The 55209-nt window shown below is 62.8% G+C and carries 56 protein-coding genes (1 of these 56 cut by a window edge); 21 read left to right on the top strand and 35 right to left on the bottom strand.

Annotated elements, in window-relative coordinates; all coding sequences use genetic code 11:
• The 5 genes from NKJ73_RS13260 to NKJ73_RS13240 form a co-directional block, all read right to left on the bottom strand.
• Positions 1-1972, bottom strand: partial view of a cation:proton antiporter domain-containing protein gene (locus tag NKJ73_RS13260; RefSeq protein ID WP_502905375.1) — the 5' portion only. It extends 251 nt beyond the left edge of the window; the window shows 1972 of its 2223 coding nt (coding positions 1-1972); it begins with the start codon at positions 1970-1972; its stop codon lies off the left edge, out of view.
• A 170-nt stretch (positions 1973-2142) separates the two neighbouring features.
• On the bottom strand, positions 2143-2841 hold the full coding sequence (locus tag NKJ73_RS13255; RefSeq protein ID WP_352569713.1) for a DUF2270 domain-containing protein: 699 nt from the start codon (positions 2839-2841) through the stop codon (positions 2143-2145).
• A 56-nt stretch (positions 2842-2897) separates the two neighbouring features.
• Positions 2898-5006, bottom strand: coding sequence for a molybdopterin-containing oxidoreductase family protein (locus tag NKJ73_RS13250; RefSeq protein WP_352569712.1), 2109 nt, complete (start codon positions 5004-5006; stop codon positions 2898-2900).
• Between the two features lie 210 nt (positions 5007-5216).
• Complete coding sequence (locus NKJ73_RS13245) at positions 5217-7094, bottom strand: ABC-F family ATP-binding cassette domain-containing protein (RefSeq protein ID WP_352569711.1); 1878 nt, start codon at positions 7092-7094, stop codon at positions 5217-5219.
• A gap of 448 nt (positions 7095-7542) precedes the next feature.
• The gene (locus NKJ73_RS13240) at positions 7543-7722 is read right to left on the bottom strand and encodes a hypothetical protein (RefSeq protein ID WP_023677659.1); all 180 of its coding nucleotides are present in this window, start codon (positions 7720-7722) and stop codon (positions 7543-7545) included.
• Between the two features lie 132 nt (positions 7723-7854).
• Between NKJ73_RS13240 and NKJ73_RS13235 the strand changes: the two genes are divergently transcribed.
• From NKJ73_RS13235 to NKJ73_RS13225, 3 genes are all read left to right on the top strand, one after another.
• Entirely contained in the window at positions 7855-8028 is a 174-nt protein-coding gene (locus NKJ73_RS13235; RefSeq protein ID WP_023677660.1) for a hypothetical protein, read from the top strand.
• A 94-nt stretch (positions 8029-8122) separates the two neighbouring features.
• Positions 8123-10204 carry an ATP-dependent helicase gene (locus NKJ73_RS13230; protein ID WP_352569709.1) on the top strand — a complete coding sequence of 694 codons (2082 nt, stop codon included), beginning with the start codon at positions 8123-8125 and terminating at the stop codon, positions 10202-10204.
• A gap of 164 nt (positions 10205-10368) precedes the next feature.
• Complete coding sequence (locus NKJ73_RS13225) at positions 10369-10671, top strand: DUF982 domain-containing protein (RefSeq protein WP_023677662.1); 303 nt, start codon at positions 10369-10371, stop codon at positions 10669-10671.
• Positions 10672-10731: 60 nt separating this feature from the next.
• Here the strand turns inward: NKJ73_RS13225 and NKJ73_RS13220 are convergent, their stop codons facing one another.
• Complete coding sequence (locus NKJ73_RS13220) at positions 10732-11031, bottom strand: hypothetical protein (protein ID WP_352569708.1); 300 nt, start codon at positions 11029-11031, stop codon at positions 10732-10734.
• A 13-nt stretch (positions 11032-11044) separates the two neighbouring features.
• Positions 11045-11557, bottom strand: coding sequence for a DinB family protein (locus NKJ73_RS13215; RefSeq protein WP_352569707.1), 513 nt, complete (start codon positions 11555-11557; stop codon positions 11045-11047).
• A gap of 73 nt (positions 11558-11630) precedes the next feature.
• Here NKJ73_RS13215 and NKJ73_RS13210 point away from each other — a divergent pair, with 73 nt between their 5' ends.
• The 5 genes from NKJ73_RS13210 to NKJ73_RS13190 all read left to right on the top strand — a co-directional run bounded on the left by NKJ73_RS13210 (position 11631) and on the right by NKJ73_RS13190 (position 15275).
• Positions 11631-12341 carry a glutathione S-transferase family protein gene (locus NKJ73_RS13210; RefSeq protein WP_352569706.1) on the top strand — a complete coding sequence of 237 codons (711 nt, stop codon included), beginning with the start codon at positions 11631-11633 and terminating at the stop codon, positions 12339-12341.
• A 313-nt stretch (positions 12342-12654) separates the two neighbouring features.
• Positions 12655-13290: a 5,6-dimethylbenzimidazole synthase gene (bluB, locus tag NKJ73_RS13205; protein WP_352569705.1), complete on the top strand. Its 636-nt coding sequence runs from the start codon at positions 12655-12657 to the stop codon at positions 13288-13290.
• 156 nt (positions 13291-13446) lie between these two features.
• Positions 13447-13743, top strand: a complete 297-nt coding sequence (locus NKJ73_RS13200) for a DUF1905 domain-containing protein (RefSeq protein WP_352569704.1) — start codon at positions 13447-13449, stop codon at positions 13741-13743.
• A 243-nt stretch (positions 13744-13986) separates the two neighbouring features.
• Positions 13987-14409, top strand: a complete 423-nt coding sequence (gene ndk, locus NKJ73_RS13195; protein ID WP_023719783.1) for a nucleoside-diphosphate kinase — start codon at positions 13987-13989, stop codon at positions 14407-14409.
• Positions 14410-14666: 257 nt separating this feature from the next.
• Complete coding sequence (locus tag NKJ73_RS13190) at positions 14667-15275, top strand: class I SAM-dependent methyltransferase (protein ID WP_352569702.1); 609 nt, start codon at positions 14667-14669, stop codon at positions 15273-15275.
• Between the two features lie 75 nt (positions 15276-15350).
• Here the strand turns inward: NKJ73_RS13190 and NKJ73_RS13185 are convergent, their stop codons facing one another.
• The 5 genes from NKJ73_RS13185 to pgsA form a co-directional block, all read right to left on the bottom strand.
• The gene (locus NKJ73_RS13185; protein ID WP_254820285.1) at positions 15351-15620 is read right to left on the bottom strand and encodes a hypothetical protein; all 270 of its coding nucleotides are present in this window, start codon (positions 15618-15620) and stop codon (positions 15351-15353) included.
• Between the two features lie 194 nt (positions 15621-15814).
• The gene (locus NKJ73_RS13180) at positions 15815-16570 is read right to left on the bottom strand and encodes a YbaY family lipoprotein (RefSeq protein ID WP_352569701.1); all 756 of its coding nucleotides are present in this window, start codon (positions 16568-16570) and stop codon (positions 15815-15817) included.
• 84 nt (positions 16571-16654) lie between these two features.
• The gene (locus tag NKJ73_RS13175) at positions 16655-17134 is read right to left on the bottom strand and encodes a molybdenum cofactor biosynthesis protein MoaE (RefSeq protein WP_352569700.1); all 480 of its coding nucleotides are present in this window, start codon (positions 17132-17134) and stop codon (positions 16655-16657) included.
• 3 nt (positions 17135-17137) lie between these two features.
• Complete coding sequence (gene moaD / locus NKJ73_RS13170; RefSeq protein ID WP_023677674.1) at positions 17138-17395, bottom strand: molybdopterin converting factor subunit 1; 258 nt, start codon at positions 17393-17395, stop codon at positions 17138-17140.
• Position 17396: 1 nt separating this feature from the next.
• Entirely contained in the window at positions 17397-17993 is a 597-nt protein-coding gene (gene pgsA / locus NKJ73_RS13165; protein ID WP_352481786.1) for a CDP-diacylglycerol--glycerol-3-phosphate 3-phosphatidyltransferase, read from the bottom strand.
• Between the two features lie 685 nt (positions 17994-18678).
• Here pgsA and NKJ73_RS13160 point away from each other — a divergent pair.
• Positions 18679-19596 (top strand): hypothetical protein, encoded by a 918-nt coding sequence (locus NKJ73_RS13160; RefSeq protein WP_352569699.1) that lies wholly within the window; start codon positions 18679-18681, stop codon positions 19594-19596.
• A 413-nt stretch (positions 19597-20009) separates the two neighbouring features.
• Positions 20010-20141: a hypothetical protein gene (locus NKJ73_RS13155; protein ID WP_023719794.1), complete on the top strand. Its 132-nt coding sequence runs from the start codon at positions 20010-20012 to the stop codon at positions 20139-20141.
• A gap of 195 nt (positions 20142-20336) precedes the next feature.
• On the opposite strand, the gene uvrC is transcribed toward NKJ73_RS13155, so the two are convergent.
• Positions 20337-22415: an excinuclease ABC subunit UvrC gene (gene uvrC, locus NKJ73_RS13150; protein ID WP_502905373.1), complete on the bottom strand. Its 2079-nt coding sequence runs from the start codon at positions 22413-22415 to the stop codon at positions 20337-20339.
• On the bottom strand, positions 22412-23188 hold the full coding sequence (locus NKJ73_RS13145) for an SDR family oxidoreductase (protein ID WP_352569697.1): 777 nt from the start codon (positions 23186-23188) through the stop codon (positions 22412-22414). The genes uvrC and NKJ73_RS13145 overlap by 4 nt, the downstream gene beginning before the upstream one ends.
• Before the next feature lie 420 nt (positions 23189-23608).
• Between NKJ73_RS13145 and NKJ73_RS13140 the strand changes: the two genes are divergently transcribed.
• Positions 23609-24259 carry an outer membrane protein gene (locus NKJ73_RS13140; RefSeq protein ID WP_292662341.1) on the top strand — a complete coding sequence of 217 codons (651 nt, stop codon included), beginning with the start codon at positions 23609-23611 and terminating at the stop codon, positions 24257-24259.
• 78 nt (positions 24260-24337) lie between these two features.
• Here the strand turns inward: NKJ73_RS13140 and NKJ73_RS13135 are convergent, their stop codons facing one another.
• The 3 genes from NKJ73_RS13135 to NKJ73_RS13125 all read right to left on the bottom strand — a co-directional run bounded on the left by NKJ73_RS13135 (position 24338) and on the right by NKJ73_RS13125 (position 26880).
• A complete protein-coding gene (locus NKJ73_RS13135; protein ID WP_352569696.1) occupies positions 24338-24934 on the bottom strand; it encodes a glutathione S-transferase family protein in 597 nt (198 codons plus the stop codon).
• A 485-nt stretch (positions 24935-25419) separates the two neighbouring features.
• Entirely contained in the window at positions 25420-25857 is a 438-nt protein-coding gene (locus NKJ73_RS13130; protein ID WP_084641221.1) for a hypothetical protein, read from the bottom strand.
• Between the two features lie 492 nt (positions 25858-26349).
• Positions 26350-26880: a DinB family protein gene (locus NKJ73_RS13125; protein WP_352569694.1), complete on the bottom strand. Its 531-nt coding sequence runs from the start codon at positions 26878-26880 to the stop codon at positions 26350-26352.
• Positions 26881-26942: 62 nt separating this feature from the next.
• Between NKJ73_RS13125 and NKJ73_RS13120 the strand changes: the two genes are divergently transcribed.
• Positions 26943-27578 (top strand): TetR/AcrR family transcriptional regulator, encoded by a 636-nt coding sequence (locus NKJ73_RS13120; RefSeq protein WP_502894595.1) that lies wholly within the window; start codon positions 26943-26945, stop codon positions 27576-27578.
• A 38-nt stretch (positions 27579-27616) separates the two neighbouring features.
• Here the strand turns inward: NKJ73_RS13120 and NKJ73_RS13115 are convergent, their stop codons facing one another.
• The 5 genes from NKJ73_RS13115 to NKJ73_RS13095 form a co-directional block, all read right to left on the bottom strand.
• Entirely contained in the window at positions 27617-28369 is a 753-nt protein-coding gene (locus NKJ73_RS13115; protein WP_352569693.1) for a sulfite exporter TauE/SafE family protein, read from the bottom strand.
• Positions 28370-28493: 124 nt separating this feature from the next.
• Positions 28494-28946, bottom strand: coding sequence for a hypothetical protein (locus NKJ73_RS13110; RefSeq protein ID WP_023677684.1), 453 nt, complete (start codon positions 28944-28946; stop codon positions 28494-28496).
• Between the two features lie 124 nt (positions 28947-29070).
• The gene (locus tag NKJ73_RS13105; protein ID WP_352569692.1) at positions 29071-29919 is read right to left on the bottom strand and encodes a 23S rRNA (adenine(2030)-N(6))-methyltransferase RlmJ; all 849 of its coding nucleotides are present in this window, start codon (positions 29917-29919) and stop codon (positions 29071-29073) included.
• Positions 29916-30527 carry a hypothetical protein gene (locus tag NKJ73_RS13100; RefSeq protein WP_352569691.1) on the bottom strand — a complete coding sequence of 204 codons (612 nt, stop codon included), beginning with the start codon at positions 30525-30527 and terminating at the stop codon, positions 29916-29918. Before NKJ73_RS13100 ends, NKJ73_RS13105 begins: the two co-directional genes overlap by 4 nt.
• 4 nt (positions 30528-30531) lie before the next feature.
• On the bottom strand, positions 30532-31203 hold the full coding sequence (locus tag NKJ73_RS13095; protein ID WP_352569690.1) for a TetR/AcrR family transcriptional regulator: 672 nt from the start codon (positions 31201-31203) through the stop codon (positions 30532-30534).
• 85 nt (positions 31204-31288) lie between these two features.
• Here NKJ73_RS13095 and NKJ73_RS13090 point away from each other — a divergent pair, with 85 nt between their 5' ends.
• Positions 31289-31798 carry a carboxymuconolactone decarboxylase family protein gene (locus tag NKJ73_RS13090; protein ID WP_352569689.1) on the top strand — a complete coding sequence of 170 codons (510 nt, stop codon included), beginning with the start codon at positions 31289-31291 and terminating at the stop codon, positions 31796-31798.
• Here NKJ73_RS13090 and NKJ73_RS13085 read toward each other — a convergent pair.
• The 5 genes from NKJ73_RS13085 to NKJ73_RS13065 form a co-directional block, all read right to left on the bottom strand.
• Positions 31785-32684 carry an aminoglycoside phosphotransferase family protein gene (locus NKJ73_RS13085; RefSeq protein ID WP_352569688.1) on the bottom strand — a complete coding sequence of 300 codons (900 nt, stop codon included), beginning with the start codon at positions 32682-32684 and terminating at the stop codon, positions 31785-31787. The genes NKJ73_RS13090 and NKJ73_RS13085 overlap by 14 nt on opposite strands.
• A 119-nt stretch (positions 32685-32803) precedes the next feature.
• Positions 32804-33253, bottom strand: coding sequence for a DNA polymerase III subunit chi (locus tag NKJ73_RS13080; RefSeq protein ID WP_352569687.1), 450 nt, complete (start codon positions 33251-33253; stop codon positions 32804-32806).
• Positions 33254-33291: 38 nt separating this feature from the next.
• The gene (locus NKJ73_RS13075; protein WP_352569821.1) at positions 33292-34788 is read right to left on the bottom strand and encodes a leucyl aminopeptidase; all 1497 of its coding nucleotides are present in this window, start codon (positions 34786-34788) and stop codon (positions 33292-33294) included.
• A 49-nt stretch (positions 34789-34837) separates the two neighbouring features.
• The gene (locus tag NKJ73_RS13070; RefSeq protein ID WP_502894455.1) at positions 34838-35191 is read right to left on the bottom strand and encodes a VOC family protein; all 354 of its coding nucleotides are present in this window, start codon (positions 35189-35191) and stop codon (positions 34838-34840) included.
• 103 nt (positions 35192-35294) lie between these two features.
• Complete coding sequence (locus tag NKJ73_RS13065) at positions 35295-36461, bottom strand: flavin-containing monooxygenase (RefSeq protein WP_352569686.1); 1167 nt, start codon at positions 36459-36461, stop codon at positions 35295-35297.
• A gap of 354 nt (positions 36462-36815) precedes the next feature.
• On the opposite strand from NKJ73_RS13065, the gene lptF reads away from it, so the two are divergent.
• From lptF to NKJ73_RS13030, 7 genes are all read left to right on the top strand, one after another.
• A complete protein-coding gene (gene lptF / locus NKJ73_RS13060) occupies positions 36816-38018 on the top strand; it encodes an LPS export ABC transporter permease LptF (RefSeq protein WP_352569685.1) in 1203 nt (400 codons plus the stop codon).
• A complete protein-coding gene (lptG, locus tag NKJ73_RS13055) occupies positions 38015-39100 on the top strand; it encodes an LPS export ABC transporter permease LptG (protein ID WP_023677695.1) in 1086 nt (361 codons plus the stop codon). Before lptF ends, lptG begins: the two co-directional genes overlap by 4 nt.
• Positions 39100-41517, top strand: coding sequence for an LPS-assembly protein LptD (locus tag NKJ73_RS13050; RefSeq protein ID WP_352569684.1), 2418 nt, complete (start codon positions 39100-39102; stop codon positions 41515-41517). Before lptG ends, NKJ73_RS13050 begins: the two co-directional genes overlap by 1 nt.
• 116 nt (positions 41518-41633) lie before the next feature.
• The gene (locus tag NKJ73_RS13045; RefSeq protein WP_023677697.1) at positions 41634-42560 is read left to right on the top strand and encodes a peptidylprolyl isomerase; all 927 of its coding nucleotides are present in this window, start codon (positions 41634-41636) and stop codon (positions 42558-42560) included.
• 12 nt (positions 42561-42572) lie between these two features.
• The gene (gene pdxA / locus NKJ73_RS13040) at positions 42573-43592 is read left to right on the top strand and encodes a 4-hydroxythreonine-4-phosphate dehydrogenase PdxA (protein WP_352569683.1); all 1020 of its coding nucleotides are present in this window, start codon (positions 42573-42575) and stop codon (positions 43590-43592) included.
• A gap of 68 nt (positions 43593-43660) precedes the next feature.
• A complete protein-coding gene (rsmA, locus tag NKJ73_RS13035; protein WP_023677699.1) occupies positions 43661-44500 on the top strand; it encodes a 16S rRNA (adenine(1518)-N(6)/adenine(1519)-N(6))-dimethyltransferase RsmA in 840 nt (279 codons plus the stop codon).
• Positions 44501-44575: 75 nt separating this feature from the next.
• A complete protein-coding gene (locus NKJ73_RS13030) occupies positions 44576-44869 on the top strand; it encodes a DUF1330 domain-containing protein (RefSeq protein WP_352569682.1) in 294 nt (97 codons plus the stop codon).
• Here the strand turns inward: NKJ73_RS13030 and gmk are convergent, their stop codons facing one another.
• The 7 genes from gmk to fabD form a co-directional block, all read right to left on the bottom strand.
• A complete protein-coding gene (gene gmk / locus NKJ73_RS13025; RefSeq protein ID WP_023677701.1) occupies positions 44870-45526 on the bottom strand; it encodes a guanylate kinase in 657 nt (218 codons plus the stop codon). It lies immediately after the preceding gene.
• A gap of 33 nt (positions 45527-45559) precedes the next feature.
• Positions 45560-46450 carry a YicC/YloC family endoribonuclease gene (locus tag NKJ73_RS13020; protein ID WP_352569681.1) on the bottom strand — a complete coding sequence of 297 codons (891 nt, stop codon included), beginning with the start codon at positions 46448-46450 and terminating at the stop codon, positions 45560-45562.
• Positions 46451-46588: 138 nt separating this feature from the next.
• On the bottom strand, positions 46589-47809 hold the full coding sequence (gene mltG / locus NKJ73_RS13015) for an endolytic transglycosylase MltG (RefSeq protein ID WP_352569680.1): 1221 nt from the start codon (positions 47807-47809) through the stop codon (positions 46589-46591).
• Positions 47810-47902: 93 nt separating this feature from the next.
• Entirely contained in the window at positions 47903-49165 is a 1263-nt protein-coding gene (gene fabF / locus NKJ73_RS13010) for a beta-ketoacyl-ACP synthase II (RefSeq protein ID WP_352467164.1), read from the bottom strand.
• A 34-nt stretch (positions 49166-49199) separates the two neighbouring features.
• Positions 49200-49436 carry an acyl carrier protein gene (locus NKJ73_RS13005; protein ID WP_127851501.1) on the bottom strand — a complete coding sequence of 79 codons (237 nt, stop codon included), beginning with the start codon at positions 49434-49436 and terminating at the stop codon, positions 49200-49202.
• Between the two features lie 187 nt (positions 49437-49623).
• On the bottom strand, positions 49624-50361 hold the full coding sequence (fabG, locus tag NKJ73_RS13000) for a 3-oxoacyl-[acyl-carrier-protein] reductase (protein WP_352453223.1): 738 nt from the start codon (positions 50359-50361) through the stop codon (positions 49624-49626).
• Positions 50362-50421: 60 nt separating this feature from the next.
• The gene (fabD, locus tag NKJ73_RS12995; RefSeq protein ID WP_352454401.1) at positions 50422-51387 is read right to left on the bottom strand and encodes an ACP S-malonyltransferase; all 966 of its coding nucleotides are present in this window, start codon (positions 51385-51387) and stop codon (positions 50422-50424) included.
• A gap of 247 nt (positions 51388-51634) precedes the next feature.
• On the opposite strand from fabD, the gene NKJ73_RS12990 reads away from it, so the two are divergent.
• Positions 51635-53560, top strand: coding sequence for an LTA synthase family protein (locus tag NKJ73_RS12990; RefSeq protein WP_023677707.1), 1926 nt, complete (start codon positions 51635-51637; stop codon positions 53558-53560).
• 31 nt (positions 53561-53591) lie between these two features.
• Here the strand turns inward: NKJ73_RS12990 and NKJ73_RS12985 are convergent, their stop codons facing one another.
• Positions 53592-55136 carry a pilus assembly protein TadG-related protein gene (locus tag NKJ73_RS12985; RefSeq protein ID WP_352569678.1) on the bottom strand — a complete coding sequence of 515 codons (1545 nt, stop codon included), beginning with the start codon at positions 55134-55136 and terminating at the stop codon, positions 53592-53594.
• Positions 55137-55209: the final 73 nt, after the last annotated feature.

The following is a 55209-nucleotide window of genomic DNA, read 5'->3' as shown; positions in this document are numbered from 1 at the left end:
CGGCGATGTCTTTCAGGACGGCCTCTTCGCGGCTATGCGACACCGATGTCGACCTGCGGCCCTTGGCTGCCTTTTGCGAGACGTAAAGTATCTTGACCCGCGCCCGGTTTGGACGGGCCAGCGCCAGCGCCAAGTCGGCGGCGCGACGCGCCACCTGGGTACCGTTGACGGGGACGAGAATGCTGGTGCCGGCCCTCAGCGTCGGCATCTTTTCGCCAGCATTGCCGCCGTTCAGGACCAGGCAAAGCGGGCCGTCAAATCCTGCGGCAATGTCGTTGAGGGCCGGCGCGAAGGCGCCATCGGCGGTCAGCACATTGTCCAGGCCGACCAGCAACAGGCCGTATCCCTTGCGGGCCTCTTCGGCGATCGTCTCACCCGTGGCCTCCAATTCGGTGCGGGCCGTCAGGTGGACTTTGTCGACAAGCGTATCTTCGATCCGTTTCACCGCCCGGGCGCTCTTTTTTGCACCCTTCTTGATTTCCTGCAGGGCGCGCTCCTGTTCCTTGCTGTCGGTCGGCCTGTCAACTCGGCCGTCTTTCGGCTGAAGCAAGGTGGTGGGCAGGCGAAGCAAGGTGGTGGGCATGCCGCTGCCTCCGCCGACCAGTCCGGCGAGATATGCAGTGAACTTGCCGATCCTGCTGTCGTCGACCAGCACCAGCAGCCGCTCCAGCCTGGAAATGAAGCCGTATTCGTCCAACGCCTCGCGCTCGACACGCTGCTGCTCGTCGTGCCCAACCGGCAGCCGGCCGAGCGCCCAGCGCAGCATCGGCGGCATGGCCAAGGTGGTGATCACGGCCATGGTGACGATCATGGTGAAGAGATTGTGCGACAGGATGTTCATCGACAGGCCGATGCTGGCGACGATCACCTCGGTCGAGCCGCGCGCGTTCATGGCACTGCCGACGGCGATTGCTTCCTTGAACGACATGGCGGCGAGCTTGGCGCCGATGAAGGCGCCGCCAAACTTGCCGATGCTGGCGATGACCACGAGAGCGCCCGTCAGCATGGCAAGCGTCGGATCGGCAAGAACTGTGAGATCGGCGGAAAGCCCCGCCATGCCGAAGAAGATCGGCATGAACAGCGCGGTGATGACGCCGCGAAGCTGGCCTTCGATATGGCTGGAGAGGATGGGCGATTCCCCGACCAGGATGCCGGCGACGAACGCCCCCAGCACGGTATGGACGCCTATCAAATTGGTGATCAGCGCCATCGCTCCCATGATGATGAGGATCATGGTGATCACCGCAAACTCGCTGCGGAATTGATCGTTGGTCCAGCGGATCAAGGTGAAGACAAGACGGCGGCCAATGGTGAAGGAGAACACCATGAACAGTGCCACCGCGGCGATGGTGGTCACCAGCGGCGCGAACTGTAGCTTGCCATTGGTGGCGATGCCGAAGGTTACGGCGATGACCAGCCAGCCGATCGTGTCCTCGATGATTGCCGAGGAAATAATCACCTGTCCGAGGTTGCGGCGCATGAAGTTCATCTCGCGCACCACCATGGCGACGACCTTGACCGACGAGATCGACAGCGCGGTGCCCAGGAACAGCCCGGCGACGGTGCGCTGCGTCGGGTCAGCCAGCAATGCGTCCGGCAGGAATTGCGCCAGCGCGAAACCGAAGATGAAGGGCACCACGACGCCGGTCGCCGAAATGGAAAAACAGGCCGCGCCAACCCGGCGCACCAGCCGCAGGTCGGTCTCCATGCCGGTCAGCAAAAGCAGCATCAGGATGCCGAGCTGCGAGACGGCGTCGATCATGCCCTTTTGCGCAGGATCACTGGGAAAGATCAGGTGCTGGGCCGACGGCCACAGCCAGCCGAACAGCGAAGGACCGAGCAGGATGCCGCCGATCAGTTGGCCCATGATTGCCGGCTGGCCATAACGCTGCAGCACTTCGCCCAGGCCGCGCCCAACAAGCAGCAGAAGCACGATCTCGGCGACGAAAGCGCCTTCGCCCGAACCACCCATGCCGGAGGCCCGGGTACCGGCAACGAGCGTCTCCGCTGCCCAGGCCGCGCCCGCGGGGACGAAAGCGCAAACCAGCAGTGTCAGGCTGGAACGTGTCGGAGCCTGCCAAGCCATGAAACCCCCATCGCCCAATGCACGTGTCCAACAACGCGCGACAGGGCGTTGCGTTGCTAGACGTGGACGTCACCGAAGGAGAGTTCGCCGTCGTCGCTCTCTGTCAGAAAGGCTGTCACCAGCAGGCCTGCATAGAGGACGGCGACCAGCACGACGATGGCGCCACCAGGAACGGGACCCAGGGCAGCACTGGTGACGGCCTCACGCATCGACCCGACGAAGCCGATGCGGACGCCTTCGGCCAGAAGACTGGGGGTCGACAGTTTGAGGATCCAGGCCAGCAGCAGAATCAGCAGCATGTAAATGTAATTGCGACGCAGGCGGCGCGCCAAAGCCACGCGTTGCGAAATCAGGAATTTCGGCGCGCGCAGGCTCTCGCCGACGATCAACAGCCAATCGGACGCGAAGTCCGGCTGCGGCGAGAATATCTGCGCGAAATAGTGCCGTTCGAACTGGCGCACGCGAGCCCGATAGAAGTCGAAGAAGCGATATCGGCGGGCCTCTATCCACAGCAGCAGCAGAACAAGCAGCATGGCAAACAGCAGCACGCCATGGTGAGCGCTGGCTGTCGAAAGCGAAACGGACAGCATGGCTGCGACAACGGTTATCGCCCAGTTGCTCGTCCGGTCCAGGCGGTCGCGCCACCCAGCCATGCGCGCAATCTCGGCGCGATGAAAGTGGGACATCGTGGTTACGAGTTCGCCGGACGACAGTGTCCTTCCGATGGGATCCGGCGCCGGCAACACTTCTGCCATGACAATGCCTCCACCCGCCACGCGAAAACGGCCGGATGGAGATATCGTTCCGACGCTCAATCCGCCGGGCGCAGCCAGACCTTGTTGTCGTGGAAGGCGGCGCCGCCATAGGGCGCCGGCGCATCGGCGCCGGTCAGCACGTTGATGCCCTCGCCGCGCTCATGGGCGCTGTTCGGCCAGATGCCTTCGGCGACGACCACGCCGCGCTTGATGCCGTCGAACAGTTTTGCGTGCAGCACCACTTCGCCACGCTGGTTGCCGACTTCGACACGGCCGCCGTCGGCGACGCCGAGTGCCGCCGCATCATCGGGATGCAAGAGCAGCTCCGGCCGGCGCTCTTTTGCCTGCGATACCGGCGTTTCGGCAAAGGTCGAATTGAGGAAATTGCGCGCCGGCGAGGTGGTCAGCCGGAACGGGTGCGCCGCGTCCGCCACCTCGATCAGGTCGACGTGATCGGGAAATTCCGGCAGCCGCTGCACAGGCCCGAAGAGGCCCATGCTTTTCGGCGGCCGGTTGGGCGCTGCCTGCCCGGTCCAGTTGGCGCGGAAATGGAACTTCTTGTCGGCATGGCCGAAGCCAGTGATGAAATGCGCGGCCTCGAAATCCGGCTGCAGGTCGACCCATTTGTCTTCCTTCAGACTGTCGAAACTGCCCAGCCCGCGCTTGCCCAGGATGATGTCGATGTGCTGCTGTTCTGTCAGGCCGAAGCCCGGCATGTTGGCAACGCCGAGGCGCTTGCCCAACTCCTCGACAACGAAATGGTTGGTGCGCGGGCCTTCCGGCGGCTCGATCAGCTTCGGCCCCAGCGTGATGTGCTGGTTGCCGCCACCCTTGTAGACGTCGTCATGCTCGAGAAACATCGTCGCCGGCAGCACCACATCGGCGAGCTTGGCGGTGTCGGTCATGAACTGCTCGTGCACGCAGGAAAACAGATCGTCGCGCAGAAAACCTTGCTTCACCAGCCGCTGCTCCGGCGCGACATTCACCGGATTGGTGTTCTGGATCAGCAGCGCCGTCACCGGCGGGCCGCCATAGAGCGCATCCTCAGCCCCGGTCAGCACCGGGCCGATGCGCGAATGATCGAGATGACGGATCGAGGGATCGCGCATCCGTGTGCCTTCGAGCAGTTCCTGGTTGAGCTTGAAGATGCCCGAATTGGAATGGAAGGCGCCGCCGCCCTCATATTGCCAGCAGCCGGTAACCGCAGCGATCGAGGCCGCGGCATGCATGTTGACCGAACCGTTGCGCTGCCGCGAAAAGCCGTAGCCGAGGCGGAAGTAAGTCTTCTTCGTCGTGCCGACGAGCCGGGCGAAGGTCTCGATTTCGTCGACGGAAAGCCCGGTGATGTCTGCCGCCCATTGCGGCGTCCGCGTCTTGAGATGCGCTTCCAGACCGTGCGGATCGTCGGTGTATTGTTCCAGATAGGCGCGGTCGGCCATGTCGTCACGGAACAGCACGTGCATCACCGCGCAGGCCAGCGCGCCGTCGGTGCCGGGCTTCAGCACCAGGCCGAGATCGGCCTGCTTCATCGTTGCATTTTCGTAGACGTCGATGACGACGATCTTGGCGCCGCGTTCCTTGCGCGCCTTGATGGCGTGGGTCATGACGTTGACCTGCGTGACCACGGCGTTGGTGCCCCAGATCACCACGCAGTCGGACTTCGCCATTTCGCGCGGGTCGGGGCCGCGCAGCGCGCCGGCGCCCATCATCCAGCCGGTCCAGGCCAGATTGGTGCAGATCGAACCGAAGAAGCCGGAATATTTTTTGGCGTGCCTGAGCCGCTCGATGCCGTCGCGCTGCACCAGACCCATCGTGCCGGCATAGTAATAGGGCCAGACCGTCTCCGAGCCATATTTTGCCTCCGCCGCGATGAACTTTTCGGCGACGAGATCAAGCGCCGCCTCCCAGCTGGATTCCTTCCAGGTGCCCTCGCCCTTGGCGCCGGCACGGACCAGCGGCTTCAGCAGGCGGTCGGGATGATGGACGCGGTCGGCATAGCGGGCGACCTTGGCGCAGATGACGCCGGCCGTATAGCTGTTGGCCTTGGCGCCATGGACGCGGCCGATGCGCCTGGCGTCGAGCAGCTCGACCTCGAGCGCGCAGGTCGACGGACAATCATGCGGACAGGCCGAATGGCCGATTTTGAGCTTGGCATGCTGATTCATGGGGTCAAACTAGCTGCTTTGGACAACCAGGTGTAGGGCCAGATGACGAGCCAATCCCCCCAAGTGGGGGAGATGTCCGGCAGGACAGAGGGGGGCGTGAAGGATCGCTACGTCGTCGGTGTGACTCGCTCTTGATCAAACTCCAACGACCGGCGGCTCCAAATGGCTGTCAGGCTGGCGGGAACCCACGAGCGGGGAGATTACGCTCTCCTACTCCGCCGTGCCTTCCTCGTACTCCGCCGACATCGACAGCCATTTTTCCTCATGGCCGGCCAGCTGTTGCGCAAGTTGTGAGCGCTCCTTGGCCAGCCTTGTCGCGGTCGAGGGGTCCTTTTCGTAGACGGCCGGGTTGGCGAGTTCGTCCTCGATCAGGTCGATGCGCTTGCGGAGGCGGTCCATCAGCGCTTCGGTGGCGCGGATTTCCTTGGCCAGCGGCTCGAAGGCGGCGCGGCGCGCGGCCGCATCGCGGCGGCGGTCGGCCTTCGACGCTTTGTCCGCCTCGCGCTTGCCGCGGCGGTCGCCGGAGACGCCGGTAACCAGCGTCTTGTAATCCTCGAGATCGCCGTCATACGGATTAACCGCGCTGTCCTTGACCAGCCACAACCGGTCGGCGGTCGCTTCGAGCAGATGGCGGTCGTGCGAGATCAGGATGACCGCGCCGGGAAAATCGTTCAGCGCATGGATCAGCGATTCACGGCTGTCGATATCAAGATGGTTGGTCGGCTCGTCGAGGATGAACAGGTTCGGCCCCTCGAAGGCCGACAGTCCCATCAGCAGCCGCGCCTTCTCGCCGCCGGACAGGTCCTTGGCTGCGGTGTTCATCTTTTCGGTGGTCAGGCCGAACTGGGCGACGCGACCGCGCACCTTCGATTCCGGCGCTTCCGGCATCAGCCGGCGGACATGCTCATAGGCGTTTTCGTCCGGCCTGAGGTCGTCGAGCTGGTGCTGGGCGAAGATTGCTACCTTGAGCCCGGGCGCCACCGTCATGCTGCCGGTCTCCGGCTTCAGCCGGCTGGCCAAAAGCTTGGCGAAAGTCGACTTGCCGTTGCCGTTGGCGCCGAGCAGCGCGATGCGGTCGTCGGCATCGATGCGCAGCGTCATCTTCTTCAGGATCGGCTCGCCCTCGGTGTAGCCGACGTTGACGTTGTTCAGCGCAATGATCGGCGAGGCCACCGACTTCACCGACTCCGGAAAGGAGAACGGCCGCACCGTGTCGTTCACGATCGCGGCGATCGGCTTCATCTTCTCCAGCGCCTTGATGCGCGACTGCGCCTGCCTCGCCTTCGACGCCTTGGCGCGGAAGCGCTCGACGAAGGATTCCATGTGCTTGCGCGCTGCTTCCTGCTTGACGCGGCCCTTCTCCTGCAATTCGCGCTGCTCGGTGTATTGGCGCTCGAACTGGTCGTAGCCGCCGCGCCAGAAGGTCAGCTTCTTCTGGTCGAGATGGACGATCGAGTTGACGGCGCGGTTGAGCAGGTCGCGATCGTGCGAAATCAGCAGCACGGTGTGCGGGTATTTCGACACGTAGTTTTCCAGCCACAGCGTGCCTTCGAGATCGAGATAATTGGTCGGCTCGTCGAGCAGCAGCAGATCGGGCTCGGCAAACAACACGGCGGCCAGCGCGACGCGCATGCGCCAGCCACCGGAGAAGGACGAGGCCGGGCGCCGCTGCGCGGCATCGTCGAAGCCGAGGCCGGCGAGAATGGTGGCCGCGCGTGACTCGGCCGAGTGCGCATCGATATCGGCCAGCCGCATGTGGATGTCGGCGATGCGGTGCGGATCGGTCGCCGTCTTTTCCTCTTCGAGCAGCGCACTCCGTTCAAGATCGGCCTTGAGCACGATCTCGATCAGCGGCTCCTCGGTGCCCGGCGCTTCCTGCGCCACCTGACCGATGCGCGTGTTCTTGGGCAGGCTGATCGAGCCGGTTTCGGAGGCGAGATCGCCGGTGATCGCCTTGAACAAGGTCGTCTTGCCGGTGCCGTTGCGGCCGACAAGGCCAGCCTTGCTGCCGGCCGGCAAGGTCAGTGAGGCATGGTCGAGAAGCAGGCGTCCGGCCATGCGGAGCGAAAGGTCGTTGATGATCAGCATGGCCGGGCTTTTGCACGGGACAACCATGCTTCGCAAGGGCTTGAGCCCCGGTTCGCCGCATAAGGCGCGAAAACCGGCAAGCAAGTCAGCCCGCCGCGCCGCGACTTCCCGCAAAACGCAAAAAGAACCCGCTATCCTGAGGGGGGACAAGGAGAGCGGGCTCTTTCGTGAACGGCGGCCTTGGGAGCGTCCGATCGACATCCAAACACGCAGGAGCCCGGTTTGTTCCTTGGGAAGAACGAACTATGTGATGAACAAATGCTGCTGTGGCCGGCAGGTTTGTCCACAGGGGCGTGCCGTCTGTACGCTATCGACCATGACGCTGCGGAAAGACTCGGCTATCCTTGGATGTGCGGCGGGCCTGATCTCCGCCTGGCCGGCGCCATCAGCTTCCTCCCAAGCGGCGCCGGCCACCTTCCTTGACCGGCGCCGACGCCATTTGAGGCGGTCATTGTTTCGGCGGCGTGCCGGGCTGATCGCCGCCGGTCGTCGACTTCGGCACCGGATTCTTGTCGACCTGCGGGTTCTGATCGACCGTGTCGCCAGGGGCCTTGGTCGGCTGGATATTGTTGTCGCAACCCGCAACAGTCAGAGCTGCCATAAGCAGCAGGATTGAGCGCTTTTTCATCGCAGTCTCCTCTCGCCCGACAACGAGGCGTCGGCGATTTGGTTGCGCGGCCGGTGTCGTTCCTGCATTCGCCAAGGGGCCTGGGAACAAAATGCCGCGTCTCCGGTTGCTCCACAATCAATGGAGGAAGGCATGATCCGTCTGCTCATCGCCGGGGCAATCGTCTATGTTGCCTATCGCGTCGCCAAGAAAGTGATCGACGAGGTGCCCGACGATTTTGATCCGCTGCTGTTGCCACCGCCGCAGGACGATCGCGAGGCGCTGCGGCGGCAATCGGCAAGGATGGGCGTCGAGCCCGAGCGTTAGTCGACAGGCCTGCCCGCAAGGCTTCTTCGCTCACGGGCCCTATTCCGGCTCCGCAAACCGTTGCGAACAAAGCAGAAACGATGCTTGATGGGCGATGAACCTCGCCGCCCGTGATTCGTCCTTCCAGCCGGCCTATCTGGCGAAGCTCAACGCCGAGCAGCGGCTTGCCGTCGAACATGGCGACGGCAAGATCGCCGGACCGTTGCTGGTCATTGCCGGCGCCGGCTCCGGCAAGACCAACACGCTGGCGCACCGGGTCGCGCATCTGATCGTCAGGGGTGCCGACCCGCGCCGCATCCTTTTGATGACATTTTCGCGCCGTGCCGCAGCGGAAATGGCCAAGCGGGTCGAGCGCATCGCCGGCGAGGTGCTGGGGCGCGATGCCTCGGTGATTACCGATGCGCTGAGCTGGGCCGGCACGTTCCACGGCATCGGCGCCAGGCTGCTGCGCGATTATGCGCTGGAGATCGGTCTCGATCCGGCCTTCACCATCCACGATCGCGAGGATTCCGCCGACCTGATGAACCTCGCCCGCCACGAGCTTGGGTTTTCGAAGACCGAAGCCCGCTTCCCGACCAAGGGCACCTGCCTTGCGATCTATTCGCGCGCGGTCAACGCACAGGCGCCGCTCGGCGAGGTGCTGGGTTCGGTGTTCCCGTGGTGCGCCGGCTGGGCCGAACAGCTGAAGCAATTGTTCGCGCGATATGTCGAGGCCAAGCAGGGGCAGAACGTGCTCGATTACGACGACCTGCTGCTCTACTGGGCGCAGATGGCCGGCGAGCCGGAAATCGCCGCGCATCTGGGTGCACGTTTCGACCATGTGCTGGTCGACGAGTACCAGGACACCAACCGGCTGCAGGCATCGATCCTGACGGCGCTCAAGCCCGACGGATCGGGGCTGACGGTGGTCGGCGACGACGCGCAGTCGATCTATTCGTTCCGCGCCGCGGAAGTGCGCAATATCCTGGATTTTCCCAAGCAGTTCGCGCAGCCGGCGGAGGTCGTCATGCTGGAGCGCAACTACCGCTCGACCGAGACCATCCTGGCGGCCGCCAATGCGGTGATCGGCGAAGCTTCGGAACGTTTCACCAAAAATCTCTGGACCGAGCGCAAATCAGCGGAAAAGCCGAAGCTGGTGAGCGTGCGCGACGAGACCGAGCAGGCGAGCTATGTCTGCCAGGCGATACTCACCGAACGCGAGGCCGGCACCGTTCTCAAAGCGCAGGCCGTGCTGTTTCGCGCTTCGCACCATAGCGGCCCGCTGGAGATCGAACTGACACGCCGCAACATCCCCTTCGTCAAGTTCGGCGGGCTGAAATTCCTCGATGCCGCCCACGTCAAGGACGTGCTGGCCGTGCTGCGCTTTGCCGAAAACCCGCGCGACCGCGTCGCCGGATTTCGCGTGCTGCAACTTCTGCCCGGCATCGGCCCCTCGGCCGCCAATGCGATCGTCGAGACCATGGCGACGTCGCTCGACGAGACGATGGGGCTTGCCCGCTACCGGCCGCCGCAGCGGGCCGCCGACGACTGGCCGGGCTTTGTCGCGCTCTATTGCGGCCTGCGCGCCGGCGCAAAAAAATGGCCGGCCGACATCGAGCAGGTCAGGCTCTGGTACGAGCCGCATCTGGAACGCATCCACGAGGATGCGACGACGCGCCGGGCCGACCTCCTGCAGCTCGAGCAGATCGCTTCCGGCTATGGCTCGCGCGAGCGCTTCCTCACCGAGCTGACGCTCGATCCGCCGGACGCGACCAGCGACGAAGCCGGCCCGCCGCACCGCGACGAGGATTATCTGATCCTGTCGACGATCCATTCGGCCAAGGGCCAGGAGTGGAAGAACGTCTTCGTGCTCAACACCGTCGACGGCTGCATCCCGATCGATCTCGGCGTCGGCAGCAAGGAGGACGTCGACGAGGAGCGGCGGCTGCTCTACGTGGCGATGACGCGGGCCAAGGACAGCCTGCACCTGGTCATGCCGCATCGCTTTTTCGTCCACGGCCAGGCGGCGCGCGGCGACCGCCATGTCTATGCCTCGCGCACGCGCTTCATCCCGCGCTCTATCCTCGGCGCCTTCGAGCAGGTGGCATGGGCCAGCGTCCAGGCCAGAGACGATCCGCGCCGCCAGCCGCAGGTGCGTGTCGACCTCGGCGCCCGCATGCGCGGCATGTGGAAATAGGCACCCGCCTCGACGTCGGCGCTGCTCGCCCGGCGACCGCTCCCGGAGCCGGCGAAAAAACAATCCCGGCAACATGGAACCTCGCGCCGTGATCCGCGTTTCTGCCCGACCCCCAGACCGGAGAACGGCGTCCGCCGTGACCTCCGCCCATTCGAGAGGCCAGAATGCACGACAGGACGTTTTCCACCCCGGTCGCCCTAACTGTTGGCGCCGGCTACAAGCGTACGATCGCTTCGTTCTCCGAGATGCACGAATTCCTGACCGAGTTCCCGCCTTCGCGCCGCCGGCTGAGCTATGGCGCCGCGGTAAAGGCCTGCGAGGCGGCACGTGCCGGCGATATCTCGGCCGAAGCGGCACGCGACGCCCTGATCACCTTCGCCGTGACGGCAGGTATCCTCTGGCCGGCCGCCCAGCCGGCAGTCTCGGTCAAGCCGGTCGCCCGGGGCCTCGGCGGCTACGCCGCCTGACAAGACTCTTCGTCATCATGGCCGGCCGGATTCCGGTCACCAGTGCTGGCCCGGCGGATCCTAAATCAGCTGCCTTCTGATACTCATCCGGGTCACCGCAGTCACAAGAATGGCGCCGATCATGAAATAGATGGTCGCGACGATGTCGCCCTGGTGGAAATAATAACCGGAGTTGAGAAGCGCCAAGACCACGGCGAAGAACGCCACAAGGCGCAAGGGTTCATCGGGCATGCGTGCCAATTCTCGCTGTTGCTGCTGAATGCTGCTGAAGCGGCCGCCCTCACGACCATCCGCTCCATAAAATGTTTCGGCGCGTTTTGCAATCTCGGCAGATCGTCCTCTATCCACGGTCCGCTTCACCAGCCGCCCAGGTTCAGGCGAAGGCCCTGCCCTCCTCGCTGCGCTGGAACATCGTCAGGTCCAGTCCGAGGCTTGGCTTGCCCAGAATGGTCAGGATCGCATGCGCCTGGCCGCGGTGGTGGGTCTGGTGGTTGAAGAAGTGGTCGAGCGCCGGCGCCAGCCGCTGCGAGACGGTGCGCATATCCGAGACGGTCATGTAGGAGAAGCGGCCCGACAGCGCCTTGTCGCTCAGGCCGTCGACCCAGTCGATGATCCGTTTGTCCTCGGCCTCGCGCGCCAGCCGCAAGCCTGGCAAGGCGCGGTGCAGGATCGTGTCGAGCCTTGCCGGCGCGTCGCCCTCGCCGGTGAAGCGTTTCATCCAGATACGGTCGGCTGCCAGGAGGTGGTTGAGCGTTCCCATCATCGAACCGAAGAAGACGCCGATATTGCGGTCGAACTCTTCCTCGACGAGATCGGCAGCGGCATCGTAGATGCGGCCGTTGGCCCATTGATTGTAGGCCGCAAACATCCTGAAATGCTGTTTCATTTTCTCTCGACCTGCGAGACCCCCTGCGCGGGTCCGTTTCGGCCATAGTTAGACTGCAAGGACGCTGCCGCCAATGACCATTCTGCTCTACGACCTTGTCGGACGCGACGCCGCCCGCCCGTTCAGCCCGCATTGCTGGAAGGCGGCGATGGCGGTGGCCCACAAAGGGCTCGACATCGCCAGCGTGCCGACCCGTTTCCTTGAAGTGCCGAAGGTGGAAGGCGGCGTCTCGAAGCTCGTTCCGGTGATCCGCGACGGCGAGACGGTGGTCGCCGATTCCTTCGCCATCGCGCTCTATCTCGAGGAGACCTATCCCGAGCGGCCGACATTGTTTTCCGGCGACGGCGGCAAGGCGACGGCGCGCTTCATCGAACGCTGGTCGCAGCTGACCATCCATCCCTACGTCACCACCGCTGCGATACTGGACCTGCACGCCATGCAGGACGAGGCGAACGCCGCCTATTTCCGGCAGAACCGCGAGCAGCGCTTCGGCAAGCCCCTGGAGGCGGTTTACGCCACCCGCGACGCCGGGCTCGCCAGCTTCCGCGCCTCGCTGGAGCCGCTGCGCTCGATGCTTGGCTATCAGCCCTTCATCGGAGGCCGGTCGCCGCTATTTGCCGACTACATCGTTTTCGGCGCGCTGCAATGGGCGCGCATCGCCACGCCCTACCGGCTGCTCGACGACACCGATGTCGTGGCGCAATGGTTCGAACGATGCCTCGATCTGCATGGCGGCCTCGGCCGCACGGTTGCGGCCGCAGCGATCTCCCGCCTTGAGAGTTGAAATCGGCAGTTTTCATCGGCGGCGGCACATTTTGTTCTTGCTTTGTGCCGGCAGCTATGCTACTAATCTCGATATGGTGATGATTCGCACCGACGCCCCGCCCGGCCTGCCGAGGCGGGTTTTGTTTTGCCGATCGAGGTCCACGGCGTTGCCGGCAGGGACATCGTCCGGCCTTAGCTGAAAGTTGCCAGCCGGCGAAATGCGACAATGCGGGTAGACGAAGTGTCGCTCGAAGCGCCTCATCAGCGCCTGGATCGAAGCAAACAACACAAACATCCGGCGAACCGGGCAATCACAACAAAGGCAGCGCGCCATGACCGCAAACCCAGAGTTCCCGGCCGATTTTCGCGCTGCGCTCGCCAACCTTTTCCTGTGGCGGCGCGACGTCAGGCGGTTCAAGCCGACGCCGCTCCCCGATGAAGCGCTGGAGCGGCTGCTCGAGCTTGCCAGCGCCGCACCGTCCGTCGGGCTGAGCCAGCCCTGGCGCTTCGTCGTCGCCGAGAGCGAGGCATGCCGCGCCGCCGTCAGGGCCTGCTTCGAGCGCTGCAACGCGGAGGCACTCCAAACCTTTTGCGGTGAACGCGCCGCCCTGTATTCGCGCCTGAAGCTTGCCGGCCTGAATGAGGCGCCCTGCCAGCTTGCGGTTTTCGCCGACCGCGCAACCGAGCAAGGGCATGGGCTCGGCCGCCTGACCATGCCAGCCACCATAGACTATTCGGCTGTCATGGCGGTCCACACGATGTGGCTGGCGGCGCGCGCCGAAGGAATAGGCATGGGCTGGGTCTCGATCCTCGATCCGGCCGAGATGGCGACGATCCTGGACGTGCCGCCGGAGTGGACACTGATCGGTTACTTCTGCATCGGCTACCCCAGCGAGAACCACAGCGTGCCGGAACTGGAGCGGGAAGGCTGGGAAACGCGGCGGCCGTCTATCGTGACAAGGCGGTAGTGGAATGGCGGCGCTGCCAACCTCTTTGCGGGGAAGAATGACTCCTTCCCAGCAGGGCTGTGGATGTCATGGATGGTTTCGCCGATCGTCAGCATTGCCAGCAAGACACCATGGCAAAGCCAGTCGTGACGGCCTTGACCTGAGGAAGGGCATAGAATGTTTCGCTACGACATGCAGGCCGAGATCTGGGTCTATCCGGGCAAGGGCGGCTGGCATTTCGTGACGCTGCCGCCGGAGCTTGGAGCCCGGATCAAGACGGCGATGGTGGGGATGGCAAGGCCCTGGGGCTCGCTTGGCGTGGAAGCCGTCGTCGGCCAGACCAGATGGCGAACATCGCTGTTTCCCGACAAGAAATCCAGCAGCCTGCTCTTGCCGATCAAGACGGCGGTGCGGGTCCGCGAAGGCCTCGGGGCTGGCGACACGGCCAACCTGACGATCGAGATGCAGTTATGACGACGTTGGGTCAGGCTGACGACGACGCGCTATAGGGCGGCCAGTCGGTCGGATCCAAAGTGGGTACCGGTTGTCGGAAAATCCGATGCTCAACAAAAGATGAGCGGCGGCATGGTTCGACTTGAAAGTCCGCCGCCCCAGCGCAGAAATGCGCGCTGCGCCGGCCTCCCCTTGGCAAGGCGGCGGGCGGCTTGTATAGAGCCCGCCACCCTCAATTCCACTCTCCATCACAAGGACGATCCCATGGCGCTCGAACGCACCTTTTCCATGATCAAGCCGGACGCGACCCGTCGCAATCTCACCGGCGCTATCACCAAGATACTGGAAGATGCCGGCCTGCGCGTCGTCGCTTCGCGCCGGGTGTGGATGAGCCGCCGCGAGGCGGAAGGTTTCTATGCCGTCCACAAGGAGCGTCCGTTCTTCGGCGAGCTGGTCGAATCCATGTCGTCGGGCCCGACCATCGTGCAGGTACTGGAAGGCGAGAACGCCATTGCCAAGAACCGCGAAGTGATGGGCGCCACCAATCCAGCAAGCGCCGCCGAAGGCACCATCCGCAAGCTGCACGCGCTGTCGATCGGCGAGAATTCCGTGCATGGTTCCGATGCGCCGGAAACCGCCGCGCAGGAGATCAAATACTGGTTCTCGGACACCGAGATCGTCGGCTGAGCCGGCATCCCGAACCCCATCAAAGAGGCCGGCGCAACGCCGGCCTTTTTTGCTAAAGCGCGTCGCGTTCGACCGGCCTCATGCGACGCGCTTTAGTTTCTTGTCTTGATGCATGTCGTTATCGCAAAACCGCTGCACACTTTTGCGCGACATGCAGTAGCGGACATTTTCAGCTTCAGGCTCCTCGACGGGTCACGGGTGCGTTAAGCTCGGAGGGGCGGATCAAACGCGGTCCCGACAATGGAGCCGACCAGGCCATGACCAGCACCATTCCCGGCTTCTTCCAGGGCACCGAAATGCCGACCGGCGGCTGGTGGGAAGCGCTGTGGCCCGAGCCTGCCAGCGTCCTGGCGGCAGTCGGCATGAAGCCCGGCACGGACGTGGTCGATCTCTGCTGCGGCGACGGCTGGTTCACGCTGCCAATTGCCAGGGTCGCCCGTCATGTGATCGCTATCGACATCGATGCCAATCTGCTCGAAGTCGCCAGGCGGCGGCTGGCCGAAGGAGGCGCGGGCAATTGCGAGTTTTTGGCGGGCGACGCCTATGACCTTGCCAGGCTGGTGCCTCAAACCGTCGACTTCGTCTTTATCGCCAACGCTTTCCACGGCGTTCCGGATCGGCCGCGGCTTGCCCGCGCCGTGCGCGCGACGCTTGGCCCTGCCGGTCGTTTTGCCATCGTCAACTGGCACCAGTATCCGCGCGAGCAGACCACGGTCCTGGGCGAGCCGCGCGGGCCAAAGACCGAGCTGAGGCTGTCACCCGAACAGACCACCGCGTCGGTGGAAGCGAGCGGGTTCAAGCTCGCCGAGCTGGTTGATGTGCCGCCCTATCACTATGGCGCGGTATTCAAACTCGCGACGAATTGAGAAATATCGCATGAGATGCGGCATCGTCGCCCGATACATGTCGCCCGCCGCCCCCTAGCGGCGGGTTCTGTCAGTCTATTTCGCCTGGCGTTCCTTCACGTTCGCATGTTCGTTCGCCGCTTCCGTGTCGGTGGACGGGGTCTTGGTCTCTTCACCTGAAAACGGGCTGCCCTGCCCCGGTGCGAGATCGCCGCTATGGCCGGCCTTGTTGGTCTGGAACGGTTGGCTGTCCGCTTTGAGACCGTGGTCAAGAGCATTGACGAGATGGTCGTCCGCCTTGGCAAGGCCGGTAAAGGCAAGGAGCGATGCACCGGTGGCGGCAAGGATAAGCGTGTGCGTTTTCATGTCTGGACTCCTTTGAGTTAAGGCCAGAACGAGCCGCAGCCATTCTGGCGGCTTCAACGAAGGGACAAACGTCCCTTTTGCCTTACCCGCCATTTTATGTGGAACTAACGCGCCCTCTGCCCGGCCTATTCCCGCTGAAACACAATGTGATCGGCATGCAGCTGCCGCAGAGAGTAATCGGCTTGGGTGATGCGCTAGCTCGCGGCGTTGAAGCGCAGAATGTCGCGGCCGCCGCTGTCAATGATGACAAGCTTGCCGGCGTCGACGTGGTAGGATGCCGCTTTGGCCAGCGCCTCGAACAGCGCCTTTTCCTCGGCCATGACCTGAGGCGCGCAGGCCTTGAAGGTCGAGCCGATGTCGCTGATGGCGATCATCGAGCCGTCTACCTTGGCAGTGGCGAAATAGACGTTGCAAGGGCCGCTGCCGCCGGCCTTGCCGGCTTCGCTGATCCGGAATGTCGCCCGCGGCTCGGCAATCACGCCGACACCGTCGATATATTCGACCAGCCAGCTTTGGCCGAACACCGGCGCATCGCTCGGCGCCGCCATTTTCAGCATGATGGTCTGTGGCGCGTCGCTGAGCGGGTCGACCTGGTGGCGCGCATCTGTGACGAACAGCAGCCGGTCGTCGACAGTGATGCGCGCCTGCAGCGCGTAGGTCATATCAGGCCGGATCACCTGCGGATCGAAGCTGATCTCGAACTTGATCGGCACCTGGCCGGCCGGCACCACCTTGCGCTCACCGATGATTGCGGCCGGCGCGTCGGCCAGCGACACGTCGGCAAGCTGCACGGAAAGCACGGCATTGGGCGGCAGCGCGATGCGCTCGCGATACATCACCTCGCCCTTGAGGGTCTTTTCGGCAGCCGCGGAATGATCCGGAATGGCCAGGATGCCGACGGCCACCGGCACCAGTCCGAAGATGAAGAACTCGGCAATCCTGTCCAGCATGATCCTGCTCCCCTTCCGGCCAAGGTCTCGCAGGATTGCGGTCAATGAATGGCTGGCCGGGTATGGGATGGCTGTCGCAGGGATTTATTTGGACGGCGGCTGCTTCCAGCGGCCCGCCGCCTTGTCGTCGGCCTCCTTGGCATCGACCCAGCCGCCCTCGGAACCGTCGCTATGGTGTTCCTTTTTCCAGAACGGCGCGCGTGATTTCAAATAGTCCATCAGGAAATTCGCGGCCTCGAACGCCGCCTGCCGGTGGGCGGAAGCCGCCACCACCAGCACGATGTTTTCGCCGGGCGCGATCTTGCCGTGGCGATGGATGACGGTGAGCCCCTGCAGCGGCCAGCGCTCGATTGCGTCGCCGGCGATGCGGGATATCTCGGCTTCCGCCATGCCGGGATAATGTTCGAGCTCGAGCGCCGAGAGCCTGCCTTGCTCGTCGCGGCAGAGGCCGGAGAAGGTCACCACAGCGCCGATGTCGTTGCGACCCCTGGTCAGCCTGGCGATCTCGGCGGCGACGTCGAAATCCTCCGCCTGGATGCGCACGACCGGCACCACCGCGGACATGGTTCAGCCACCGGTCATCGGCGGGAACAGCGCGATCTCGCGCGCGCCGGCAATCTTCTCGCGGTGCTCGACATGTTCCTGGTTGATGGCGACGCGGATCACGTCAGGATATTGCAACGCGTTCTCGTACTCCTCGCCGCGCGATTTCAGCCAGCGCAACAGGTCGGCGACCGTTTCGATGCCGGCCGGCAGTTCGACCTCTTCCTCCGGTCTGCCGATCCGCTCGCGCACCCAGGCGAAATAGATGAGCTTCGTCGACATTTTATTCATCCATGATGTGCTTGAGGCCGGCGCGGAAATAGTCGTAGCCGGTGTAGAGCGTCACCAGGGCTGCGATCCACAGCAGCACCAGCCCGGTCTGGGTGGTCAGCGGGAAGATCTTGTCGCCGGCGGGACCTGCCAGCAGGAACGCGATGGCGATCATCTGGATGGTGGTCTTCCATTTGGCGAGCTGCGTCACCGGCACCGAGACCTTCAAGGCCGCCAGATATTCGCGCAGGCCCGAGACCAGGATCTCGCGGCACAGGATGATGATCGCCGCCCACAGCGACCAGCCGGCGATGCCGGCATGGCGATCGGTGTCGGCGGCGAGCAGCAGCAGGCAAGTGGCGACGAGCAGCTTGTCGGCGATCGGGTCGAGCATCTTGCCGATGTTGGAGGTCTGCTGCCAGGCGCGCGCCAGATAGCCGTCGAAGTAATCGGTGATCGAGGCGAGCAGGAAAATGATGAGCGCCGACCAGCGCGCGAAGTCGCTCGATTTCAGATGCCCTTCCAGGAAGAAGCACAGCACCACCAGCGGCACCGCCAGGATGCGGGCGTAAGTGAGCATGTTGGGCAAGTTGAACGCGCGCTGAGCCATGTTTTGGGAACTCTTTCTGCCTGCTTAGTCAAATCAGAAGCGAATGTGGGGGGTCAACAGGCCAGAATCGATTAGCCAGCCGAAATGTCGGCAATACGTCTTAGCTCTCGTGAAATAATTATTCGGGACAAATCGCGCAACGTTGCAACCACATGCTCCGATGTCGCGAATCGCCTGTCCCCGCAGCGAACCGCGTAATGCAGGACGCAACCCCCTAAAACATGGGGACAGGAAGACGCTTCTCAACGTACCCTGCGGCAATCAACCGCTCAACATGTAGCATTTTGCGGGCCTCAAGCTTGCACGATCGCGAGCAATACCATCTCACCAGGCGACGTTCAAACGTAAACCCGGTTCGGCACCTTTAGCGTTGATGGCCACGCGCGATACGGAACGGCGCTATGTCGGTTCGGCAAACTTCGCCCTGACCAAGGCTATGCGCGAACGCCTTTGGCAACGTGTTCAAGCCGGCAAAGGCACACCACCAAAGGGCGCCGACAAGAACGAGGCCGAATGGATCAAGCCGGACCCTCGGCCGGGTCAAAACCCTCAAACGCGAAGACAAGCTACTCCATGCGACCTTGCGAGCTATCCGCGAGGAATAGTGGTTCCAGTACCAATGATGGCGCATGAAGATTGACAGGAGAGCCTCCAACAACGACTGATGTCCTGTTGGGGGAGCGAGATGAAACGTTTTGATTTGCTGGGGCTTGCTGTTCTTGTCGCAACCGTAGCGGCAGTAAGTTATTTCACGACCGGGTCTATCGCCGGCGGGTTTGCCTATGTCGCCGGCGAGGCAGTCGGTATCTTTCTGATGCTTAGCCTAGTTTACTACGCCCTCATAAAGTCCGCGCGCACTAATTTCCGCCACGATATTCTCTTTTTGATGACTGCTGCAGTTCTGGTTCTATCAAACCAAGCAAGGATAAGCGGCTATATCGACGTAAAGCGCTTCCAACGCGACATTCAGGCGGGGGGCGCGGAGAACTTTGAGAAGGCGTTAAGCACATCGCAGACTGTGATAGGGTCTGTAGGTCGCGACAGCCGAGAGGTAACTGACCAGACGAACAATAGTGTTGGACAACTTTTCACTCAATTTGATGACCACACCCTTGATGGGTTTCTAGAAACTGCGAAGGTCACGGACCGCAGTGTACTATTGGCCTCGTATCAAGCGGCCAACGCCAAGCTGGTACAAGTCCGGCTTGTTATGCCCGCGGTCGATGCATTGCTGGCCGACGAGCGCACGAAAATTGTCGTTATAGCAAGCCGTTTGCCTGAAGGGTCACGAGATCCATTTCTTGGAGGGTTGTCCCAAGAACGTGCCGCAGAGCGCAATTTCGTGGAGCGTAGGGCTACGAATTACCAGCGCATGTTTGAGATCGCCGCGTCAGCGACAAAGCTTCTCTTGGATATGGGAGAGATTTCCATAAATGAGAGTGGCCAAATCCTATTTCCTGACCAGAATGCCCTTAAAAACTACAACGACCTCGTGGACGCTCTCCGACAGGTTGCGCTAGAGGATGAAAAAATCACCGTTGAAGCAGCCGCGTACGACAAAGCGCGCCTAGCCAGTGGCTGGAAGAAGATGATCGGCAACTAATCGCCGGTCACCTAGTCGCGCGTCAACCGATCGACAGTCTCAATGATCGCCTTCTACCCTGTGGCAAATGTTGCAGGGATAAAGCGCCAATGTCCCTCAATCCGAATGCTACGAACCCGGGTGCCGCATGGGACGGAATCATTTCGCGAACAAATGAACGGCGTACGCGAGGGCGCGCGGTCATCTCGGTATGGTGTAAGTAACGCAGATGTGATCGCCCCGTTTCGCGTAAGTTCGTTCCACTCTATGCACGTTGGTTCCACTCTATTCCTGTTCGTGCCACTTGTTCCCCAAACGTCTCGGGTATCACGGCATTTTGCCCGTTGACATCGCGCCGCCTGCCTGCGTCTATCTTAGCAGTTCCTTTTAGAACTTTTCTCAATGGCGAGATCTGTCTTGAAAGGAACGCTCCTATGATAGTTACTCTCGACCTCGGGCAGGTGCTCACCCTGACCGCGAGCCTATTTGGCGTCGTCGCCGGTCTGATCGCGATTGCTCGCTTCATCAAATGGTGGTGGCACAAACCCCAGGAACCGGGCGAATGATCGCGACCGCATACCGATCACCTACCCCCTGCCCTGACACACAGCGCGGTGTGACGGGTTTGGCGACCTCGACGCACTATGATCACCCCCGATATGAAACGCGCGCTGACCGCCCCTACAAAACGAATATGCCAGAAATATCCGGTAGTTATGGCAGATATGAAAGCATCCGGCGATCAATGCGCCAAGGCATTTTCATTTCTCGTGAAAATGATTGTAGACCAATTTCGCCACCTGCTCGGAAATGCCGTCGACCTTGACCAGGTCCTCGACGGCGGCGCGGCTGACCGCCTTGGCCGTGCCGAAATGCATCAGCAGCGCGCGCTTGCGGCCGGGTCCGATGCCGCTGATCTCGTCGAGCGGGCTCTTGACCATCTCCTTCTTGCGGCGGGCGCGGTGCGAACCGATCGCGAAGCGATGGACCTCGTCGCGCAGCCGCTGGACGAAATAGAGCACCGGATCGCGAACGGGCAGCGAGAATGGGGCCCTGCCCTTGACGAAGAAGCGTTCGCGGCCGGCATCGCGGTCCTGACCCTTGGCGATGCCGATGGCCACGACCCGGTCCTCGATGCCGAGATCGGCCAGGATCTTGCGCACCGCCGTCATCTGGCCCTGGCCGCCGTCGATGAGGATGACGTCGGGCCAGGCGGGGAAGCCGCCCGTGTCCTCGATATCGTCGCCCGGTTCGGTAGGACTCGCCTCGCCCGCGCCCTCGGTTTGCGGGGCGTCGCCATGTTCCTTCAACAGCCGCGAAAAGCGCCGCTGCATCACCTCGCGCATCATGCCGAAATCGTCGCCCGGCGTGATCTCGGTCGAGCGGATGTTGAACTTTCGATACTGGTTCTTCACAAAACCTTCCGGCCCGGCGACGACCATGGCGCCGACGGCGTTGGTGCCCATGATGTGCGAGTTGTCATAGACCTCGATGCGCACCGGCGGTTTTTCCAGGCCGAAGGTCTCGGCAAAGCCAGTGAGCAGCCGCGCCTGGGTCGAGGTTTCGGCGAGCCGCCGGCCGAGCGCCTCGCGCGCGTTCTGCAGCGCGTTGTCGGTCAGGTCCTTCTTCTCGCCGCGCTGCGGCACGGAGATCGACACCTTGCGGCCGGCGCGGGTGGAGAGGGCCTCCGCCAGCAATTCCTGGTCCTCGACGCCATGCGACAACAGGATGGTGCGCGGCGTCGGCTTGTCGTCGTAGAACTGCGCCAGGAACGATCCCAGCACCTCGCCGGCTTCGAGCGCCGGATCGGCCTTGGGAAAATAGGCGCGGTTGCCCCAGTTCTGGCCGGTGCGGAAGAAGAACACCTGGATGCAGACCTGGCCGCCCTCCTGATGGATGGCGAAGACATCTGCCTCGTCGACGGTCTGCGGATTGATGCCTTGATGGCTCTGCACATGCGACAGCGCCGCCAGCCGATCGCGATATATGGCGGCGCGTTCGAAATCGAGGTTCTCCGAAGCCTGCTGCATGGCGGCGGAGATCTCCGTCTTCACCTTCTGGCTGCGGCCGGAGAGAAAATCCTTCGCCTCGGCGACAAGCCTTGCATAGTCGCCGTGCGAGATTTCGCCGGTGCACGGGCCGGCGCAGCGCTTGATCTGGAACAAAAGGCAAGGCCGGGTGCGGTTCTCGTAGAAGGAGTCGGTGCAGCTCCTGAGCAGGAAGGCGCGCTGCAGCGAGTTGATGGTACGGCCAACTGCGCCGGCCGAGGCGAAGGGGCCGAAATAGTCGCCCTTGCGCGAGCGCGCGCCGCGGTGCTTGTAAATACCGGGCGAGACATGGTCGCCGGTCAACAGGATATAGGGGAACGACTTGTCGTCGCGCATCAGCACGTTGAAGCGTGGCCGCAAGCGCTTGATGAGGTTGGCTTCAAGCAGCAGCGCTTCGATCTCGGTGCGGGTGACGACGAACTCCATGGTCGATGTCTCGCGCACCATGCGGCCGATACGGCTGGTGTGGAACCGGCCTTGCGCGTAGCTGGTGACCCGCTTCTTCAGGCTGCGTGCCTTGCCGACATAGAGCACGTCGCCGGCGGCATTCATCATGCGGTAGACGCCGGGCGCATTGGGCAGCCGCTTTACCAGCGTCTGGATCACCTCGGCGCCGACCATGCCGTCGGCGTCGCCGGCATGCGGGGTCCAGTCGATGGCGGTGAAGGTAACGTCCGGACCGCTGGCTGCACGCTCGACGACCTCCTCGGCCGCCTCGTCCTCGAGGTCGATTTCGGGCGGCAGGTCGTCGGCGCCACCGCGCGTTTTTTGTTTCTGGTCCATGGGGCTCATTCCGTCATGCCTGTCACATCGGGCGTCTGCCATGCAAGATGCTGGCCGCCGTCAAGCGCGATCATCTGGCCGGTGACCGAGCGTGCCGCCCAGAGATAACGGATAGTGGCACCGAATTCCGGCAATTCCGGGCCGCGTTTCAGGATCAGCCCGGCAATCTGGGCATCGAAATCGCTGTCGTGCTGGCGCGTGTTCTTCAAGGTCGGGCCAGGACCAATGGCGTTGACACGGATGCGGGGACCCAGCGCCTGCGCCATCATCTCGGTCGCCGCCCACAAGGTCGACTTCGACAGCGCATAGGAGAAATAACGCGGCGTCGGTCGCCAGACGCGCTGATCGATCATGTTGACGATCAGCCCCTCACTGTTCTGCGGCAAGGCCCGGGCGAAAGTCTGTGCCAACAGCGCCGGCGCCTTGACATGCATGGCGAAATGGCGATCCCAGGCCGGCCAGTCGAAATCCTCAACGCTGTCGTGCTCGAACAGCGAGGCGTTGTTGACCAGCAGCGACACCGGCCCGAGTGCCGCCGCAGCGCGGCCGACAAGGTTGCTGACCGCGTCCATGTCGGTCAGGTCGGCAGCAACCACTGCGGCCCGGCCATGTCGACCAAAATGACCACTGGTGATCTGGGCCGCCAGTTCCTCCGCCTCGGCCAGCGAGCGATTGCAATGAATGGCGACGGCAAAACCATGCGCGGCAAGATCTTCGACGATCGCCCTGCCGATCCGCTTCGCCCCGCCCGTCACCAGTGCCGTCGCGGCGACCTTGCTCATCTGTCAATCCTTAATCCGATGCCGATTCCGACCTGCCGGGATCGCGCCGGCAAATTATGGCCCGCCAAGCGTTAAATCCCATTTCCACCTGGGGCAGGATTGTGGCAAAGTGGCCGGTGGGCGTTTTGGCTCGACCGGAATTCGGGCCAGCCCGCCCGCAATATAGGGCGCTGGAGCCCTTACACCAAGCCGTGTGCAGTGCAGCACGGCGAACCTGCTGACATTCGCTGTTGCGAAGATGCAACGTCAAGGTTCTGCCTCATTCGTGCCAGGTAATGACCCAAGTTCAGGTTCGCTTCAGCCGCATTTCGACACGACATTTGGAACCGTTGAACGCCGGATCCGTTTCACCCCCCGGACGGGTTGAGGGCGCTCATGAAAAAACAAGCCTGTGTCCTGTGGCTTAAGGAGTAAAGAACAATGCAAGCCAATCTTAAATTTGCGCGACCGCTCGCGGTGGCGTTTGGGCTGTTCGCCCTCGGCGGAACCGCCTATGCCGCGGACGTGGTTCAGGAAGAGCCGCCGGCACCTGCCCCGATCGCAGAACTTCCGGTCGCATCCTGGGCCGGTCCCTATGCCGGTGTGAGCGTCGGCTACGGCTTCGCGGGCCATGCCAAAGCCAAAGACATTGGCGTCGACGTCGACACCAAGGGTTTTGTCGGCGGCGTCTTCGGCGGCTATAACTGGCAGCAGGAGAACTTCGTCTACGGTGCCGAAGCCGATATCGGCTACAACGGCGTCAAGGGCGACGATGCCGGCATCGAGGCCAAGGGTGGCTTCGAGGGCTCGCTGCGTGCCCGCCTCGGCTACGCTGTCACCCCGGACATCCTGCTCTACGGCACCGCCGGTGGCGCGCTGAAGAACCAGAAGATTGAAGCGGCCGGCGTCAGCGACACCAACACCCAGTTTGGCTGGACAGCCGGCGTCGGTACCGACATCAAGATCACCGACAATGTGTTCGGCCGTGTCGAGTATCGTTACACGGACTTCGGCAGGAAGGACTTCGACGGTATCGGCAAAGTCAAGTCGACCGACAATCGCGTCACCTTCGGCGTCGGTATGAAGTTCTAAGTCGTCCAAGCCACGACACGAAAAAGCCGGGCCTCGCGCCCGGCTTTTTTTGTTGGCATCGGTTGAGACCGCTTGTCCTCAAGCCGGGATGGCGGGCTTCAGCTCCGGGAATTTCTCGTCGAAGCGTGCCGCCCAGCGCGTCAGCCGGCCGCGGCCCTTTTCCCATTTTCCAGCGAAGCGCAGCGAGAGATAGCCGAGGCAGGCGCGCAGTGCGATCTGGCCGAGGGTGATTTTCTTCGGCAGCTTCGGCGGGTTCGCGTTGAGCAGATCGAGCGCGGCCGAAATCTTCGTCCACTGGCGCTCGAGCCAAGGCTGGTAGACCATCTCTTCCGGCCGTGTGCGCCGCTCATAGACCATCGACAGCGCGCAGTCGCAGATGCCGTCGGCCAATGCCTCCAGCACCTCCGCCTCAAGGCGCTTGTCGGGATTGCGCGGAAACAATGCGTTCTTCGACATCCGGTTGAGATGCTGGGTGATGGCGCGGCTGTCGTGGACCGAGCGGCCGTCATCGAGCACCAGCACCGGGATCTTGCCGAGCGGATTGGCGCCGATCAGTTCGGCCGGCCTTTCCTCGGTCTTTATCGGCACGAGATCGACCGCAATGCGGGCATGAAGTGCTGCCATGCGCACCTTGGAACTATAGGGGGAAGTAGACGCGTAGAGCAGTCTGGGCATTGTCGATTCCTGTTTGTCGGCTACAGCTCCATACGTCCTGTTGGACGCGCAAAAGGACGCGGTAGCATTGTGACTTCGCGCATGACCCTTACCGAAAATCGATTCCGACAGGGGCTCGTGCGTGGCACTGTTGACCGATCATGCAGGGTTCATCAACGGCCAGAGGCGGAAAACCGCGCCGCCAGCGTGCAGCCATAGTCTCGCGTTCGGATGCGATGAGCCGGAGGTGCGGCGGCAGACGCGAGCAGGTCGGACAATCCAGATCCGAGCAACTACCAACTCGGCCTTGCACCGAAGGTTGGTTTTGGCAGCCACGAATATCCCACCGGACTTCGCCGCATGGCGAAGTCCTGGGAGCTGCGAAAAGACGTCTTCCTCCCGCCTCTTTCTGGTCCTGCCCGACTGTCAACCAAGAAGCGAGGCGCCTGTCCGGCATCCCGCCCTGGCTGTCTTGAGTACTGTCCCCTGCGACAGCAGGACCGCGACTACTTCTTGGCCTTCGCCTTTGCGGGCGCTGCCTTCGGCTTGGCCGCGGGCGCTGCTTTCTTCACTGCTGCAGAAGATTTCGCAGCGGCGGCCTTTGCCGGTGCTGCCTTCTTCGCAGCGGGCTTCGCCGCGGCCTTTGCAGCCGGCTTCTTGGCCGGTGCCGCCTTCTTTGCCGGTGCAGCCTTGGCCTTGGCCGGTGCTGCTTTTGCCTTGGCCGGTGCTGCTTTCTTCACGGCTGGTTTTGCCGCGGCCTTGGCGGCCGGCTTTTTGGCCGGCGCTGCTTTTGCCTTAGGCGCAGCGGCCTTCGCTTTGGCCGCGGGTGCTGCTTTCTTCACAGCAGTTGCGGCCTTTGCCGCGGCTGCTTTTGCCGGTGCTTTCTTTGCCGGTGACTTTGCCGGTGCCTTGGATGCCGGCGCTTTGGATGACTGCTTAGCCATATCATGCCCCTTCCGTTGTGCCGACGGCCGTTATTGACCCGGCGCGCATTGCATATCTGACTCGCGGCTTGCTAGCCAGCGAAGCATTAGAATGATTTTTGTAGCTTAAGTTTCGGTTACGGCGAGCGCGCGACCATTTTACCCGCGCAAAAATCGGCTGCGAATCTTTGTGTCCCGCAGCGAAGTTCTGCGACAGAAATTCTGGTCGCTCTATCTCGACCGGTCTTCTCGTCAAGCTCATGACCTGTTCGACCAGCTTTGCGCTTCAACGTCCGACGCTCGGCGCGAACATTGTCAAGAGCGAAGGCGGTCGCCCGCCTCGTCTTGTCCGAAACGATAAACTACAGGTAAGTAGGAAGCAACGCGACGAGCACGCCGCTGCACTATCTTGCACGACGCGATGAAAGTAAGCAGACAGCTCGCATTTCTGAAGGACAGGATATCCGTCGATAGATCCGGTCGAGCCGACCGTGATCGAAAGCGCTTGGCCGTTCAGGCGCCGAGCGGCTCACGGCCTATCTGCAGCCGGCGCGAAGGCTCGGCCCTGTGGAGATGGACGGCGAAGGTATCCCATGGCGGCATGACCGAAATCTGCGCCAGGATGCGCCCCGCTTCACCGCGATGATAGCCGCCGTGCAGTACGACGTGGGTCAGCATTTCCTGTCGCGACATCAATGCCTTATCCCCGTCGGTGAACACGAATGCGACGGGCTCGGACAGCTGCCGCGACGAAACGGTTTCGAGATAATCGAGATACCAGCGATCGGTCGCTGCGACCGCGGCGCGAAGTTCGTCGAACGCCGGCGTGTCCTCGGTGGTGTCGGCGGAGTAGCCATGGCTTGCGTCAACCAGGTGCGCCGAGAATATCCGCGACACCACATGGCTGTGATCGACGAGCCGTATCACGGCCTGCCGTTCCTTGCCGTGAACATGCGGGTCGAGACTCGCGAGCTTTTCCAGCAGTTCGTCATTGGCCCAGGCCTGATAGGCAAACAGGCTGCGAAGCAGAGCGAGCGCATTCATGGTCGGTGTCCTTTTCCGGAAATGCGAGTATGTTGTTTATATTTTCAGGAGAATGGGCGAACGTGTCTACTCGCATTGCAAAACCGCATCCGCGCATGCGCAAACAGCCGCGCCAGGCGCGTTCCAGAGCAACCGTCGAGGCGATCATCGAGGCGGCGGCTCATGTTCTGAGCGGGCTGGGGTGGGCCGGCTTCACCACCAACAAGGTTGCCGAGACAGCAGGTGTAAGCATCGGCACGCTCTACCAGTATTTTCCCGACAAGCTTTCCCTGCTCGCTGCCGTCCGGCGCCGTCACTTCGATCATGTGCTGTCGGTCATTCGCGATTCGGCGGAAGACCAAAAGCCGCTCAGGAAATTCGCGCAGGAGCTGGTGCGCGGCATGATCGCCGCGCACAGCATTCACCCGACACTACATCAGGTGCTGCTCGACGAGGCGCCGGGCGATCGCGGCTCCAGGGCCGCCCATGCTTCGTTCCAGGCACAATACCTCAATCACTATGCGACTGCTGTCGCCACTTATCGCAAGCCAAGGAAAGGCGCCGACATGCAGACCGTGGCGCGCGTGCTATCGTCAGCGATCGAAGGTGTGATCCACAACGCGGCACGCCGGAACATGCTCGCCGCGCCGGAGCTGCAAAAGCAACTCGTCGAACTGATCTGCGCCTACCTATCGGGAGCAGGCCGCATCGGTCGATAGCGCATGGCACGGCGGAAGTCGCGATTTCTGTGTGTCGTTCAAACCCGGCTTATGAGGTGCGGCAAGGACGATACCAACAATGCCCCACCTGATGCGGCCAAGAGTGTGAGGACGATCTTTCGAAAAGTCGCCTCGCTAACGCCGACGTAGAGTCTCGCGCCAAGGAGCGTCGGTATCAACATGGCCGGCGCAACGATGGCAAACATCGGCAGCATTTCGAGCCTGATCTTTCCGGCCGCAAGATAGGCAGCCATCGTCATGGAGAGGGTCACCAGGTTGAAATTTTGGACGACAATGCGCTGCCTGTCCTTTTCCCATTGGCGCAGCACGCACCACAGCGTTGGAACCGGGCCGGTGAAGCCGCCAAGTCCACCCATGATGCCGCCGACCAGACCTATTGCGCTGTCTGCAACAGGACCTCCGACCGTGATGGGAGGGAGGCGACGGGCAAAGAGCATCAAGGGACACCAAACGACCAGCAGCGCTCCGAAGACCAGCTTGAACAATTGCACATCCAGCAAGGGCAGGATGGCGACACCGACCGGAATCCCGATGATCCCGCCGATCAGGAATGGCAGCAGAAGCCTGAGGTCGAAGCCCCGGCGGACGGTGACGGCGGCGATGATCTGGCCGGTGAGCGCCCCAAAGACCGCCATGGCGGCAGCAAGCTGGGGCTCCACGGTCCAAATCCAAATCGACATGGCAACCAGGCTGAAAGCGAACCCGGAAAGCCCCTGGACGAAGCCAGCAACGACCGCGCCGAGAGCAACAGTATAAACAAACGAATCCATGTAGTGCTGTTTCCCCGCAAACTCGTGACAGCAGATCGCGCTTCCCGCGAATGCTGCGCCGCATGGAAACGGTGACGGTCGATCAGGTGGCCGGTGCTAAAAATCGGAATCAGCGAGTGCGCGATCAGCGCAGGACGCGGCAGCGGCCGTTGTAGACCATCCAGCGGTCGAAGCCCGAGACGCAGAATTCGACATTGTCGCCGATCGAGGCAAAACCCTGGCCTTCCTCGATCAGGTACCAGATGGTGCGAGCGCCGCCGTCGGAGAGGCTGACGGTGGCGCCGCAATAACGGCGGCCGATCGGCCAGGTGTCGTCGGCCGGCAGATAGCGATGCTGATGGATGCGCTGGAAGTCGACGATCTGCACATCCGGCAGATGCGGCACGTGATGCACCTGGTAGGAGAAGCGGTCGGTGATCTTGTTCAGCACCCAGGCCTCGCCGCAGACGCCGCTATCCTCGTCGGTATAGATTGCAAGGTCGGCCGCCTGGACTGCCTGGGTGACGCCAAGAGGCGCGGCCAGCGGCGTGCAAAAGGCGAGCAGTGCGGCAAGGGCGGATTGGGCGAAGCGAGTCATGGCAGCCTCTCAAGGTCGACTGCGCGCACTGTGCGGATTCGCTGACGCGCGGTCAAGCGGTTGTAGCGACCGTGGTTGTGGTGACGATGGTTGCGCTGACGGAACGGCAGGGCCGCGCCTCAAACTACTCTCCCGCCAGCCAGTCCAGCGTCCAGTGCGACGGCTGCTCGACAGCAAGCAGCCGGTGCAGCGCCGGCAACAGCGTCCGTAACTCGTCTTCCAGCGTGAAGGGCGGATTGACCACCACCATGCCGCAGCCGTCGAGGCTCGGCTCGACGGCGGCCGGCCTGATCTCAAAACCGATGTCGAGCAGCTTCGAAATGCCTGTCTGCTTCAGCGCCTTGCGGAAGGCGGCGACCGCCCTGCGGTCCTTGAGCGGATACCACAGCGCGTAAATCCCTCCTGGCCAGCGCCGATGGGCTTTTTGCAGCCCGTCGACCAAGCGACCGAACTCGCCCTCTTCCTCGAAAGGCGGATCGATGAGCACGAGGCCGCGCTTTTCCTTTGGCGGCAGATGCGCGCCGAGGGCCAGCCAGCCGTCGAGCTCGATCACCCGGGTCTGGAAGTCGCCGTCGAACAGCGCCTTCAGTCTGGCGGCATCCTTAGGGTGCAGTTCGACTGCCGACAGCCGGTCCTGCTTGCGCATCAGGTGCCGGGCGATCAGCGGCGAACCCGGATATTTTTTCACGCCGCCCTCCGGATTGAGCGAATGGACGGCTTCAAGATACGGCGCCAGCAGTGCCGCCGCCGGCGCATCGAGTGCGGCGTCGACCAGCCGGCCGATGCCGCCTTGCCATTCGCCGGTCTTTTGCGCTTCGGTCGAGGACAGATCGTAGCGGCCGATGCCGGCATGGGTGTCGATGACCCGAAACGCCTTGTCCTTCTGCTTCAGATATTCGATCAGCCGGCTGAGCACGACATGCTTGACGACGTCGGCGAAGTTCCCGGCGTGGTAGGCGTGGCGATAGTTCAATTGGAGCCCCTGCCCCAGCGCGGCGGTGGCGGCTGCGAGTTCGGATTTTCCGGCCGGCGGCCGCCGAAACGGAATGCCAGCACCAGCCCCACCAGGCCGGCCGCCATCAGGGAAAAACCGACCGGGCGCGCCCGGCGGTCGACCTCGCCGGCCCCCGAGCGCAGGACGAGATCGACGGCCCGCATCGGAATGCCTTCGGCGTCGCCCGGACCGACGGTGAAGATGTAAGAACCAGGGGTAACGGTCGGGATCAGGCCGGCCTCGTCGCGAAAGATCCTGTCCGGCAGTTGCGGGCTGACCTGGCGCGGATTGTCGGAGTGATTGAACTGCAGCGTCGAGGCGAGCACCGTCCTGCCGCCGGTGGCGGCAGTGAGGGTCAACACAGTGCGCTGCTGCGAGACGATGCGCTCGGCTCTCGCCGTAAGGTCGACCAGCACGCGTAGCGGCCCGTCGCGTGCGCTCAGGGGCACGGTCACCGGCTTGAACCGGCCCTGGTCGTAAACCCGCCAGATGCCGATCTCACGGCCGGAGAAATTGGTCATCGCCCAGGGATAGACGACGCCGATGCCGGTACCGATGAGCAGTATCAGGGCGAACAGAGAGCGCATGAGGTCAAGACCCGGTATTCGGCGCGCTGGTGCCGTCGCGGGCGCGCTCCATTTCGTCCAGGAGCATCTCAAGGCCGAGATCAAACGTCCGGTCGAATTCGGCGGTGCCGAAATAACGCCCGGCCGCAGCTACTTTTGGAAAATCCTGCGCCAGTTGCTCGTCGCTGACGATGGTCACGGCCGAAGGCCCCTTTGCATAGCCGGCAGTCTCGTCGAGGATGGCACCCATCAGATAATAGCCGGTGGTGCGGAACAGCCGCGCACCCAGTTCCGGTCCGAAGCCGCCGGACTCGAACAGGCCAAGGATGCCGTTCAGCCAAGTGAGACAGGTCGGCGAATTCATCCGGTAGGTTACAAGGAACGTGGCAAAGGCCGGGTGCTCACGCGCGACGCGGCGGAAATCCTGCACGGCAATGCGTAACCTTTGTCGCCAAGGGAGGTCCGCGTCGGGCATTTCGAGGGAGCCGATCAGCCGATCCACCAAGGCTTCGAAGAGATGCGCCACCGAAGGAAAGTGGTGATAGATGCTCATGGCTTCGCAGCCGAGTTCTGCCGCCAGCTTGCGCATCGAAAACCCGGCGAGGCCCTCGCTCTCGATAACCTTCAAAGCCGCATCCTCGATCATCTCGCGAGACAGCCGGCCGCGCGGTCGCTTTTTTTTGATCGATGTGTCCATGGTGCCGCTTGACAACTTACACTGTAAGGCTAATTTTCGACAGTACCTTACATCGTAAGGCTAACAAACGCCAGAGGAGAATGTCATGTCTGTCTGTCGTACTCTTTCATCAAAGCACTCTTCCATCCGCCGTGCCTGCCTGCTCGCCGCCACCTGTGTGCTGACGCTGGCTGCAGCTCCTTCTTATGCCGATGAGTATGACGCGACCGTCAAGGACATCCAGTCGACCATGGGCGGGGTGCCCGGTTTCGTAAAGCAGTTCCCGAAAGCCGGTCTGCCCGGTGCATGGGCCGAGGTCAAGGCCATCCAGCTCAGCGACAAGACGGCGCTGCCGCCGAAGGTCAAGTCGCTGATCTCGCTGGCGGTGGCGGCGCAAATCCCGTGCAACTACTGTATCTGGTCGGACACGCAGGACGCCAAGCGCGCCGGCGCCACCGACGAGGAGATCCAGGAGGCGGTCGCCGTTTCAGCGCTGACCCGCCATTGGAGCACCATCTTCAACGGCATGCAGGTCGATTTCGATACGTTCAGGAAGGAGATGGGGCGGGCAGTAATGCTTTCGTTACTAGAGCGGGACGCGTTCAGACTGAATTAGCCTTCCCGCTTCGACTGTTTGTGTGATCCGCCAGCACCTCATCGATGACCCGCCACGATTTTTCCGCCTCGCGCTGGTTGCCGTCATGTCCCGAGGCGACGATCAGCGCCTTCCACAACGCCCAGCCCCGTGCGCGCGCCCAGCTGTGCTCGTCAAGGGCAATGGCGGCGCGGAACGCCTGGCGGCTCTCGCCGTAAAATTCCGTCCACGCGATCACCAGGTCACAGGCAGGATCGCCGATAGCCCTCCTGCCGAAATCGCCGACCGCCCACATTTGGCCACCTCCGACGACCTGAGTGCCCGAGGCACCGGGCCCAGGCCCCCATCCCGCCGCCCCTTGCCATCCGGCGCCAAGGGCCGTCGCCCACACGGCCTCGGCTGCGGCCTTGTCGATGCGGCCGCCGAGCGCCGAGAGCGCGGCTCGGGTCTCGGCGTCGTAGACCGAAAGCCGGCCACCGCGGTGGAAATTATGCTGCCCTGCCGGTGGCCCATCGGCAGCGTCGATCCGGTAGAGCGCAACCAGAAAGCCGGCCAGCGAACGGGCGAACTCAGTAAGATCGGCAATCAGTCCACCAGCCGCCGGTCTGCCGCCAAGCCAGCGATAGACGGACCAAGGCCATGGATAGCCTTCCCCGGGCGCGCCTTTGGCCAGCGGCACGGGTATCGGCAGAGGCAGGTGAGGCGCCAGGCGAGGCAGCCAGCGATGCTCCTTCTCGACCTGGGCGACATAGGCGGCAGCGCTCGGCAGCCGCACCGACATGCTGTCGCCCAGCCGGAACGTGCGGTTGTCCCAGCCGCCAGGCTCGACCGTCTCTACCGGCAGGTCCGCCCATTTGGGGAACTGCGCGGCAATCAGCCGGCGAACAAGTGCGGCATCTATCGGCATGCCTGGTGTTCGTTCATCGGGCGGCATCGGGCTTACTCAGATCTTTTGAATGGCCGGCGGTCAATCGTTTTGTCGTCGCACTCTTGCGGCGCCAGTGATTCCACTTGGCTGCAAATTCTCTAAGCCTTGCGCTCCCAGCGCCGGTCGGGCGTTTGCTGCCAGTAGGTCACGGTGTGGCCGGCCTCCTTCATTATCGTCCAGTGCGTGCGTGCCGCCTCTAGCTGGGCTGCATCGTGGCCGTCGAACAGGAACACGGCGCGCTGGTAGCCGCCAAGCTCCGGCGGCACCGCCCCATCGACCAGGAAGCGTATCTGCGCCTGGTTCGGATTGTCAGGGCCGACGGTCAGAAGCACCGGCTGCTCGGCGGGATGGGCTTCGCGATCCGTTGCGTGGGCCAGGAACGAATCGTCCCGGAAAGTCCACAGATGCTGGTCCAGCGCGTCGCGCCGTTCCTCGGTGCCGGTCTGCACCACGGCGCGCCAGCCGCGATCGACACTGCGCTCCAGGAGGCCGGGCAGCGCATCCTCCAGCGTCGATTCGGTCAGGTGATAAAACAGAACCTCGGCCATGCGTTCAGTCTACGTTGTCGGAGTCCCGCCCCAGCCGCTCATTGCTCGTAATGATCGCGCACCAGCCGGTCGAGCAGCCTAACGCCGAAGCCGGAAGCCCATGACTGGTTGATCTCGCTGGAAGGCGCGCCCATCGCGGTGCCGGCGATGTCGAGATGCGCCCAGGGCGTGTCCTTGACGAAGCGCTGCAGGAACTGCGCGGCGATAATGGCGCCGCCATGGCGGCCGCCGATGTTCTTCATGTCAGCATTCTTGGAATCGATCAGCTTGTCGTATTCGGCACCGAGCGGCATGCGCCACACCCGCTCCTGCGTCGCCTGTCCGGCCGCCGTCAGCCGGTCCGCCAACTCGTCATTGTTGGAGAACAGGCCGGCATAATGCTGGCCGAGCGCGACCATGATGGCGCCGGTCAGCGTCGCCAGATTGATCATGAATTTCGGCTGGAAGCGGTCGTTGCAGTACCAGAGCGCATCGGCCAGCACCAGGCGGCCCTCGGCGTCGGTATTGAGCACTTCGATAGTCTGGCCCGACATCGAGGTGACAATGTCGCCCGGTCGCTGAGCGTGGCCGTCGACGGCGTTTTCAACCAGCCCGACAATGCCGACGACATTGACCTTCGCCTTGCGCGCGGCCAGCGCGTGCATCAGCCCGGTGACGGCAGCAGCGCCGCCCATGTCGCCCTTCATGTCCTCCATGCCCGACGCCGGCTTGATCGAATTGCCGCCGGTGTCGAAGGTGACGCCCTTGCCGACAAAGGCGACCGGGCTTTCCTTGGCCTTGCCGCCGTCCCACCGCATGACCGCGATGCGGGCGCCACGCGGCGAACCCTGCGCTACGCCCAGCAGCGAACCCATGCCGAGCTTCTTCATCTCCTTCTCGGCCAGGATCTCGACCGTGACGCCGAGCGCCTCCAGTTCGGCGATGCGGGCGGCGAATTCCACCGGTCCCAAAACATTGGCCGGTTCATTGACCAAATCGCGCGCCAGCAAGACGCCGTCGATCACCGCCGCTTCATCGGCGAAGGCCTTCTTTGCAGCTGCCGGATCGGCGGTGTGAATAGTCACCTTGACAGGCTTTTTTGGCTCGCGCTTGTCGTCACCATTGTTCTTTTTGGTCTTGTACTTGTCGAAGGAATAGCTGCGCAGCAGGATGCCCGCTGCAAGCTGAACGGCTTGCCTGCCGCTGACGGCCGCACCGGGAAGATCGAGCACGACGGCCACTTCGGTTGCCTTGCGAAAGGACGCGGCAATCGTGCCGCCGAGCTTCAGCCAGGCGTAATCATCGAGATTGGAGCCCTTGCCGGCACCGACAGCCACCAGCCGCTCGAGCGATGTCCCTTCCGGTGCCAGCACTTCGACCAGGCTGGCGAATTTGCCGGTGAAGTCGGCGACCGGAAAAGCCCGCTCGAGGGTCTTTGCCGGATCGCAAGCCCTGGCGGCATCGCTGAGGCCGCCCTCGTCGGCCACCAGAACGAAAACGCTGCCTTTTTTGGGCGCGGCGAATTTGGCAAAGGCGATCGAGGGTCTCGAATTCATCATGTCCTGCTTTCGGGGAAGTGAGTTGGATTATTGCGAGAAACGTTCGTCAGTGAGCGGCGGGTTGAAACAGCTCGATGACATTGCCCGATGGGTCTTCGAGCAGCGTCTGGGAACCGCCGACGCCCGTTATGATATCGTTGCGAAAGACAAGTCCAGCACTCTTGAGGCGCGCAACCTCTTCTTTCAGGTCCGGCACCACCAACAGGATGCGATTCCAACCTCCCGGCACCGGCTGCCGGCCATCCGGCATCGCCCGTGCACCCGAACTGCCGGGTCCGCTTAGAAGGAGCCGTAAAGCGCCGCGTGTGACGGAAGCAAACGCCGGTCGGGCGTCCTGTTCAACAGCGAAGCCCAGATGTCCACAGTAGAAGTCGATCGAGGCGGCGACATCATCGACCATGTAGCGAATGCTGACTGGCGTCATGACTATTGACCTTTCGGTTCGAGCACGTTTCAACAAGGCGTGTCTATTGCGGGCGGAACAGTCGGCATAGTCCGGCTCATTATCGCTGCTTGACAATCCGCGCCGCTATCGCCCTGGCCTGAATGCGGGCGTTGGCGAAACAACCGCGAATGCTCGGCCGCATGCCGGTAAACCACAGACCGGGCAATTTCGGATCGGCATCGCCGCCGTTGAAAAGCGGAACGCCCTTGCCGTCGAGAACGCCGAGCTTGCCGACCATCTGCTCCAGACCGGTGCGATAGCCGGTCGCCGCAATGACGATATCGGGCGTGATCAACCTGCCGTCATTCAACACGATGCCGTCTTGGGTAAATTCCCGCAATAGTGGCACCACCACGATCGTGCCTGCCTTTATGGCGCGAACCGCGCCGTCATCGGCTGCGATCGCGGTGTAGTCGGCGCTCAGACGGCTCGCACCGCCTATGGGAGCCGGCGGAAGCCCAAATTTCGTCAGGTCGCCGAAAACCAGGCGCTGGGTTGTCGCCATCACCGCATCGGCCAACCGCACCGGCAAGCTCGCCATCAACGGTGAAAGCCTGTGGACGGCGACCTTGCCGATGCGTTTCGGCAGCAGCGACGGGCCGTTGCGGGCCGACAGCCAGATGCTTTGGGCATCTGCATTCGCAAGATGATTGAGTGCATCGAACCCCGAATTGCCGGCTCCGACGACCAGCACCTTTTTGCCGACGTAGTCCTTCGCCTCGCCAAAATCGGCCGAATGGATAATCCGGCCTGCAAAATCCTTCATGCCTTTCCACGCGGGAATAAACGGCTGCCGGTCGCGCCCGGTGGCGACGACGACATGGCGCGCCAGACGACGTCCGGAGTTCGTCCGCACGGTCCAGTGATCGCCGTCGAACGTGATCTCTTCAACGGCAACGCCGAATGCGACCGGCAGACCATGCGCCTGGCTGAAATCGTTCAGATGGCGAATGACGGCCGATTTATGCGGAAAAGCCGGGGTGCCTGCGGGATAGCCGACGCCGGGCAGCGTCGAGAGATCGCGATGCGTATTGAGGTGCAGCCGCTGGTGCCGCCGATGCCAGGGTTCGGCAAGCCGGCTCTCCTTTTCCAGGACGAGCGTCGGTACGCCGGCCTTCATCAAGGCGTGGGCGGCGGCAAGGCCGGCCGCGCCGGCGCCGACCACGATCGCGCCGTCAAAGACGGTTTCCCGACCGGTTTGATCGCGCAATTTTTCCGCTTCCATGCTGGGGCTCGACAGATCCTGACCCGTCTTATCATGTCGCGGCGGTCGCGACCGGCGCGACATTTGGTCGTTTTGCCGCATTTGACAAGACTTTGGCCGAAATCGCTCCCATATGCGATATCGAACCATCCACGATTCGTCGCGGCACGGCCCCGCTTCCCGCCGCAACCTGTTGTTAACCAACAATGTTCGCTCTTTCTTATCCATTGCCGCCGACACTCCGGCCCAGCGGATTTTGCGATCCGGGACAGAACCCAGATCGAACCGCCAAACTGAGCCAGTTGTGCAGCCGGCGCCGGACGACTACCTTGTTCCAAGGCATGATGCCGTTCGAAATCGCCGAGAAAAGCCTTCATGAAGGTCGTTGAACGTTACATCATGCGCCGTGCTTTCGCGGTATTCGCGCTGGCGCTCGTCTGGACGCTGGCGATCGTCTGGACGACTCAGGTGCTCGCCCGCATCGACCTCGTCACCGATAGCGGTCAGTCGGCCCTCACCTTCTTCGAAGTCGCAGCGCTGATCATCCCGACGATCGTTCCGATTGTCGTGCCGTTCGCCCTGGTGGTCGCGGTCGCCCAGATCCTCAGCGTGATGAATTCGGATTCGGAGCTGGCCGTCATCAATGCCGCCGGCGCTTCACGCTGGACCATCGTCAGGCCGATCATGCTTCTGGCACTTGCAGCCAGCGTTTTTTCCTTCGCCGTCGACAATGGCGTCGACCCTTACGCACGCCAGAAGAACCGCGAGTTGATTGCGTCGTCGCGTGCCGATCTGTTGTCGTTGATCATCCAGGAAGGCACCTTCCGTAAGATCGATGACGGCCTGTTCCTGCAGGTTGGCGAACGGCTTCCCGACAACCGTCTCGGCGGCATCTTTGTCGCCGATTCGCGCGAAGAAGGCGTCAATCTCATCTACTACGCCAAGACCGGCAGCATCATCGAACGCGGCGACGAGAAGGTGCTGATGATGAATGACGGCGTCATCCATCGCAAAACCATGACTGGCGACCTCTCGGTGATCCGGTTCACCTCCTACGCCTTCGACTTGTCCGCTTTCATGTCGGCATCATCTGACATCCTGCTCTTGCCGAAGGACCGGACGACCCAGTATCTGCTCAATCCCAGTCCGAACGACAAGATGTACCAGCAAAAGCCGAACAGGTACCTGGCCGAGCTCAACCAGCGTTTTTCCGAGTGGTCCTATTCGCTCGTCTTCGCGCTGATCGCGCTCGCCGTTGCCGGAGATGCGCGCTCGCATCGCGAGGCGCGTGTGCACCCGCTGATCACGGCAATCGCGATCGCACTGTTCGTGCGCTGGCTCGGGTTCTTTGCCGCCGGCAAGGCCGACAAGGTGCCGCAATATGCCTATATGGTCTACGGCGTCCCGATCGTCGCATCGGCGATCGCCATCTGGTTCATCGTGTCCAACCGGACCATGGAACTGCCGGTTGCCTGGGCCGATTGGATAACCAATCTTGCCGGCCGCTTCAGTGACGGCTGGAGCGCCATCAAGCTCCGTTTTGCCAGGCGTGGCGCATCCGGACAGGGGGCCGGCTGATGGGCTGGACTCTGGGTCGGTACTTCTTCTTTCGCTATGTGACGATCACCATCTGGTTCTTCATCGGCCTCTTGGCGCTGGTGTTCCTGATCGATTTCACCGAGCTTTCCGGCCGCACGACCGGCGTGCCGGGCTTCACCTACGCAACTGCGTTCGCCATTTCGGGGCTCAGGATGCCGATGATCATGCTGCAGACGGTGCCGTTCGTCGGCCTGTTCTCGGCGATGGCGACGTTGGTGTCGCTCAACCGCAAATATGAATTGGTCATTGCCCGTTCCGCCGGGGTTTCCGCATGGCAATTCCTGCTGCCGTGCTGCATCGGGGCGCTGCTGTTTGGAGCCTTGTCGGTCGGCGTCATCAATCCGGTAGCCGCGCACGCCTATTCCTGGTCCGAGGAGATCGAGACCCAGCTCCGTTCGGGCAAGTCGAACAGCGTCTCGGCCGATGCTGCGCCCTGGATCAGGCAGAAAACCAACGCCGGCGACACCATCATCGGCGCGCGCGCCATTCTCAATCAAGGCCTGGAGATGGCCGACGCGGTCTTCTTCAGCTTCAGCCCGCAAGGCGACATCATCGAGCGCAAGGATGCGGCGCGCGCCTTTTTGCGGGACGGCTACTGGGAATTGCAGGACGTCAAGGTGTTCCGGGACGGTACCATCCAGTCGTTACCCAGCGATCGGCTGCCGACCAATCTCAAGCCGGAATTCGTGCAAGAGCGGTTGGCCCGCCCTGAGACCATTCCCTTCTACGATCTGCCCGGCAAGATCGAAGTGGCCCGCTCCTTCGGCCTCAAGGCAAACGCCTTCGCCATGCAGTTCAATTCCCTGATTGCGCTGCCCTTCCTGCTTGTCGCGATGACGCTGATTGCGGCAACGGTATCAATGCGATTTGCGAGGATGGGGCAGTCGGCAACGATGATTCTGGGTGGCATCGTGGCCGGCTTTCTGCTTTATGTCGTTTCGGTGCTGGTCAAGGCATTCGGCGTAGCGGGATTCGTACCCACGGCCGTAGCGGCTTGGGTCCCGGTTGTCGTGGCTATGTTCTTCGGGGTGACATTCCTGCTATACAAGGAAGACGGCTAGTGAGGGAGGCGGTTTTGCGCAGCCATAGGCACGCCGGTTTGGCACGCCTCTCTGCGGCGAGAGCCTTGGCGTGCCTGCTTGCCAGCGCCGCCCCGGTTGCTCCGGCTTTTGCCCAGGACGTCAGTGAGCTGGCAACGAAGGTTCCGAGCGGCACGCAGATGCTGCTGGCAGCCGATACGCTGGTCTACGACAACGACAAGCAGACCGTGACGGCCGTCGGCGGCGTCCAGATCGACTACGGCGGCAACCGTCTGGTCGCCCAGCGGGTCGAATACAACCGCAACACCAAACGCCTCGTCGCCAGCGGCAATGTCGAACTCGTCAATAGCGACGGCACCAAAATCTATTCGCAGCATGCCGACATCACTGACGATTTCGCCGACGGCTTCGTCAACGCGCTGCGGGTCGAGACCATAGACAAGGCGTATTTCGCCGCCGAAAGCGCGGAGCGCATGGGCGGCGTGCTGACGACGTTCCACAATGGCGTCTACACCGCCTGCGAGCCGTGCGAGGACAAGCCCGACAAAGCGCCGACCTGGCGTATCAAGGCCAGGAAGATCATCTGGAACGGCGAGAAGAAGACGGTTCGCTTCGAGAACTCGAATTTCGAGTTCTTCGGCTTTCCGCTGGCCTATCTGCCGGCTTTCGAGATCGCCGACCCGACGGTCAAGCGCAAGAGCGGCTTCCTGATCCCCGGCGTCGCCTACAAGAGCGATCTCGGCGTCGGTGTTAAAGTCCCCTATTATTTCGCGCTCTCGCCGACCTACGATCTCACTGTCACTGGCAGCGGCTATACCAAGCAAGGTTTCCTTGGTGAGGCCGAGTGGAGGCAGCGCTTCAACAACGGTCAGTACAGCCTGAAGATTGCGGGCATCCGGCAGGAGAATCCCGACGCCTTCATCGACGACAATGGCCACAACGTGAATTCGGGTACCGAAGGCGACCCGAACAGGTTCCGCGGCATGATGGGCACCCAGGGCCAGTTCGCCATCAACCCGCGCTGGGACTTCGGCTGGGACATCCTGCTGCAGAGCGACAAGAATTTCGCGCGCACCTACGACATCGATGGCTTCAACGATAGCGTGCACCGCTCCGAGGTGTACCTGACGGGGCTCAACGATCGCAATTACTTCGATGTGCGCGCCATGCACTTCGACGTTCAGGAAGACACGCTCGCCAGCGATCCGACTGCACGCGCCGCCAAGCAGCCCTGGGTGCTGCCCTCGCTCGACTACGCCTATATCCCCGACATGCCGGTGGCCGGCGGGCAGCTGTCGTTCGACGTCAACGCGCGGGTCATTGACCGCGACAGGCTCGATACGGCTCTTGCAAATTCGGGCATCCCTTCGTCCGTCAACAACGTCCGCGGCATCGACGGTCAATCCGGCCGCCTTACCGCGGAAGCCGAATGGAAGCGCACCTTCACCACCGATGGCGGGCTGCTGCTGACACCGCTCCTCGCGCTGCGCGGCGACGCCGGCTACGTCAACGCCTCCTCGGCCTCGCTCGACGCCATCAACCAGATGGCGACCAATCTCGGCGTCGAGGACGATATGCGTTCATCGCTTGCCCGCTACATGGCGACCGCCGGCCTTGAGATGCGCTGGCCGGTGCTGTTTTCGATGACCAGTTCCAGCCATGTCTTCGAACCGATGGCGCAGGTATTCATGCGTCCGAACGAGCAATATGTCGGCGGGCTGGCGGTCCCCAACGAGGACGCCCAGAGCTTCGTCTTCGACGCCACGACGCTGTTCGAGCGCGACAAATTCTCGGGCTATGACCGCATGGAAGGCGGCACACGCGCCAATGTCGGGCTGCGCTATTCCGGCGCATATGACAATGGCTGGGGCACCAATGCGGTGTTCGGCCAATCCTACCAGCTCGGCGGCCAGAACTCGTTCGGCACGCCGGATCTGGTCAATGTCGGCGCCTATTCAGGTCTTGAAACTGCAACCTCCGACTATGTCGGCCTTGTCGGCTTCAACAGCCCCAGCGGGTTTTCCGGCTCGGTCAGCGGCCGTTTCGACGAGCAAAGCTTCGAGATCCGCCGCGCTGAGGTAAAGGCCGCCTTTTCAGGCCTGCCGGTATCGCTGAGCGCCAAATACGCCTTCATCCAGGCGCAGCCGCTCTATGGCTTCTCGACCGATCGCCATGAGGTTACGCTCGGCGCCTCGACACATCTTGCCGAGAATTGGCGCGTCTTTGGCACCGGCACATATGATCTGGAGCAGAGCGTTCTGGTCAAGGACGGGGTCGGCTTTGCCTATAGTGATTCGTGCTTTACCTATTTGATGACGTTTTCGGAAAGACGTGACCTGAACACCAAGGAAGTATCGCAGAACGTCGGCTTCAACCTGTCGTTCCGCACGCTCGGCGATTTCGGCTCGTCGCAACGCTCCATCGACACCATTCAATAACGGGCAGCGGTCGGCAACAGGGCGCCTGGCGGACGACATTGTTTCGCCGCATAGAGCAGGCACGAATTTTGACGGCCTGAACTGGATAGGTTGGGCCGAATCGGGATGGAATTGGGATGCTTTCGATGAGGAAATACCTCTTTTCGGCAGGGTTCGCGCTGCTGGTGGCGTTCTCGACCACCGCGGTGACGCGGCCAGTTTTCGCCACCGAGATCAAATACGTCGTCAACAATATACCGATAACCACCGGCGACATCCAGCATCGGGCCGCTTTCCTGCGCCTGCAGCACAGAAAGGGCGATGCCGGCCAGGAAATGATCGACCAGACGCTGCGCCTGGCCGAAGCCCGGCGGCTCGGCATCCGCATCAGCGACGCGCAGGTCGATGCCGCTTATCAGCGTTTCGCCACCAGCAACAAGATGCCGCTCAAGCAGCTTGACGGCGCGATGGCGCAATCCGGCGTCACCAAGGAGCATTTCAAGGAGTTTATCCGGGCGCAGATGGCCTGGAACCAGGCGCTGACCGCGCGTTCCCGTTCCGGAGACGGTGGCGGCGCAATGAGCGAGCAGGACCTCGTCAAGCGCATGCTCGAAAAAGGCGGCAGCAAACCGAGCGCCACAGAGTACATGCTGCAGCAGGTCATCTTCGTGGTGCCGGCCGCCGAGCGAACCGCGACGCTGGCCAAGCGCAAACGCGAAGCCGACGCCATGCGCGCCCGCTTCAACGGCTGCAACACCACGCGCGAATTCGCCAAGGGCCTGATCGATGTCACCGTTCGCGATCTCGGCCGGGTGCTGGCGCCGCAATTGCCGGCGGACTGGGCCGAGCAGATAAAGGCTACAAAGGTCGGCGGCGCCACCACGACGCGCGAAACCGACCGCGGTGTCGAATTCATCGGCATCTGCTCGTCGCGCGAAGTGTCAGACGACAAAGCCGCGCAGATGGTGTTCCAGAGTGAAGGTTCGAACGACAAGAACGCCGACGAACTCTCGAAGAAATATGTCGAGGAGTTGCGGAAGAAAGCCCGCATAATCGAGCGCTGAAGCCGAAGCGCCGTGGCTGACGCAGAGCTTCCGCTGGCGTTGAGCGTCGGCGATCCGTCCGGCGTGGGGCCGGACATCGCCATCGCTGCTTGGCAGGCCCGCGATAGCGCTGGCGTTCCGTCTTTTTATCTCCTTACCGATCCGGCAGTGATTGCCGCGCGGGCGCACAGGCTCGGCACCGATATTGCGATTGCCGAGACGACGCCGGCGTTAGCGCCGGTGGTGTTTTCGCGCGCGCTGCCGGTGGTGGCGCTTGCTGCCCGTTTCGTCGACAGTTCCGGCCGCCCGGATCCAGCCAACGCCGCCGGCATCATCGAGGCGATCGACCGCGCCGTTGCCGACTGCCTGGCCGGCCGCGCTGCCGCGGTCGTCACCTGCCCCATTGCCAAGAAGCCGCTCTACGACGCCGGCTTTCGCTTTCCCGGCCACACCGAATATCTGGCGCATCTGGCATCGCTTCACACCGGCACCGAAGTGACACCGGTGATGCTGCTTGCCGGTCCGGACCTGCGCACCGTGCCGGTCACCATCCACATCGCGCTGGCCGAGGTGCCGAAAGCGCTGACGACGGACCTTATCGTCGCCACCGGCCGCATCACCGCCGCCGACCTTGCGAACCGCTTCGGAATTGCCAAGCCACGGCTCGCCATTGCCGGCCTCAACCCGCATGCCGGCGAAGGCGGCACCATGGGCACCGAAGACGAGCGGATCGTGCGCCCGGCGGTCGACCGGCTGAGGCAGGAAGGAATCGACGCCTTCGGGCCGTTGCCGGCCGACACGCTGTTTCATGCTCGCGCCCGCGCCGGCTACGACGTGGCGCTCTGTATGTATCACGACCAGGCGCTGATCCCGGCCAAGGCGCTGGCGTTTGACGAGGCGGTCAACGTCACGCTCGGCCTGCCCTTCGTCCGCACCTCGCCCGACCACGGCACCGCCTTCGACATCGCCGGCAAGGGCATCGCCCGTGCCGGCAGCCTGATTGCAGCGCTGAAACTCGCTCGCGTTCTTGCCGATACCGGGAAAAGGCCGTAGGCCCTGAGCCCAATCAGCCAAATTCGATGGCCCTTAACCCGATGAGCCCGCCTGATGAGCCCAGCCCGATGAGCATAGACGGCCTGCCGCCACTGCGCGAGGTGATCGAGCGCCATGGGCTGCAGGCGAAAAAGGCGCTGGGCCAGAATTTTCTGCTCGACCTTAACCTGACAAGCAAGATTGCGCGAACCGCCGGCGACCTGAGCGACGTTACGGTTATCGAGGTCGGTCCCGGTCCGGGCGGGCTGACTCGTGCCCTGCTCCTCAACGGCGCCCGGCGGGTCGTCGCGATCGAGCGCGACGAGCGCTGCCTGGCGGCCTTGGCCGAGATCGCGAACCACTATCCGGGTCGGCTCGAGATCGTAGCCGGCGATGCGCTGAAAGCTGATTTTGCAGCGCTTGCAAAAGGAGTGCCGGGAAGCGGCGGGTCGGCGAAAATCGTTGCCAACCTGCCCTACAATATCGGCACCGAATTGCTGATCCGCTGGCTGACCGTTACCGAGTGGCCGCCGTTCTACACATCGATGACGCTGATGTTCCAGCGCGAGGTCGCCGAACGCATTGCAGCCAGCCCCGGCAGCGAGGCCTATGGTCGGCTCGGCGTGCTGGCCGGCTGGCGGACGGAGGCGAGGATTGCCTTCGACGTACCGCCGCAGGCGTTCACGCCGCCACCCAAGGTGACGTCCTCGGTGGTGCATCTTGTGCCGCGTGCCAACCCCTTGCCGGCAGAGGTGAAACGGCTCAGCCGCGTCACCGAAGCGGCATTCGGCCAGCGCCGGAAAATGCTGCGGCAGAGCGTGAAAAGCCTCGGCGGCGAGGCACTGCTCACCCGCGCCGGCATCGATCCGACCAGGCGTGCGGAGACGCTCAGCGTCGAGGAATTCGTTCGCCTGACCAACGCGGTGTGATGCCGGGAAGCGTCCGCGTGGAATTTCCGCTCTCATGGCATAGATAGCCGGACAAACCCCGCCCGGAGACAAACAGTGACCGCCTATGTCATTTCCGACGTCACGATCCGTGACGCAGAGGCTATCGAAGCCTATCGCGCCCGCGCGGCTGCCTCCATCGCCCAGCATGGCGGGCGCTATCTGGTACGCGGCGGCGAGGTGGAAAGTTTGGAAGGCGACTGGTCTCCCGGGCCGCTGATCATCGTGGAATTCCCCGACATGGACACGGCGCGGCGTTGGTACCGCTCCGCCGAATATGCCGCGGCATTGGAACTGCGCGACGCCGCGCTCAGCCGCAATCTGATCCTGGTCGCGGGGACAGCGCCTTGATCAATCCGTCTTTTCGTCGAGCAGCCCCGAGACGAAATCGAACAGGCCCGGCCGGCGATCGCGTCTGAGCCGTTCGGCCGTGACGATGCCCCGCACCTCGGCGAAAGCGCGGTCGAGATCGTCGTTGACGATGACGAAATCATATTCCTTCCAGTGCTCGATCTCGTTGCGGGCGTTCTTGAGCCGCGTCTCGATCACCGCTTCCTGGTCCTCGGCGCGACGCTTCAGCCGCGCCTTCAATTCCTTCATCGATGGCGGCAGGATGAATATCGAGACGATGTCGGCGCGCATCTTCTCCTTGAGCTGCTGAGCGCCTTGCCAGTCGATGTCGAACAGCATGTCGCGGCCTTCGGCCAGCGCCTGTTCAGCCGGCTCGCGCGGCGTCGCGTAGCAATTGCCGTGCACCTCCGCCCATTCGAGCAGCGCATCGGAATCGCGCAGCCGCTCGAATTCGCGCATGGTACGGAAGTGGTAATGGACGCCCTCGATCTCGCTGCCGCGGCGTGGCCGCGTGGTGACCGAGACCGACAATTCCAGGCTGGAATCGCTCTCCAGCAGATTGCGCGCAATCGTCGACTTGCCGGCGCCTGACGGCGACGACAAGACCAGCATCAGCCCGCGGCGCCGAATGCGGGAACCCACATCCCTAGCGGTCATGGGGCTTGGCAGTCATGTGGCTTGGCATCGGGATCATTCCAGATTCTGGACCTGTTCGCGAAACTGGTCGACGACCGCCTTCAGTTCCAGCCCGATGGCGGTGACCGCGGCAGCATTCGACTTGGAACACAGCGTATTCGATTCGCGGTTGAATTCCTGTGCCAGGAAATCGAGCTTGCGGCCGATGGCCCCACCGCCGGCGAGCAGTGCCCGCCCCGACACCACGTGCGTCTTCAGCCGGTCGATTTCCTCGCGTATGTCGGCCTTGGTGGCCAGGAACGCCGCTTCCATATGCAGCCGGCTGGCGTCCAGGTTGGCAGACGCGTCCATCAACAGGCGGATCTGCTCGGCGAGCCTTTCGCGGATCGTGGCCGGTTCGCGTGATGGATCGGCCTCGGCCCGCAGCGTCAGCGCCTCGATGGCATCGATATGGCCGGACAGCAGGGAACGAAGTGCCGCACCTTCGCCCTGGCGCGCCTGCTGCAGCCCGTTCAGTGCTGCTTCCAGCGCCGACAGTATTGCGGTATCGAGCGCACTGCGCGCCTCTTCGGTTTCGATGGTTTCGGGAATGTCGAGGACGCCGCGCAGCGCAAGCAGCCCGTCGGCCGCCGCAGGGGCTACTCCGAACTGCTCCTGCAGCCGCTTGGCCAACTCCGCCAGATCCTTCAGGAAAGCCTCGTTGACCACGGGTTGCGCTTGAGCGCCGGCGGCGCGGCCAATGGTCAGCGTCATCTGGAAATTGCCGCGCGCAAAACGCTTTTGCACCGTCTGCCGGACGGCCGGCTCCAGCCGGTCGAAACCTTGCGGCAGCCGCAGCCTGACCTCGACGCTTTTGCCGTTGACGGACTTGGCTTCCCAGGCAATCGAAGTGCCGTCGTGTTCGGCGACACTGCGCGCAAAACCGGTCATGCTCTGCAAGTTCATGTAGCCGTGCGTCCCTTTGCCGAATGCCCCTCAAGCCGGAGCGATTTTCTCCGGACAGGATCATGTGAATTTCAATGCCATAGCAGCCCTTGCACATCCACCCGGACATGCACAGGGCCAACCTGATGGCGTCCGGCCCTACTGGGCGGCGGTGGCGCCCGCATCGTCAACGATGGCTCCCGCCGGCGTGTCGGCTCCGGTATTGGTTGCTCCGGCCTTGGCGGCGTCCTGCGCCTGTTTTTTCAGCAGTGCGCGGTAGCGAGCGACATTCTCGTTATGCTCATCGAGCGTCGAGGCAAAGACGTGCCCGCCGCTGCCGTCGGCGACGAAGTAGAGATCGCTGGTCTTCGACGGATTGGCGACTGCCTCCAGCGCCGCACGGCCGGGATTGGCGATCGGCGTCGGCGGTAAGCCGTTGATCAGATAGGTGTTGTAGGGCGTCGGCTTCTGGATGTCCGACTGATAGATCGGGCGGTCGATGGGTTTGCCCTTGCCGCCGAACAGGCCGTAGATGATGGTCGGGTCCGACTGCAGCCGCATACCCTTGGCCAGCCGGTTGAGGAAGACGGCGGCTACGCGCGAGCGTTCATCGCCCTTGCCGGTCTCCTTCTCGACGATAGAGGCCAGGGTGACAAAATCCTCAACGTTGGCGATCGGCAAATCCGGCGCTCGGCGCTGCCAGACCTCGTCGACCAGCTTCGTCTGGTCGGCCAGAAGCTTGTCGACCATCTGCTGGCGTGTTGCGCCGCGGGTGAAACGCAGCGTGTCGGTGGCGAGGCTGCCCTCAGGTGGAGTGGTCGACGGCATATCGCCGGTCAGCGCGTCCTGCTCGGCAATCCGTTGCAGCGCCTGCGCGACCGTCAGCCCCTCGGGGATAGTCAGCGAATACATCACCGACTTGCCGCTCTTCAGCATTTCCATGATATCGTGCATCGACGCCTGCGGCTTGATCTCGTATTCGCCGGCCTTCAGGGCGGAATCATTGCCGAAGGCGCGCACGCCAAGGCGGAAAATGCGGGCGTCGCTGATCAGCCCTCGCCGCTCAAGCTGGTCGGCGATCTCCTGGACGCCGCTATTCGGCTTGACCAGGAAAGTGTCGCCATTGGCCGACGGGCCGGGCTCGTTGAACTCCTGCTTGCCGAAATACAGCGCAACGCCTGCCGCCAGCACCATCAGCATCACCGAAGAGATGACGAAGTTCATGAACACGACGAACTGGCTGCGCGAGGCACGCGAGCGCTTCGGCGGCGGCGTGCCGGCCTCGGGCCGCAACGCCTCACTGGCCGTCTTCGGCACGATCGGGCCGGGCGTTGCTGCCCGTTGCCCGAATTCCCCGTTATCGGCCGGATTTGTGTTCATAGCGCCCTACCATTTGATCTTGCGACGAATCCCCTCGGGCAGAGTAGGGGCGAATATGGCAAAATTGACGGCAGACGGAAACCGGCAGAGCGGTCAGCCATTGTAGCGCTGGAAGACGAGCGAGGCGTTGGTGCCACCGAAGCCGAAGGAGTTGGACAGCGCCACGTCGATCTGCCGGGCCCGCGGCTTGTGCGGCACCAGGTCGATCGCCGTTTCGCGCTCCGGATTGTCAAGATTGATGGTCGGCGGCGCGATGTTGTCGCGAATGGCGAGGATCGAAAAGATCGCCTCGGCAGCACCAGCCGCGCCCAGCAGGTGGCCAATCGACGATTTGGTCGACGACATCGATATCTTCGAGGCGGCGTTGCCGACCAGCCGCTCGACGGCGCCGAGTTCGATCGTATCGGCCATGGTCGAGGTGCCGTGCGCGTTGATGTAGTCGACATCGGCCGGCGTCAGCTTCGCCCGGTTCAGCGCCGCGGTCATGCAACGGAAAGCGCCGTCGCCGTCTTCGGCAGGCGCGGTGATGTGATAGGCGTCACCGGTCAGACCGTAGCCGGTGACCTCGGCATAGATCTTGGCGCCGCGGGCCTTGGCGTGTTCGAGCTCCTCGAGCACGACAACACCGGCGCCCTCGCCCATGACGAAGCCGTCGCGATCGCGATCATAGGGGCGTGAGGCCGTTTGTGGCGCGTCGTTGCGCTCGGTGGAGAGCGCGCGGCAAGCGGCGAACCCGGCGATCGACAGTCTCGTCACCGGCGCTTCGGCGCCGCCTGCGACCATAACGTCGGCATCGCCCCAGATGATCAGGCGGGCGGCGTCGCCGATGGCGTGCGCACCCGTCGAGCAAGCGGTGACGACGGCATGGTTTGGGCCTTTCAGCCCATGCCGAATCGAGACCTGACCGGAGACGAGGTTGATGATCTGGCCAGGGATGAAGAATGGGCTGATGCGGCGCGGACCGCGTTCCTTGAGGATCATCGCATTCTCGGCGATGCCTTCGATGCCGCCGATGCCCGAACCGATCAGCACGCCGGTGGCGCACTGTTCCTCATGCGTCTTCGGCTGCCAGCCGGAATCCTTGAGTGCCTCGTCGGCGGCCGCGATCCCGTACAGGATGAAGTCGCCGATCTTGCGCAGTTCCTTCGGCTCGAGAACGGCTTCAGGATTGAAAGTGGCATTGGAGCCGTCACCGCGCGGAATGACGTGGGCGACCTTGCAGGCAAGGTCTTCCACCTCGAATTCGGTGATGCGCTTGGCTGCGCTGCGGCCGGTCAGAAGCTCCTTCCAGCTGTGCTCGAAGCCCATGCCGAACGGCGAAAGCAGCCCAAGGCCCGTGACGACGACACGCCTCATCGCAGGTCCTCCCCGGTGATGACTGCAAATAGCGTCAGGCGGAGGCCTTGTCGATGTATTTCACCGCATCGCCAACAGTCAGGATGGTCTCGGCGGCGTCGTCCGGGATTTCGACACCGAACTCTTCTTCGAACGCCATGACAAGTTCGACCGTGTCGAGGCTGTCCGCGCCCAGATCATCGATGAAGCTCGCCTGCTCCGTCACCTTCTCGGCATCGACGCCAAGGTGCTCGATGACGATCTTCTTGACGCGCTCTGCGGTGTCACTCATTTGGGCATCCTCGTCTTTTGGTTGTCTGTCTTCGTTAGCGGGCAGAATGCCGCTAATCAAGCTGAAAGATGGTCCTGCCGGAAACGCAGCGGAACAGGACCGGTTTTTGCCCGAACCGCCGGGTTGCGGGCGGCATTACACGAAAAATCCCGTGCATCCAAGACGGAATGAAGCGTTTTCCCAAGTGTTAGATCATTGCCATGCCGCCATTCACATGAATGGTCTGGCCGGTGACGTAGGCTGCCTCGTTGGAAGCTAGGTAGGCGACGGCAGAGGCGACTTCGGCGCCCGTGCCCATGCGCCGGGTCGGGATCGCCGCCATGATCGCCTCTTTCTGCTTGTCGTTGAGCTTGGCGGTCATCGCCGATTCGATGAAGCCCGGGGCGACGCAGTTGACGGTGATATTGCGGGTGGCGATCTCCTGCGCCAGCGATTTGGAAAAGCCGATCATACCGGCTTTGGAGGCGCAGTAGTTGGTCTGGCCGGGATTGCCGGTGACGCCAACCACTGAAGTGATGTTGATGATGCGGCCATGGCGGCGCCGCATCATCGGATGGGTAAGCTCGCGGGTCAGCCGGAACACGGCGGTCAGGTTGACCTCGAGCACGCTATCCCAGTCGGCGTCAGCCATGCGTACGAACAACCCGTCCTTGGTGATGCCGGCATTGTTGACGAGGATGTCGACGCCTTCGAGGTCGGCCTCCGCCTTCTGGCCGAGCGCCTTGACGTCGTCGCGGTTGGAAAGATTGGCCGGGAAAAGCTTGACCCGGTCGCCCAGTTCGGCGGCCAGCGCCTCCAGTTTCTCGATACGTGTGCCATGCAGGCCGACGATAGCGCCCTGGCCGTGCAGCACGCGGGCGATCGCCTCGCCGATACCTCCCGATGCGCCGGTGACGAGCGCCTTGCGGCCGGTCAATTCGAACATTCTTGCCTCCTGATCTGAGCGAACACCCTTCGCATGGAGCGGGGTCAAATCGCCAGTTGATTATGCAAGCGCCGCCAGCGCCGCCTCGACATCCGCCGCGGATCCGATGGCAGTGGTGGCAATGTCGCGGTTGATGCGGCGGGCCAGCCCCGACAGCACCTTGCCGGCGCCCACTTCGTAAAGCGTCGCAACGCCGTTGCTGCCGAACCACTCCACCGTTTCGCGCCAGCGCACGCGCCCGATCACCTGTTCGACGAGTCGGCGGGCGATCTCGTCGGGATCGCTCGTCGGGGTCACCGTAACATTGGAGACCAGCGGCACGACCGGCGCACTCTTCGTCACGGCGGCCAGCGCCTCCCGCATGATCTCGGCCGCAGGCTTCATCAATGCCGAATGGAAGGGCGCTGAGACCTGCAGCATCAGCGCCCGCTTGGCGCCCTTCTCCGTGCATAGCCTCGCCGCCAGTTCGACCGCTGGCCTGGCGCCGGAGATCACCAGCTGGCCGCCGCCATTGTCATTGGCGATCTGGCAAACCAAGGCTTGTGCGGGATCTTTGGCGGCGCCCTGGGCGGCCTCTGCGCAAGCGGCTTCGACGTCGGCCTGTTCCAGCCCGATGATCGCCGCCATGGCGCCCTCGCCGGCCGGCACAGCCGCCTGCATGGCGTTGCCGCGGATGCGCAACAGCCGGGCGGCGTCGGCGACCGAAACGAAACCTGCGGCCGCAAGTGCCGAATATTCGCCGAGCGAGTGGCCGGCGACATAGGTGACCTTGCCGTTCAGGGAGAAGCCGCGCGCCTCCAGCGCCCGGATTGCGGCAAGCGACACCGCCATCAGCGCCGGCTGGGCGTTGGCGGTCAGCGTCAGCGTCTCTTCCGGGCCTTCCCAGATCAGCTTCGATAGGTTTTCGCCGAGCGCGTCGTCGACTTCCTCGAAGATCCGCCGCGATTCCACAAAGGTATCGGCGAGGTCCTTGCCCATGCCGACAGCCTGGCTGCCCTGCCCCGGAAAGGTGAATGCGATAGCCATCGGCGGCTCCCAGCTGCTGGTTCACGTTGCCTGTGACGCAAGGCGTGCGGCCAAGTCAAGTCCAACCTTGATCGCGTAATATCGGCCGAGTGCCTGTTTCGGCAGGCTTTTTGGCGATCACTCATGATGAAAACCGCTCACGATTTGTTTGCTGGCTCTTCTTATTTCCGCCACAGGCGCTAGGCTTTGCGTGACAGTTCGATGACAATCGAGTGACGCTTTTGTTGCGGGCCGGGGAACTATTGAAGTGGCAAAGACCAAGCAGAGCGCAGCCGAGGCGGCGCCCCAGTTTCTTGAAGGCGATCCGTCGACCGGCTATCTGCCGGCGCGCAAATGGCCTGTCATCCGCTATGGCCTTATCAGCTTGCTGGCTGCGGCCATCCTTGTGTTTGCCATCGAACTGATCGTGCGCGGCAACTTTGCCGGCACCATTGATTTCTTTCTGCAGCCTTTCAAACCCGGCTGGACCACGATCATCATTTTTGCGCTGATCCTCATCGGCCTCGACGCCGTGCTCGGCCGCAGTCATCAGAGCCTGATGATCGTCGCGCCGCTGACATTGTCGCTGGCGTTCGTCGGCCACCAGAAGTCGCTGTATCTCGGCGATCCGCTCTATCCGACCGATTTCCTCTATTCCCGGCAGATTGTGGCACTGATGCCGCTTCTGGTACGCGATCGCCCGGGAACCGCCATTGCCCTGGCGATCGGCATCGTCGGCGGGCTGTCGCTGCTCGTCTATGGCTGGCGGCTATGGCGCCGCCGCGTTCCGGCACTCAGCCACAAGGGCCGCCTTGCCCGGCTGACGCTGACGGTGCCGCTGATCGCCTTCTTCGTCTCCATCATGGACTATGCCACTTTCTCGTGGACACGCGACCGGCTGCAGATCATCCCGATCATGTGGGACCAGAAGGAAAACTATGCCTCGAACGGTTTTGCGCTCGCCTTCGCGCTGAACGTCCCGATGGCGCATGTCTCGGCGCCGCCCGGCTATTCCGGCAAGGCGATCGAAGCGATCGGCAAACCGCAGGTGACGGCTTCGGTACCCGCCGAGAAGCCCGACATCATCGTCGTCATGAGCGAATCCTTCTGGGATCCGACCAAGCTACCCGGCGTCACCATCACGCCCGACCCTATCCCCAATGTGCGGGCACTGCGCACGGGTTACATGTTCTCGCCCGAGTTCGGCGGCATGACGGCCAACATCGAGTTCGAGGCCCTGACCGGCTTTTCCAACGCCTTCCTACCGGCGGGCAGCATTCCCTACCAGCAATATGTGCGGACACCGACTCCCTCGCTGGCGACATTCCTGAAAAGTCAAGGCTACCGGGCGCGCGCTATCCATCCCGGCACTAACTGGTTCTGGAACCGGGGGGCCGTCTATGCCGATTTCGGCTTCAACGACTTCAAGTCCGAGGAGACGTTGCCGCCCATGCAGAAGCGCGGACCGCTCGCGTCGGACGCTGCGATGACCGACGAGATCATCCACGAAGCCGATACCAGCGCCGAGCCGGTCTTCTTTTTCGCCGTCAGCCTGCAGAACCACGGGCCGTATGAGCCGTATCGCTATAACAATCCGACCCACAAGGTGCAGGCGCCGATCAGCCAATGGGCGCGTGAATCGCTGTTGAGCTATGCCGAAGGCTCTTCCGACGCGGACCGCGGCCTCGAGCGGCTGATCGAATGGGCGAAGAAACGCGAGCGGCCGACCGTCATCGCGTTCTTCGGCGACCATCTGCCGCCACTTGGGCCGGTCTACGTCGAGACCGGCTTTCTGAAGGACAATGTTGCGCCGCGCAAGGAGGCGGCCGACCAGATGCTGCTGCACCACCAGACGCCGCTGATCGTCTGGTCGAATCGCAGCGGCCCGGCCGAGGATCTGGGCGCCGTCAGCCCGTCCTTCCTGCCCTACCATATCCTGAAGACAGCCGGCATCAGCCATCCCTATTACACCGGCTTCCTCGGACAGTTGCGAGAGCGCTACCGCGTTATCGACCGCAATTTGCTTTTGGCACCGGGGGGCGACGCCACCCCCGATTGGTCGCGTCAGAAAGAGATCGATCCGGCAATCCGCGACTTCCGTCTGCTGCAATACGACATGATGTTCGGCAAGCGCCATGCGGCGCCCGATTTCTTCCCCGAAACCACAGGCAAAGTGGCTGCACACACGAGTTGAGCAGCGGCGGCGGGAGAGCGGCCGACGTCGTTCAGTTCGTCAAGTGCAGCTGCGAAATCGAGCTTCCGATTTTCAGGAAGACGCTTTCGAGCTGACTGACGTCGTTGGTCGGGTAATAATCCAACGGCGACGATGCGCAGGCCTCGTAAAGCTTGCGGTTGGCTGCGGTGTCGGCCTGCAGCAGCACTGTGAATATCTGCACGTCCTGCTTCTTCAATGTGTTGCATACATTGGTTGTCCAATCGTCGACATTGCGCGCAGCCGCGGTCTGGTCGCTGGATCCAAACCGACCCGAGGCCAGGAATCCGTAGGAGCCATAGTCCGACTTCTGTGGCGTATCCTTCGCGCCATAGACAACATTCTCGCCGTCGGTGAGCAGCAGCACCGTTTTGGTCGCGCCTGACGCCCTGAACGGCGCGCCGTCGCTGTAAGGCGGTTCCGGCGAGAGCACCCGCATCCCCCATGACAAGCCTTCCGAAACATTGGTCCCCGAGCCGTTCCATTCGATCATCTCACCGACGGCCTTCCGCAATTTGTCGAAATCATCGGTCAGCGGCACTATCGGCGTCGGACAGGCCCGGTTTGGGCCGATAGTCAGTGGGCCTCTCTTGTCGTTGATCAGCTTCATCGTCGAAACACTGTACTTCGCCATGTCGCTGGTGAGGCCGGGAAGCACGGTGACAACGGTATCGTCGAGATAGGAATTGTTGTAGCCGGTCGCTGAATTGCCGTAGGAGCTGGTTGGATTTTTAGCGTTACCTGGATCGTCCGGCGCGAAATAGGGTACGAACAGGGTGTCCGGTTTGTTTTGGTCGGGCGAAATGTCGGAAACATTGTTGGTTCCGGGCCGCGCTTCGACGCAGCCTCTCCATTCGACGCCCAATTGCTTGAACAGGTCCATATGGTTGACGCGCTTGCCGCCGACCAAGGGGAAATTGGCGCCATTGTTCGGCGATTTGCCGGCCATGTCGATCCAGGCCGGATCGTAGTCCTCGCCCTTGACGTTGACGGCGGTGACGAACGGCACCACCGCGACACGTACGCTGCGCGTCGGCGACTTCGCCGCTTCGAGCATATCGATCAGGGCCGTCGCCGCCGTCCGCAATGCGCCGATGCGATCGTTGCTGGCCATCGACCCGGTATTGTCGAGCACTAGCACGACTTCGAGCTGATTGGTCGATTCGACGGCGCCGGCATCGACGGTGATGCGCTTGTCGTTGCCGAACAGGAAGGCGAAGTTCAAATTGACGTCCGCCATGGCGACAGCCTTTGTCTGGATGTAATTGAGGCCCCTTTCCACGGTAAGCGTCGCTTCGGCGTTCCTCAACTCGCTGTGGCCGGCGACATTGGTCTGGAAGTAGCGGTCGAAGACGTCCTTGCGCGAAGCCTCGATGTCGCCGAGATGCGAAGATGCAAGGTTCGCGGCATCGAGCGCGTTCTGCAAGCTGACCTTGGCCCTCATCAAGGTGGACACGTCCACAGCTAAGGCGACGGCGGTCAGAACCGCAGGCAGCCCGAACGCCAGCATCAGGGCAAAGTTGCCGCTCTTCGAACGGCAGAATTTGTCGAAAAGCATTTTTGTCCCCAAAACCGCCTTGCTGCCGACCTCGCGCAGACTGTTTGCTTTTGCATCGGCATGATGAACGACG

This window comes from Mesorhizobium sp. M0074, assembly GCF_040322975.1.
Taxonomy (GTDB): domain Bacteria; phylum Pseudomonadota; class Alphaproteobacteria; order Rhizobiales; family Rhizobiaceae; genus Mesorhizobium.
This window is presented reverse-complemented; position numbering and strand designations above follow the sequence as displayed.

Excerpts from the sequence above, each read along its gene's own strand:
- NKJ73_RS13255 (WP_352569713.1), bottom strand. The coding sequence starts at position 2,841 with ATGGCAGAAGTGTTGCCGGCGCCGGATCCCATCGGAAGGACACTGTCG.
- NKJ73_RS13250 (WP_352569712.1), bottom strand. The coding sequence starts at position 5,006 with ATGAATCAGCATGCCAAGCTCAAAATCGGCCATTCGGCCTGTCCGCAT.
- NKJ73_RS13245 (WP_352569711.1), bottom strand. The coding sequence starts at position 7,094 with ATGCTGATCATCAACGACCTTTCGCTCCGCATGGCCGGACGCCTGCTT.
- NKJ73_RS13240 (WP_023677659.1), bottom strand. The coding sequence starts at position 7,722 with ATGAAAAAGCGCTCAATCCTGCTGCTTATGGCAGCTCTGACTGTTGCG.
- NKJ73_RS13235 (WP_023677660.1), top strand. The coding sequence starts at position 7,855 with ATGATCCGTCTGCTCATCGCCGGGGCAATCGTCTATGTTGCCTATCGC.
- NKJ73_RS13230 (WP_352569709.1), top strand. The coding sequence starts at position 8,123 with ATGAACCTCGCCGCCCGTGATTCGTCCTTCCAGCCGGCCTATCTGGCG.
- NKJ73_RS13225 (WP_023677662.1), top strand. The coding sequence starts at position 10,369 with ATGCACGACAGGACGTTTTCCACCCCGGTCGCCCTAACTGTTGGCGCC.
- NKJ73_RS13215 (WP_352569707.1), bottom strand. The coding sequence starts at position 11,557 with ATGAAACAGCATTTCAGGATGTTTGCGGCCTACAATCAATGGGCCAAC.
- NKJ73_RS13210 (WP_352569706.1), top strand. The coding sequence starts at position 11,631 with ATGACCATTCTGCTCTACGACCTTGTCGGACGCGACGCCGCCCGCCCG.
- bluB (WP_352569705.1), top strand. The coding sequence starts at position 12,655 with ATGACCGCAAACCCAGAGTTCCCGGCCGATTTTCGCGCTGCGCTCGCC.
- NKJ73_RS13200 (WP_352569704.1), top strand. The coding sequence starts at position 13,447 with ATGTTTCGCTACGACATGCAGGCCGAGATCTGGGTCTATCCGGGCAAG.
- ndk (WP_023719783.1), top strand. The coding sequence starts at position 13,987 with ATGGCGCTCGAACGCACCTTTTCCATGATCAAGCCGGACGCGACCCGT.
- NKJ73_RS13190 (WP_352569702.1), top strand. The coding sequence starts at position 14,667 with ATGACCAGCACCATTCCCGGCTTCTTCCAGGGCACCGAAATGCCGACC.
- NKJ73_RS13185 (WP_254820285.1), bottom strand. The coding sequence starts at position 15,620 with ATGAAAACGCACACGCTTATCCTTGCCGCCACCGGTGCATCGCTCCTT.
- NKJ73_RS13180 (WP_352569701.1), bottom strand. The coding sequence starts at position 16,570 with ATGCTGGACAGGATTGCCGAGTTCTTCATCTTCGGACTGGTGCCGGTG.
- NKJ73_RS13175 (WP_352569700.1), bottom strand. The coding sequence starts at position 17,134 with ATGTCCGCGGTGGTGCCGGTCGTGCGCATCCAGGCGGAGGATTTCGAC.
- moaD (WP_023677674.1), bottom strand. The coding sequence starts at position 17,395 with ATGTCGACGAAGCTCATCTATTTCGCCTGGGTGCGCGAGCGGATCGGC.
- pgsA (WP_352481786.1), bottom strand. The coding sequence starts at position 17,993 with ATGGCTCAGCGCGCGTTCAACTTGCCCAACATGCTCACTTACGCCCGC.
- NKJ73_RS13160 (WP_352569699.1), top strand. The coding sequence starts at position 18,679 with ATGAAACGTTTTGATTTGCTGGGGCTTGCTGTTCTTGTCGCAACCGTA.
- NKJ73_RS13155 (WP_023719794.1), top strand. The coding sequence starts at position 20,010 with ATGATAGTTACTCTCGACCTCGGGCAGGTGCTCACCCTGACCGCGAGC.
- uvrC (WP_502905373.1), bottom strand. The coding sequence starts at position 22,415 with ATGAGCCCCATGGACCAGAAACAAAAAACGCGCGGTGGCGCCGACGAC.
- NKJ73_RS13145 (WP_352569697.1), bottom strand. The coding sequence starts at position 23,188 with ATGAGCAAGGTCGCCGCGACGGCACTGGTGACGGGCGGGGCGAAGCGG.
- NKJ73_RS13140 (WP_292662341.1), top strand. The coding sequence starts at position 23,609 with ATGCAAGCCAATCTTAAATTTGCGCGACCGCTCGCGGTGGCGTTTGGG.
- NKJ73_RS13135 (WP_352569696.1), bottom strand. The coding sequence starts at position 24,934 with ATGCCCAGACTGCTCTACGCGTCTACTTCCCCCTATAGTTCCAAGGTG.
- NKJ73_RS13130 (WP_084641221.1), bottom strand. The coding sequence starts at position 25,857 with ATGGCTAAGCAGTCATCCAAAGCGCCGGCATCCAAGGCACCGGCAAAG.
- NKJ73_RS13125 (WP_352569694.1), bottom strand. The coding sequence starts at position 26,880 with ATGAATGCGCTCGCTCTGCTTCGCAGCCTGTTTGCCTATCAGGCCTGG.
- NKJ73_RS13115 (WP_352569693.1), bottom strand. The coding sequence starts at position 28,369 with ATGGATTCGTTTGTTTATACTGTTGCTCTCGGCGCGGTCGTTGCTGGC.
- NKJ73_RS13110 (WP_023677684.1), bottom strand. The coding sequence starts at position 28,946 with ATGACTCGCTTCGCCCAATCCGCCCTTGCCGCACTGCTCGCCTTTTGC.
- NKJ73_RS13100 (WP_352569691.1), bottom strand. The coding sequence starts at position 30,527 with ATGCGCTCTCTGTTCGCCCTGATACTGCTCATCGGTACCGGCATCGGC.
- NKJ73_RS13095 (WP_352569690.1), bottom strand. The coding sequence starts at position 31,203 with ATGGACACATCGATCAAAAAAAAGCGACCGCGCGGCCGGCTGTCTCGC.
- NKJ73_RS13090 (WP_352569689.1), top strand. The coding sequence starts at position 31,289 with ATGTCTGTCTGTCGTACTCTTTCATCAAAGCACTCTTCCATCCGCCGT.
- NKJ73_RS13085 (WP_352569688.1), bottom strand. The coding sequence starts at position 32,684 with ATGCCGATAGATGCCGCACTTGTTCGCCGGCTGATTGCCGCGCAGTTC.
- NKJ73_RS13080 (WP_352569687.1), bottom strand. The coding sequence starts at position 33,253 with ATGGCCGAGGTTCTGTTTTATCACCTGACCGAATCGACGCTGGAGGAT.
- NKJ73_RS13075 (WP_352569821.1), bottom strand. The coding sequence starts at position 34,788 with ATGAATTCGAGACCCTCGATCGCCTTTGCCAAATTCGCCGCGCCCAAA.
- NKJ73_RS13070 (WP_502894455.1), bottom strand. The coding sequence starts at position 35,191 with ATGGTCGATGATGTCGCCGCCTCGATCGACTTCTACTGTGGACATCTG.
- NKJ73_RS13065 (WP_352569686.1), bottom strand. The coding sequence starts at position 36,461 with ATGGAAGCGGAAAAATTGCGCGATCAAACCGGTCGGGAAACCGTCTTT.
- lptF (WP_352569685.1), top strand. The coding sequence starts at position 36,816 with ATGAAGGTCGTTGAACGTTACATCATGCGCCGTGCTTTCGCGGTATTC.
- NKJ73_RS13045 (WP_023677697.1), top strand. The coding sequence starts at position 41,634 with ATGCTTTCGATGAGGAAATACCTCTTTTCGGCAGGGTTCGCGCTGCTG.
- rsmA (WP_023677699.1), top strand. The coding sequence starts at position 43,661 with ATGAGCATAGACGGCCTGCCGCCACTGCGCGAGGTGATCGAGCGCCAT.
- gmk (WP_023677701.1), bottom strand. The coding sequence starts at position 45,526 with ATGACCGCTAGGGATGTGGGTTCCCGCATTCGGCGCCGCGGGCTGATG.
- NKJ73_RS13020 (WP_352569681.1), bottom strand. The coding sequence starts at position 46,450 with ATGAACTTGCAGAGCATGACCGGTTTTGCGCGCAGTGTCGCCGAACAC.
- mltG (WP_352569680.1), bottom strand. The coding sequence starts at position 47,809 with ATGAACACAAATCCGGCCGATAACGGGGAATTCGGGCAACGGGCAGCA.
- fabF (WP_352467164.1), bottom strand. The coding sequence starts at position 49,165 with ATGAGGCGTGTCGTCGTCACGGGCCTTGGGCTGCTTTCGCCGTTCGGC.
- NKJ73_RS13005 (WP_127851501.1), bottom strand. The coding sequence starts at position 49,436 with ATGAGTGACACCGCAGAGCGCGTCAAGAAGATCGTCATCGAGCACCTT.
- fabG (WP_352453223.1), bottom strand. The coding sequence starts at position 50,361 with ATGTTCGAATTGACCGGCCGCAAGGCGCTCGTCACCGGCGCATCGGGA.
- fabD (WP_352454401.1), bottom strand. The coding sequence starts at position 51,387 with ATGGCTATCGCATTCACCTTTCCGGGGCAGGGCAGCCAGGCTGTCGGC.
- NKJ73_RS12985 (WP_352569678.1), bottom strand. The coding sequence starts at position 55,136 with ATGCTTTTCGACAAATTCTGCCGTTCGAAGAGCGGCAACTTTGCCCTG.